The following is a 57,671-nucleotide window of genomic DNA, read 5'->3' as shown; positions in this document are numbered from 1 at the left end:
CGCAAATTTCGACAAAATTGATTATGTCGTTTAAAACTGCTGTGCTAATCTCATCTTTATGAAATTTTACATGAATATCACAAAAGATGATTTCTCCGGGCTCTTCTTTAAGTATTCCGCCACCGGAAATTTCACCATAATTATTGTCCGTCAAGAAATCATGTAAAGGCAACATATAAAGGTTTCTTCGGTCTAATGGTGAGACTTTATCATTAATCTGAATTACAATATCGTACGGATTTTGAATAGATTCGTCGCTTTCGAATAAATTGGATATAAATTGTAGTAACATAGCAATTAAGGTGTTAGTGATAAAATAATATACTCAAAGTTACAAACTGAGGTGAGTTGAGATTTTATACTTTTTTCCGTAAATGTTACATGATTTCTAATGGGAATAGAGAATAAAGAATATATAGTATCGAATTATACTTTGCAACCTGCTAATGATTTAAACACAAGGATGTAAGGAATTTTAGTTTTATACAAAATAGTGACAATCATTGTCATTCCGAGGAACGAGGAATCTTCGAAAGTAACTCCGTTTCAGCAAGTCAATCTTTGTCGAGCTTCTGACGGGGATTTCTCTCCCGAAACTTCGGGATCGAAATGACAAAAATGCGCAGGGCAATGAAAAACTTTGTGATAAAACAATATTATAAAAATGATTGCTCTAGCCCCGATAGAATTGGAAATCCTTTTGTAGTGGTGCTCGCTACAAAAGATTGTAACGGATTGCTTCGCCAGTTCGTATTTTCAGGCTCGGGTGCGGGGATTAGCTCCTGAAGAATATTCTAATAAAAACAATTACAATATACCATCAAGGGTACTAACCAGTTCTTGAAAATTATTAGGCTTTGTAAATATTTGTACCGAACTAAATTCGTTCGTTAGCTTTTTTAAAGTTTCATGTGAATGCGATGAATACACCACCACCTGAATTTTACTAAGTTCAGGAATGTTTCTTAGTTCCTGTATAAATTCGGCTCCGCTTAGATAAGGCATTTGCATATCCAGAAATATAAAGTCAGGTAAAACTGTTGCTGCTTTTAGATTATTTAATGCTTCGAGAGAATTATTGGAGATTGTAGTGAGTATATTTTTGTTTAATGAAGCAATCGCAGCGATAAAAAGTTCGCAGTCATCTTCGTCATCATCTACTAATAAAATTACTGTATTTTTCATTCCATGAAATTATTTTAAAATCCGGACTTGAAGGTTATATAATTTTCGAGTGATGTTACATAATATGAATGTTAATCTTCAACAAGACAAATCTCAAAAGTAGTTTTACTCTCTTCGTTATTATGCGAGATATAACCACCATGGGCTTCGATAATATTTTTAGATAACGTCAGGCCAATTCCTGCGCCTTCTTGTCTTGTGGTAAAGAAAGGCAGGAATATTTTGTTTTCTATTTCTTTTTCTATTCCGTTTCCGGTGTCGGTTATTTTAATGAAGATTCGGTTTTCTTTGGCTTCCGCCGAAATTATAATCTGGTTTTGTGAAGCATCTTTTAGCGCATAAAAACTATTGGTTAGCAGATTAATTAATACCTGTTCTATTTGTTGAGAATCTACGTTTATGAATCGTTTGAAAGTAATATGGTTAACGACTTCTATATTTTTTTCTTTAAACAAAGGATTCATAACCTGAAGGCAGTTATCGATCAAATGCTGCAGTTCTATTTTTTCTTTTTTAGGAGAAGGCAGCATGGCGAGTTTTCGATAGCCTTCGACAAACTTTTGCAAATGGTCACTTCGCCTTAACATAGTGCTTACGCTGTTTTTTACATCTTCAAGATCTTCATCTGACATTGAATCCTGCTCAACCAAATCCTGTAAATTCTGGCAAATAGAACGAATAGGGGTAATGGAGTTTAAGAGTTCATGCGAGATTACTTTCATCAAATTGACCCAGGCTTCTTTCTCTTTTTTCTCTACCACATTCTGGATTGAGTCTAATAAAACAATAAAATAATCCAATTCGAAAATCTCGGTTCTCGAAGCCTGCAAAACAAAGGTTTGATTGCTTTGTCCATTAACACTAATTTCTATAGATGTTTTTATTTCCTGAAAATTATCTTGTTCGATAATCTCGCATAAGGCTGGTAATTGGTTTTTAAGGTATTTCCATTTGGATACTTTTGGAACATTAAAATGTGTCGAAAAGTAGTTATTCATTAAAAAAATATTCCAATCGTTATCTTGCTTTTGCAGAATTATAATTCCGGTTTCAATATTGTTAAGAATAGAGCGGTAAATAATATCTTTCGAAATCTGCTCATTTTCTTTGGCTTTCAATGAGCTGTACAAACGAAATAGATCTGTATAATTATCATTTAATTTATGTTTTGAAAAATCGGAACTAAAATCATTTTGTAAAATTGAAGCGATTGTTTTATTGTAAATCAAAACAAAATTGCGAACATAAAAATACATTTCCCTGATTAACAGAAAAACAATAAAAAGTCCGAATACGCCTGTAAACAAAAGTTCTTTTTTAAAGAAGAAAATAGAAACTTCGATCGCTGCGACAATTATAATTAATCTCAGAAATAGTAGTTTGTATGTTTGTAAGGATCGTAACATATTTTAAGAATTAAAAATTCAGAATTCAGAACTAAAAGTTTTTGACATTATAATTTTTCTCTTTGACATGTGATTAAAAGTCATCGGTTTTAATGTTAATATTATATTTTTCTAAACGGCGGTACAAAGAACCTCTTGATAATCCCAATTCTTCGGCAGTTTTGCTGATATTGTTATTGTTTTTAAGTAATGCTTTTTCAACCGCAGCTTTTTCTACAGAGGAAAGCTGAATATCATCGTGATTTTCTTCGTAAGCTGTTATGGTTTCGAGATCTAAATCAGCAAGCGTAATTTTATTGTTCTCACACAGAATTACGGCGCGTTCGATCTTATTTTCCATTTCTCGGATGTTTCCGTTCCAGGCGTGTTTTTCGATTTGTTGCGTCACTTTTTTATCAAAAGTAATTTCGTCCCTGCCGTATTTTCCGATCATTTTACCTAATAAATAGTCGGCTAACGGGATTTTATCTTCGTTACGTTCTCTTAACGGGGGCAAAATAATTTCCATGGTATTAATACGATAATACAAATCTTCCCTGAAATTTTTTTCTGCAACTTCTAATTTCAGGTTTAAATTGGTTGCTGTAATAATACGCACATTTAAAGGCCTTGCTTTTGTTTCGCCTAATCTCGTTACAGTTTTGGTTTGTATAACCTGCAGCAATTTAGATTGCAAATGCAGCGGAACATTACCAATTTCATCCAGAAAAATAGTGCCGTTTTGCGCCATTTCAAAACGTCCTGGCGTATCAACTTTGGCATCGGTAAAAGCGCCTTTTGCATAACCGAATAATTCACTTTCGAAAATATTAGAGTTTAAAGATCCCAAATCAACAGCAATAAAAGGATTGTTTTTTCTTTGGGATTGTTTGTAGATATGATGTGCCAGAACAAATTTCCCTGTTCCGTTTTCACCCAGAATCAGAACATTAGCATCGGTTTTAGCTACTTTATCGGCAAGGGAATACGCTTTTTTTATAATCTCTGAAGTTCCAATAAAAAAGTCATTTTCAATTTCGATATTTTTTTCCTTCTTCTGTTCTTTGCGCGATTTGTCAACGGCTTGTTTTACAGATTCCAGAAGTTTTTTATTTTCCCAGGGTTTTAAGATATAATCAAAAGCACCATTTTTTAAACCTTCAACCGCCGTTTCGACTTTACCAAAAGCCGTCATTAAAATCACAACAGTTTTGGGCGAAAGTGTTTTTATTTCTTTCAATAAATACAAACCTTCTCTTCCGTCTTCAAAACCTATTCGATAATTCATGTCGAGCAAAACGACATCAATGCTTTTTTTCGACAACAATTCGACAATATTTTTTGGATTATTAAGGGTATAAATGTCTTCAAAATACTTTTTCAGGTACACTTTCGATGCAAAAAGGATGTCTTCCTGATCGTCTATGATTAAAATTGAGGCATTTGTCTTTTTCATTGTTGTTCGGTTTTGGACGAAAGCTGTCCAATTATGGACACTTTGTATTGCTGTAAAAAAATAATAATTTAGAAATTAGATAGTTGCAAATCTTAAATTTTTGGCATGAAAATCACAATTAGATTATCAAATCATCAAGTATGAGAATCAATATTGCTGGTAAATGTAACAAAAATAGATATTTATAGATTATCTTATCAATTATCTTAATTTAGGATCTGTTTTTTACTTCGGCAATAAAATTCTCAGTAAGAAAAACAAACATCAAAAATCAAATTAGTTATGATTAAAATTAAAAAGCTTTCTAAAATTTTTAGAACCGAAGAAGTAGAAACAAATGCCTTAAGCGAAATTTCATTAACTATAAACCAGGGTGATTTTGTATCGATCATGGGGCCTTCGGGAAGTGGAAAATCAACTTTATTGAATATCATAGGATTATTAGACAGCGCTTCTGGAGGAAGTTATGAATTGCTAGGCCAGGAAATGATTGGCCTGAAAGAGAAATTCAAATCGAAAGCCAGAAAAGAAAACATTGGTTTTATATTTCAGAATTTTAATTTAATTGACGAATTATCTGTTTTTGATAATATCGAATTGCCATTGATTTACAATAATGTTCCGTCATCAGAAAGAAAGAAAAAAGTAGAGGAAATCTCGAAGATATTAGGTATTTCGCATCGTTTGAAACATTATCCGCAGCAACTTTCAGGAGGTCAGCAACAACGTGTAGCGGTTGCAAGAGCTTTAATCAATGATCCGGCGATTATTCTTGCCGATGAGCCTACAGGAAATCTGGACAGTAAAAACGGAAATGAAGTAATGGAATTATTAACAGATCTTCATGCCAGCGGAGCGACAATCCTGATGGTAACACATTCTGATTATGACGCTTCGTTTTCTCAAAGAACTATTTTAATGAAAGACGGAGTGATTCTTTCGGAGAAAATGAACCATAGAAATGTAGATGTTTTGGTAACTAATTCAATAAACTAAATCATGCTAAAAAACTGGATCAACATATTTATTTATCATATCAAAAACAATAAGGTTTTTACAGCCCTGAATGTTTTAGGGTTGAGTATTGGAATTGCAGGTTTAATTTTTGCAATTTTGTATTGGAACGACGAACAGAGTTATGACCAATGGAATCCCAATAAAGACAATATATTTTTGGTTGCCAATCAAATGGATGCGACTACCTATTGGGCTTCGAGTTCAGCACCTATAGGATCTACTATAAAAGATGCAAGCCCTGAAGTAGCATCTTACTGTTATTTAAGCGGTAACTATAATAATGATATTATTCGCTTTAGTAATAAAAAAGTGCAGTCTGATAGGATAATTGCAGCACAAAAAAACTTCTTTGATTATTTCCCTTATCAATTTATAGAAGGAAGTGCAAAAAATGCATTACCTGATCTCAACAGTATTTGTTTGTCGCAAGATTTGGCTGTTCAGCTTTTTGGAAATGAAACTGCTTTAGGCAAACAAATCGTGTTGCAGGGTAAAAAACTAATTGTAAGAGGTGTTTATAAACTTGATAAAAAATCAATTTGTAATCCTTCGTGCGTAGTTAATTTTATAGATGCAAGAATAAAAGAGACCATTCAGCAATGGGGTAATTTTCAATTTGTTCTGTTATTAAAATTAAAAAATCCTAATGGACAGCAACAAGTGATTCAAAATCTTGAAAAAATATATTTTGAAAACATGACAGCTCGTTTTGCAAAAGATCAGGGCATTAAACCAGAAGAATTTATTAAAAAATATGGTCAGATAAAACCAGGTTTAGAGTCATTGGCATCTATTCGATTACATACCAAAACCGGTGGAGTGATAGAAGCAAACGGTAATCTTCAATTTTTGCTTATCATGGTTGGCTTATCTGTTTTAATTCTAATTCTATCCATTGTAAATTATGTTAACTCAGCTACGGCAAATGCAGTAAAGAGAGCAAAAGAAGTTGGAGTTCGCAAAATTATAGGCGCTTCTAAATTTTCCATTATTCAACAATTTATTTTTGAAACCGCTATCATTTCGTTGCTTTCAATTTTAATAGCATTGGTTATTGTCGAAGTCTCTTTACCGTACTATAATGTTTTTTTGGAAAAAACACTTGTATTACAAAGCGGACAGTTTTATATCCAGCTTGTTGCTATATTTTTTATAACCGTAATATTGGCGGGGATACTTCCTGCAGTTTATGTTTCTAATTTTGAATCACTAAAAGTATTAAAAGGAAACTTTGGTAGAAGTAAAAGCGGTATCTGGCTTAGAAACGGTATGCTTATTTTTCAATTTGCTGTAGCTGCTTTCTTTATTGTTGGATCTTATATTGTGTATGAGCAAATAGAGCTTATGAACTCAAAAGATTTAGGGTTTAGCGGAAAACAAATTCTCAATATCTCCTACAGAAATATTTACGGCGAAGCAATAACGGATAAAGATCAATTTGCCCGATACAACATTATTAAAAGCCAATTGCAGCATATAAAAGGAGTACAGCAAGTTGCAGGAGGTGGTTTTGTTTTTGGAAATGGGGCAAAATCTGTAATATCATATCATTATAAGGATAAAAATATTGACGGAAACAATGTACCAATAGATTTTGGACTGTTGGAAATGATGAAAATAAAAATCATAAAAGGGCGCTATTTGAGTCCAAAATTTGCACAGGATACTGTTGCTTCGATGCTCATTAATGAAACTGCCTTAAAACTATTAAATGAAAAAAATCCAATAGGCAAAAAATTGCATTGGAATGGACAAGATGCTATTATTGTTGGGATTGTAAAAGATTTTAATATAGGAAATCCGGGAGAACCAATACCTCCAATGTCTTTTTTCCATTTTAAAACCGTTCCTTGGTTTTCTGGACTTTTGAACAATATTTACATTACAGCCGATCCTAAAACCATGCAGCAAACCATAGCTGATATAGAAAATCTCTGGACAAAAAAAGTAGATACAGAATATCCGTTTTCATATGATTTCGTAGATAAAGAATATAAAAAGTCTTACAGCAGTTATGTAAAACAAAAGAATCTCTTTTCTTTATTGAATGTTGTTGTTATCGTAATTGCACTTTTCGGGTTATTTGCTCTCGCTTCATATTCTATCGAAAGACGCATGAAAGAAATCGCCATTCGAAAAACACTGGGAGCCGAAACAAATGTTTTATTAAAAGAACTTTGCAGGCAATATCTAATCTTTAGTATCATAGGATTTTTAATAGCGTTATTTCCAGCCTACTATTTACTAAATAAATGGTTAGAGAATTTTGCTTACAGGATTACTATTTCTGTTTATCCTTTTATCATTGGGTTTACTGCCTTATTAGCATTAACATTATTAGTGGTACTTACAAGAGCCTATCAAGCAACCAAAATTGATGTTTTGAAATACCTTAAATACGAATAAAGCATAAAATTGAAAACCTCCAAAGTCATTGATTTTGGAGGTTTTAGTTTTAATGAGAGGTTTTTTAATTAACCATGAGCTGCTACAGAGACGTCAGCCCATTCTTCCCAGGTAGCTAATTTTTGTTGGTAAACTTGTTTTGCAAGTGGCAAAGCTACTTTTCCTAAGAATAGGCGTAGAGGAGGATTTTCTGCTTCAACCAGTTTAACAATTGCAGGTACAGTAGCGCTTGCTTGTCCGAAAGTGTCGGGATCATGTCCTTCTGCTATTGCTTTTTTAAGCCCATCATAAGCATCAATACTTTTACTATTGAAACCGTTACCCCAAATGTCAGTAAAATAACCATTTGGCTCAACCAAAGTTACATTGATTCCAAATTGTTTTACTTCCTGAGATAATGTTTCTGTAAGACCTTCCACAGCAAATTTAGAGGCATTGTAAAGACCTAAATTAGGTAAAGTTGCGATTCCTAAAATAGAAGAAACTTGAATAATATGACCGTTTTTTTGATTTCTCATTATCGGTAAAACAGCCTGAGTTAACCAAAGAGTACCAAAGAAGTTTGTTTCAAATTGTGCTCTTGCTTCTGTTTCGCTGGCTTCTTCGACTGCACCATTTAAGGCATAACCAGCGTTATTAATCAGGATATCAATTGTACCAAAGTGTTGTTTTACTTTTTCTACAACTACAAAGGAATCTTCGCGTTTGTTTACGTCTAATGTTAAAGGCAAAATAGCGTCTCCGTATTGTGCTTTTAAGTCGGCTAGGGTATCAATATTTCGTGCTGTTGCAGCTACCTTGTATCCTTTTGCTAAAAATGCTTCTGCCCAGGCTTTTCCAAATCCTTTTGATGCGCCTGAAATTAAAATTGTTTTTGACATGATTTTAAATTATTAATTGTTAGTTGTGAATTATTAATGATATTTAATTTTGTAATTGATATTGTAATTAATTTTTGACACTGTAATTGTAATTTTAAGTGACCGTTCGGTCATTTTTAGGGTAAAAAAAATTAGAGTGTGTTTTGCTCTATAATTTTTTTTAATGTTTTGGCTATCACTTTCATCTTATCATTATCACCCGACATTCTAGAAATAAGGTGACCGCCTTCCATCATGGCAAACATAACAATGCCAAACTCTTCAGCATTCCACTCCGGTTTAAACTCTCCGTTGGCAATTCCTTTGTTAACACTATTAGCCAATAATTGTTGGTTATAATTGCAGCCTTTATTTATTTTTTCCTTTACAATAGGGTTAGTATCATCGGCCTCGGTACCAAAATTCAGTAACGGACAACCACCGGTAAGGGGAGGATTTATGGCATTACTAAAAAAATCGATATAAGTAAAAAGCTCCTCTTTGGCAGTTTTAGTTTTACTAATTTCTGATACCAGTTTATCACCCAATACTTTTATATTATGATCAACCGCCGCGCACGCCAGAACATCTTTATTTTCAAAATGCACGTACATGCTTCCTTTAGACAATTTGGTCGCTTCCATAATATCACTCATAGCCGTTGCTGCAATTCCTTTTGTATTAAAGATTGGAGCTGCTTTCTCTACGATGAATTGTCTGGTTTCTTCTCCCTTTGTCATGATAGTTTTCATTTTACGAGTACAAATATATGACCGATTGGTCATAAAAACAAACAAATTCGATTTTTTTGTGATAAGTTTCACATTTGACTTAGTTTTAATAGTTGCCACAAGGCATTAAGGCGTAAATTATTTTTTCATTTCACGCAGATTTGGCAGATTGGGGCTGACTCGAAAAAGATTTTTAAATTAAATCAAAGCGAAAAAATAAAATCTGCACCATCAGCTTAAATCTTTTTTAAAGCTGCGTGAAACAAAAAACAACAATTTGTAATGAAATATTATTATTTATGTATTTAACTACGTAGTTTTGTGTTTTTGAATTCTAAAAACATGAAACCACAGATTATTCCCATAGAAAATAAATTCTCAAATGAAGTTGTAGATTTAATTTTAAACATTCAGCAAAAAGAATTTAATGTTGCCATCACAATCGAAGACCAACCGGATTTATTAAACATACAAAACTTCTATTACGCGAGTGGAGGACATTTCTGGGGTGCTTTTATTAATGATGAACTAGTAGGAACAATTGCTTTGGTAAAATTTAGCAATTCTGAAGCTGCGATCAGAAAAATGTTTGTAAAAAAAGAATTCCGTGGAAAAGAGTTTTCTATAGCCCAGAAATTATTAGACACTTTACTGCATTATTGCAACGAAAATCAAATTGATGATTTATATTTGGGAACCATAACAGTATTAGAAGCTGCTTTACGTTTTTATGAAAGAAATCATTTCGTACGAATCCATAAAGAATCGCTTCCGCAGACATTTCCTGTTATGAGTGCCGACAATGTATTTTGTCATTTAAAACTAAAAAAGTAACGATGAATATAATTGATGAATCAGGGATTTTAGCCATTTCGACGCGATTGCAAAGACTTAGTGAGCAGTTGCGAAAAGACGGTGCATTATTTTACAAATCATACGGAATCGACTTTGAACCCAAATGGTTTCCTGTTGTATATACTTTGCATCATAAGGAAGTTTTGGGCGTTGTAGAAATTGCAAACGAGATAGGCTATACACATCCTTCCACCATTAGTTTATTAAAAGAACTCGAAAAACAAAAGCTAATCCGATCCAAAAAAGACAAAGTAGATGAACGAAAAAGATTAATATCACTTACCCCAAAAGGACAGGAATTGATCCTGAAAATGAAACCCGTTTGGGATGTAATGTCAAGCGTTCTTAAAGAAATTGCCGACAATCAAAATAATCTGCTTCAGGCCATTAACGAGGCCGAAAACAAATTAATGCATCAGAGTTTTTTACAAAGAGCAATGCAGTTGAAAAGCAAAGAATAGGGGACAAAGGGTCAGAGAAACAAAGGCTCAAAGGCTCAAAGGTTTTTTCTATTGTCACCCTGAAGTCGATGGGCTTCCCAATTGGAATTTTTAATTTTACTTTTTGGAATTTACCTTTCCAATGTGTTTCCTATGTGCTATTCCCCAATTTATCATTTCGGTTATAATTGGGCCAAAAGATTGGCAATAAGGAGTGGATTCATAAAGAATAGGAACTTTTGCATCGCGATCTTCGGTTCTTTTTACAAGATTGTTCAGTTCCATATCTTTCAGTTCTTTCGATAGCATTCTTGACGTTATCCCCGGAATACTTTGCTGAATTTCTGTAAATCGATGGTTTCCATTACAGATTGAATTGATGATGGGCAATTTCCATTTTCCTCCCAAAACATACAAAGTATCCTGAAGCGCCTTAACTTCTTCTTTCTGATTTCTTTCCATAACAATTTTTAGACTAATATATAAAAACATTTTTTTTCACCATATCAGTGATATAAGAAATTATAAACACTTGCTTAATTAACGTTCCAAATTTAAATGAACTTATATAACTTATGTGGTGGAAAATACCAACATTTAGGTATACTCCATGATACCACTGAAAAAGCAATATGTTTTCCCATTTAAATTTGTACCACTAATTTAAAAACATAAAAAATGGACAATTTAAAAAATAAAGTAGCAATAATAACGGGAGGAAATAGCGGTATTGGCTACGCAACAGCCAAACAACTAAAAGAACAAGGCGCAACTGTAATTATTACCGGAAGAAGAAAAGAAGCAATTGAAAAAGCAGCTTCAGATTTGGGAGTAACAGCAATTGTTGCCGATCAATCCAGTATTTCTGAGATAGAAAATCTGGCTTCAAAAGTAAAAGAAGATTTTGGACAAGTTGATATTCTCTTCATCAATGCGGGAATTGCCGGATTAGGAAACATAGAACAAGCCACAGAAACATTATTCGATAGCATCATAGACGTCAACTTCAAAGGAGCATATTTCACCTTGAGCAGATTTATTCCAATGCTAAGAGACGGAGCATCTGTTGTATTTCTTTCTTCGAATACTGCTAGTATGCCGGGCCCTGGATCATCGATTTATTCTTCGAGTAAAACAGCTTTGAATTCGGTTATGAGATCTGCGGCAGTGGAATTGGCACCAAGAAAAATCAGAGTAAATTCCGTAAGTCCCGGTCCAACAGAAACCGAAGTGATGAACAAAGTAGGTTTGGATACAACTACCGTTAAATCTATTATGGACGTGGTGATAGAAAAGGTTCCGCTAAAACAAATGGGAGCATCGGAAGATGTTGCCAAAATGGTCGCTTACCTAAGTAGCGAGGCTGCTAAATTCATTACCGGAGCCGATTTTATTATGGATGGTGGGATGGTTTTAGCTTAAGGTTCTTATGAGAAACAAAGGAAAAGGCTCAGAGGGATAAAGGTTTTTTTAAAGTTAGTAAGATTTTAAGTCTCTAGGTTTTTTATTTATTCTCATTGCTGGGAAAGTCTTTGGCTCCCCCAAATTGGAATTTGGAATTTATTACTAAGTTTAGGGACTGGAATTTAGTCTTTATTAGGAGCTATTTCCCTCACATCAGGGTTAGGCACTGATTTCCATAAGAAATATCGAAGTTCAAAAAACTTTATCCCTTTGAATCTTAAAAGAATCCTAGCAGCTATAAAAAAACCTTTTGTACCTTTGCCACTCTGAACCTTTGAACCTTTTCCATGGAATACAAAGAAATCCTCCAACAACACATCTCCAAAACCGCTTCGTTAACAGATGATCAATTCGATTATTTCTTTTCGCATTTTAAACCATTATCATTCAAGAAAGGGCAAACAATTATTAGTGCCGGTGACAAAGTCGATTGTGAATATTTTGTAATTTCAGGTTGTTTAAAAGCATTTTTCATCAATGACGAAATCAAGATGTACATCCTGCAATTTGCCATGGCCACTTGGTGGACATCAGATTATACAGCTTTATACAATCAAACCCCTGCAACCATAAATGTAGATTGCATCTCTGATGTCGAATTGCTTTGCCTTTCCAACAGCGACCGCGAAAAATTGTGCAATGAATTTCATCAAATCGAACATTTTTTCCGTTGGAGAACCAACAAAGGATATATCGCTTCCCAAAAGCGACTTTTGTCTTTCATGAATAACAATGTTAAAACCCGTTACGAAGAACTTCTGGCATTATATCCACAACTTTACAATTTAGTTCCCAAACACTTAATTGCAGCCTATCTGGGAGTTTCAAGAGAAACCCTAAGTAGATTATACAATTCATAAAGTTTTTTAGTCACAGATTTACAGGATTAAAATGATTTTTTAATTTGAAGTTTCCGCGTAGTTTATCATCTCGATGAAGGAAAGATAACATTACATACCCCACAATCATAATCGCCAATATTTTTAGAGCTACTTGCGGATAGCCCTCGTTGCTCGAGATGACAAAATGTGAATAAAGCGATTTGCGTGAAACAAAAACTTTGAGCCTCTGGTCCATTGTGTGATTAAAAGATCCGCATTAAATAAAAAACCTTTGCGACTTCGGACCTTTGCGAGATTAAAAAAGAATCACGATAAAAAAAATCTGTTTAAATCTCATAAAACCTGCGTGAAACGAAAACTTTGAACCTTTGTTCCTTTGCACGTTAAAAAAAGATTGTGATCTACATCACGTAACCAATTTCCATACTCAGCGTTCCTTTGTACTGTACTTTTAAATACAATAAAAATGGAAACAACAAATTTTAATATCGTAAGTGCAAAAAGCAACATCGATTGGACTGGTAGAAAAGTTACCGGTGCACATAATGGTACAATTGGTATCAAAGAAGGTCATTTTATTTTGAATGACGGAAAAATAAATGGTGGAAATATTGTCATCAATACCGCCTCAATAAAAATTCTGGATGTTACAGATCCCGATACAAATGCACAATTTGCAGGACATTTGGCATCAGATGATTTTTTCTCGATCGAAAAATTCCCAACGGCAACATTTGACATTCTTTCGGTAAAAGAAATTTCAAATGGTAAATATTATCTTGAAGGGAATCTTACTATAAAAGACATCACACACCTTACAGGTTTTGAAACCGAAGTAGAAAGCACTAACAATGCACTTTCATTGACAGGTAAATTGGTTATTGATCGTACCAAATACGATATCAAATTCCGTTCAGGAAACTTCTTCAAAGATTTAGGCGATACATTAATCTACAACGACTTTGATTTAGATTTTACTATCATAGCCGAAGTATCTAAAAACTAAAACCATGCCTTACGTAAAAATCGAATTGACCCGCGAGGGCGTTACCCGCGAGCAAAAACAAGAATTAATCAGCGGCATCACAAATTTAATTACTGATGTATTAAACAAAGATCCGCATTTAACCCATGTTGTCATTCAGGAAATCGAACTCGACGATTGGGGTTACGCAGGAGATCAGGTATCTGTATTAAGAGAAAAAGGCATTACAGCCGATAAAAAATAAATATCATGAAAAAACAAACGATAATCGTTACCGGAGCAGCATCCGGAATTGGAAAAGGAATCGCTAAATACTTTTTGGACAGAGGCGATAATGTTGTGATCAATTCGCTAACACCATCAGCATTAGAAAGTGCTTACAACGAATTTGGAGCAGGACACAATCTGGCAATGTTTGCCGGAGATGTGAGCAAGAAACAAACCGGAGAAGAATTGGTAAAAATTGCTTTAGAAAAATTTGGTTCTGTAGATGTATTGGTTAACAATGCCGGAATATTCGACAGTAAACCATTTTTGGAAGTAGATGAAGCGTATTTGGATAAATTCCTGACCACAAATCTAAAAGGAACTTACTTCACTACACAATCTGTTATTCCGCAAATGCTGAAACAGCAAGATGGCGTTGTAATCAATATAGGAACTCCTTTAGTAAATCACGGTTTGGGCGGATGGCCAGCTTCGGCTCCCGTATCAAGTAAAGGCGCTATTCATGCCCTGACGATTCAGTTAGCAGCCGAATTTGGAAAACAAAATATTCGTATCAATACCGTTGCTCCGGGAGTTATTCGTACGCCAATGCACGGAGATAAATCAGATCAAAGTGCCGGATTGCATCTTTTAAACAGAGTAGGAGAAGTCGATGACGTAGCCGAAATGGTGTATACGGTTGCCAAAAGCAGTTTTATTACCGGTTCAATCATCAATGTTGATGGCGGTAAAGGAGCTGGACACAACTTATAATTAAATGAAAACTATTTTATTAATTGCTTTTATGCTCTGTACTTTGCAGGGCATAAAAGCTCAAAATAACATTAAAATGGAAAATCAGGCCGACGTATCAGCGATTACTGATGCATTAGAAAATTATTATTTTAAAGGAATTTACGAAGGAGACGAAAGACGTTTAGGAAGTATCTTTCATGAAAGTGCTTTACTTTTTGGAGATATAAAAGGACAACCTTATTTTAAAACGGTAGATCTTTATTTAAGTGGCGTAAAAAGCAGACAAAGTCCTAAAGATTCCGGAAAACCTTTCAAAGGAGAAATCTTGAATATTAATGTAGTAAATTCAATTGCTACAGCCGAAATTAATGTTAAAATGTACGACTTTAATTATCGGGATTTTTTATCTTTCCATAAGATTAACGGAAAATGGCTTATCGTCAATAAAATGCTGACCGATACAAGCGAATAACTTTAAACAAGATAGCAATGTGGTACAATACAAAAGCTACAGCATTATTAGGGATTGATTACCCGATAATGCAGGGACCATTTGGCGGAAACCTGTCAACGGTAGAATTGACTGCCGCGGTATCAAATGCCGGCGGACTTGGCGGATACGGAGCTTATACAATGTCTCCTCAGGAAATATTTGATGTAAACAAACAATTAAAAGCAGCAACCAATAAACCGTATAATATCAATCTCTGGGTTTCAGATCATGATATTCCGCAATCTGGTTTATCAGACGAACAATACAAGAAAACAACAGCATTATTTAAACCTTATTTTGATGAAGTTGGGATTCCGTTACCGGAAAAACCGGCTCCGTTTCAATCCAGGTTTGAGAATCAGTTGGAGGTAATTTTGGATATTAAACCAAAAGTTTTCAGTTTTATGTTTGGAGCACTTTCTGCCGATGTTTTGGAACAATGCAAAAGATCAGGAATTACAACCGTTGGCGCGGCAACGACTTTAGACGAAGCTGTTTTTCTTGAAAGTACCGGCGTAGATATGATTATCGCCTCGGGTTTTGAAGCGGGCGGACACCGGCCTTCGTTTTTGGCTTCCGCCGAATCATCGCTAACAGGAACTTTTGTTTTACTACAACTCATTCGCGAAAAAGTAAAAACTCCAATAATTGCTGCCGGAGGAATTGCAAACGGAAAAGGCGTCGCTGCAGCTTTAGCCTTAGGAGCAAGTGCCGCGCAGATAGGAACTGCGTTTCTGGCGTGTGATGAATCGAATGCATTACCTATTCATAGAGAAATGTTGTTTTCTGATGCAGCAAAATACACGACTTTATCCCGTGCTTACACAGGACGTTTGGGCCGCGGATTAACCAGCAGAATTGCCAGGGAAATTTCAGGCAAAGAACAAGATGTACTGCCGTTTCCGTTGCAGACGACACTAATATCGCCATTACGAAAAGCAGCGCTTGATCAGCAAAAATGGGATATGATCTTATTTTGGGGTGGACAAATTTCCCCAATTCTAAAACATACCAAAGCCAAAGAATTAATGCACGCTCTTATAGAAGAAACGAACACTTATTTTGATGATTTGAAAGGATAATCTAATTTAATAGCTATTGACGAAAGCCTGATTGTAGAGATTGGGCTTTTTTTATGCCCTTTTTTTTTAAACACATAGAAACATAGAATTTTAAAACGTTGAAAAGGCGTTTCACTTTGAATATTACCGCATAGGTGAACTATGTTTAAAAATCTTGATTTTTTAAACTACCTCAATTAAGATCATAAAACCTATGTTTCTATGTGTTTAAATTAATCGCCAATCTGTGCAGAGTCCCTAGTGTGATTCTTTGTTCCTCAGGATGACAAACTTTGTGATAAACATTCTTATGAAAATCATTGCCCTAGCCTCGATAGAAGTGAAAATCCTTTTGTTCGGGGGTTCGGAATAAAAAATTGTAACGTATTGCTTCGCCAATTTGCACTTTCAGACTCGGGTGCGGGATTAGCTCCTGAAAAGAATAACAATAGTACCATAAAATTTTCAACTTCTGCAATGTCCGCTTCGGGATCTACTTCGTCCGTTTAGACTATTTACTGATTTTAAATCGCTAGTTATCGAGATACTTTTGACAAAGAAATTAATCACAATAACAAAATTTATAATCAAAATGGAAACAATTCTAAAAAACAAAAACAGCTTTCTGACTGCCATTGCTACAGGAACATTTATGTTGATCGCAGCAACAGGATACCCACAAAAAAATCAGGCAAAAGCAACTAATGAAGCCGAGGCAATTCGTCCGTATCACATTAGTATTTCGAAAGAAGCCTTAACAGATCTTCGTACTCGTGTAAACGCTACAAGATGGCCGGATAAAGAAACCGTTACTGACCAATCACAAGGAGTTAAATTACAACAAATTCAGGGTCTTGTAAAATATTGGGGAACTACTTATGACTGGCGCAAAACAGAAGCGAAACTAAATGCATTGCCTCAATTTGTAACCAATATCGATGGATTAGATATTCAGTTCATTCACATTAAATCGAAACATAAAAATGCTTTACCATTGGTAATTACACATGGTTGGCCGGGATCTTTCTTCGAACTTTTAAAAGTAATTGGTCCCTTAACAGATCCTACTGCTTATGGAGGAAAAGCCGAAGATGCTTTTGATCTTGTAATTCCGTCAATGCCGGGTTATGGTTTCTCAGAAAAACCAAAAGGAACAGGTTGGGGACCTGAAAAAATTGGAAATGCGTGGGATGTTTTAATGAAACGTCTGGGGTATAAAACTTATGTATCTCAAGGCGGCGATTGGGGTTCTGTAATTGCAGATGCTATGGCGCGTCAGGCTCCATATGGATTATTGGGAATTCACGTAAACATGCCTGCAACAGTTCCCGCTGATATTGCCAAAGCTTTAAAAGACGGAGATCCAGCTCCTGAAGGACTATCGGCTAAAGAAAAAGCTGCTTTTCTATCTCTTAATAAGTTATATACAAGAGGTGGTGGTTATGCCGGAATGATGGTGACACGCCCTCAGACTTTAGGTTACGGACTTACAGATTCTCCGGTTGGATTGGCATCTTTTTTCCTGGATAAATTCAACGAATGGACGTATAGTGGTGGAAACGCAGAAAAATCACTTACAAAAGATGAAATGCTGGATGATATCACTTTGTATTGGTTAACAAATACGGCAAACTCATCGGCACAATTGTATTGGGAAAATAATACCAACAACTTTAATGCAGTTGAACAAAAAACAAACGATATAAAAATTCCGGTTGCAGTAACTGTTTTCCCAGGAGAAATTTACCAAGCGCCTAAAAGCTGGACAGAGAAAAGTTATAAAAACCTGATTTATTTTAATGAAGTATCAAAAGGAGGTCACTTTGCTTCTTGGGAAGAACCACAGCTTTTTACAGAAGAACTTCGCGCAGCGTTTAAATCTTTGAGAAAATAAGCAATAGTAGAATATATCTAACAGGTTTCAGGACTTTGACAAAGAGTTAGATAGAATTATTAAGATTAAAATAATTTTAGTTCACGCAGATTAGACAGATTGAAGCAGATTTAATTTTAGATTTTTATTAAAATTAATCTGCGGTTATCCGCTTAAATCTTTTTAAATCTGCGTGAAATAATATTTAACACGTAATTAAAAACAAACAAAATGAAAATTAATAAAATATACGCATTGATGATCGTAGGTCTTATTGCATTATTCACTCCATCAAATGCTCAGGCACAACAAAGTGGTGTAAAAAGAACCGATTTACAAAAACACGATCTAAGTATTCCGGGAAAAGAAACGGTTCAGGCCCGAATTGATTTTGATGCTCATACCTCGTTTGGAAAACACGCACATCCGGGAGAAGAAATTATTTATGTATTAGAAGGTTCGCTGGAATATCAAATTGAGGATGAAAAGCCAATAACCTTAAAAGCAGGAGAAGTACTTTTTATTCCGGCAGGAAAATTTCACTCGGCAAACAACCATACCAATGCCAAAGCTTCTGAACTGGCCACCTATATTGTCGAGAAAGGGAAACCTATTATGATCATGAAAAAATAAGAAAACTCAGGTTTTGGTTTGTCCGTTTCAGCTTTTACTTCGTCCGTTTCAACTGTTTTCTAATTGTACAAGGATTGTTATCAGAATACTTTTGACGAAGAAATTAACTAATAATCAAAATATTAAAAAATAATAATCATGAAAACAGCACAAAATAACACAAGTAGTTTCGCCAATAGAATAGCTTCTAAAATGCTTTTAATAGCAGCTTTATTTTTTACAATGACATTTGTAAACGCGCAATCAGAAAAACAAACAACGGCAAGTTCTCTTGGAACTTTAAAACAAATTAATGCCGGATTATTGAACGTAGGGTATACCGAAGCAGGACCTTCTAAAGGAACTCCGGTAATTTTGCTTCACGGATGGCCTTATGACATTCACAGTTATAATGAAGTGGTACCTATTTTAGTTGCAAAAGGATACAGAGTGCTTACGCCTTATTTAAGAGGATCGGGAACAACCACTTTTATTTCTAAAGATACTTTTAGAAACGGGCAGCAGGCAGCTTTGGCAAGTGATATTATTGCTTTTATGGATGCGCTAAAAATTGATAAAGCCATTATTGGCGGATTTGATTGGGGAGCAAGAACAGCAGTGGTGATGGCAGCACTTTGGCCGGAACGTTTAAACGGATTGGTTTCTGTAAGTGGTTACCTTGTTGTAAATCTGGAAGCGAACTTAAAACCTTTACCACCTCAAGCCGAATTAGGATGGTGGTACCAATATTATTTTGCTACCGAAAGAGGGAAACTCGGCTACAGCCAAAACACTTATGAGTTTAATAAACTGATCTGGAAAATAGCTTCTCCGTTATGGAATTTCGACAAAGCAACTTATGACCAAACGGCTCAATCTTTTAATAATCCGGATCACGTATCAATTGTTATTCATAATTACCGATGGAGACAATCTCTGGAATCTGGAGAATCTAAATATGATAATTTAGAAAATAGATTGGCGACAAGACCAGCAATTAAAGTTCCGACAATTACTATAGGAAGCGATTTCGACGGTGCTAATATAGACGGAAAAGCCTACGCCAATAAATTCAGCGGTAAATACGAACACAGAATTCTAAAAGGAATTGGGCACAATGTTCCGCAGGAAGACCCAAAAGCATTTGCTCAGGCGATAATGGATGTTGATAAGCTTAGGTAAATTCCAAATTTTTAAAATTCCAAATTCCAATAACAATATCATCAATAGAAAAATAATCTAAAATCTTAATTCAAAAATCTAAAATTCAAAAACATGGAAACAAAAGTATTATACACAGGAAAAACACGCACAACAGGTGGACGTGAAGGAGCATCTCAAAGTTCAGATGATCAATTGAATATCAAATTAAGTTCACCAGGAACATCACGTCCGGGAACAAATCCGGAGCAGCTTTTTGCAGCGGGATGGTCGGCTTGTTTTATTGGAGCAATGGGAATCGCAGCTTCGAAATTAGGCACTAAAGTTCCGGCAGAAACTGTTGTAGACACCGAAGTAGATTTATGTGTTACAGAAGGGGAATATTCTTTGCAAGCGCGACTTAATGTAAGTCTTCCGGGAATAGATCCTGAAACCGCAAAAGAACTTACAGCAATGGCTCACCAAACGTGTCCGTATTCTAAAGCTACAAGAGGAAACATTGATGTGACAATCAATATCATATAATCACTCAAACAGAAACCTCTTCGACAGAAGAGGTTTTTTTGTTATTAATTCATAAAACAGAAATCATGAAAAAAATAAAATTAATACCCATTTTTATCACTTTAATACTTCTTATTGGAATGACTTCTACTGCACAAAATGCTACAGATAAAAAACAACAGCAAGGTTTTGCTCTTTTAGAATTGTTTACATCCGAAGGTTGCTCGAGTTGCCCTCCGGCGGATGAGTTGATGGGGAAAATTCAGAACGAATACAAGGACAGCAATTTATACGTTCTTGCTTATCACGTTGATTATTGGAACAAACAAGGCTGGAAAGATATTTTTAGCAATCCTGATTATACCCAAAAACAATACGAGTATGCTAAATTTTTGGGAAAAGAACCAATTTATACGCCACAATTAATCATTAACGGAAAAGCAGATTATATTGGTTCGCAGGAAACGGTTGTGAGAAACGGCATAAAAACAGCATTATCTAAACCCGCAATTGCTGATCTGACATTAAAGGCAAGCGAAATCAACAGTAATCTTTCTGTAAATTATACTGTTGAAGGAGCATCAAAAAACAGTCGTTTATTGATTACCATTGTTCAAAAATCTGCCAAAAGCAATGTAAAAAGAGGGGAGAATGCGCATCGTATTTTATCGCACTATCAAATCGTACATAATTTGCATACCGTAAATCTTAGCAAAGACAGGTCCGGAATTGCTATTATTCATTTGCCTAAAGACTTTAATACAAAAGACTGGGAAGTAATTGGTTTTGTTCAGGACAGGAACGACGGAATCATATTAGGTGCCAATAAAGCAGCTTTTCAGGAACCTTTATTATAAAGAACAATAAAATCGCTAAGGATGATTTTTGTTTTTAATTAATTGATTTTTAGTAATTTAGTAATGGTAAATTAACCATTTAAAAATAAAAATATGAAAGTAACGTATTACGGCCATTCTTGCTTTTCGGTCGAAATAGTAGGCAAAAACTTGTTGTTTGATCCTTTTATTTCAGGAAACGAATTGGCAAAAGATATTGATATAAGTGCCATTAAGGCAGATTATATCTTTGTTTCTCACGGACATTTTGATCATATGCTCGATGTTGAAGTCATCGCAAATCGTACCGGAGCAATTGTATTTGGCAGTTGGGAATTGTATCATTATTTTGGTAAACTAGGACTTAAAAACCTACAGCCTATAAATCCGGGGGGTAAAGGAACTTTTGAATTTGGAACCGTAAAAGCGTTTATTTCGCAACATTCAAGCAGCTTTCCTGACGGTGCCTACGCAGGATCTGCTAGCGGATTTGCCTTTAAAACATCCGAAGGGAATTTTTACTACAGCGGCGATACAGCGCTTACATTAGACATGAGTCTGGTTGCGAAATGGATTGATTTAGATTTTGCCGTTTTCCCTGTAGGAGATCTATTGACAATGGGAATCGACGATGCCATTGAAGCTGCTGAGCTTGTAAAATCCAAAAAAGTGATCGGTGTTCATTATGATACTTTCGGATTCATAAAAATGGATAAAAACAGCGCAATCGAAGAATTTAAAAATGCGGGTTTGATTTTGTATTTGCCTGATATTGGCGAAACAATAAATATATAAGGTTTTAGGTAATATTTTAAAAACGAGCCGGGAGATTTCTTCCGGTTTTGTTTTATAAAAGCAGATTTAATTTCGCGCAAAGTTGCAGAGGCGCAAAGAAAAATAAGTTAAGAATAAAACTTTGCGCCTCTGCAACTTTGCGCGGTTATTTTGCACAATACAATTCAAACATCTTTGCTTGTCCAAAAATAAAATACATAAACGTCTTCAAATTGTGACTTGTCCAATTCAGGTTTTAAGTTGTCCGGTTGACCTTTTTTTGACTTCTTGTTTCAAGGGATACGATATAAATTTGTTTAAAATTAAAATACTTTTTAACTCTTAAACACTATAATTATGAAACTAATATTCTCTTTTTTTTTCGTTGCTTTTTTCTTTTTTTCTGTTAAATCTAACGCCCAAAACTATTCTAGTAATAGTTTAAATAAGGATAAACATTTTCAAAATAATCAAATGCTTGAAGGATTTATATTTACTAAATCTATCTCGAATGAGAATGACAGTATTTCAATGCTAAATAAATTTTCGAAAGATCTCCGTTCGGAATTGTACAGCCAAAAGTGGCATACTATTTTAAACGAAAATAATCGTGGTTCTGTCAATAATCTTGCAATGATCAAAGTAATAGATAAAGACAAAATAAATGTATTTGGGAATACTTTGATGGGATTTACTGAGAAAAAAATAGTTTTTGATGAACCGGCTTTATTTAGTGATACCGTATTGGTTTACAGTTTTTAAGGTTTGTTAATATGCACATTTATAATTTCGATTTCTTACCTTTTTCAAAGGATTAGAATCCATTTTCAGCATTTATAATCGTCATTTTTGTCATTCCGAACAGGACATGAGCGATAGCGAACTGGCAAGGCAATCTCCACTAGAAGATCGACAAAGATTTGACTTTCGTTGCGGAGTTACTTGCAAAGATTTCTCCTTCGTCGAAATGACAAAAATAGGCTGACCAACAGTAAACTTAATGTTTTATTAAAGATTTAAACGCGACAAAATATTAATTATATGAAAATAAAATCAGATACTTTGGATGTGTCATCTAAAGTTTTTAATTAATATAAAAAAATATAGTTTTCTAAAGAATGAAGTCACTATTTTTCGATATAAAAAACTTCTAAAAAATTCTATCTTTACCAAAGCAAGATTAAAAACAAACACAAAATATGGAAAAAGTAAAACGCTTTGAGGTTTCCTCTAAAGTCATTTGGGGAAGTTCTATAGCACTCGCGATTCTTGCTTCTATACCCAAATTATTTGATGGTGATTCCACTCCTGGAGACATCATTATAAACTCTTCGATTACGTTGTTGTTTTCGGTTTTTATATGGTATTATAACATGTATAGTTTGCCTAAATTTTCTTCGCAACGCACCCATCAAAGTTTATTCAACTGGAAACTTTTACTGAGTGTTGTCATGGGTATTGTAGTCATGGTGATTTTGGTAATCGGGCATCAGGAACTTTTTCAAATATCAAAAATGGATGCTCCAATCATGTTCGAATTACGAGGCGTTTTGATCAATTTGATTGTCTATATGTTTCTGCATTTACTATTTCAAAATTATCAAACCCAGCAAATGGGCGTAGAACTCGAACGTACCAAAGCCGTTAATCTGGGCGCACAATACGAACTTTTAAAACAACAGGTCAATCCGCATTTTTTGTTTAATAGTCTGAATACCTTAAAATCGATGGTGGATATTCAGGATCCGCAGAGTTCCGATTTTATCCTGAAATTATCCGATTTTTATCGTTTTACACTTGAAAGCAGAAAGCTGGATTTGATTTCCTTACGGGAAGAACTTCAGATTCTGGATTCGTATGTTTATCTTTTAAAAGCGCGTTTCGAGGACGGATTTGTTCTGGAAAATGAAGTCGATCAAAGACAATATGATTCGGCTGTTCCGCCTTTTACGTTGCAATTATTAATCGAAAACTGCATCAAACACAATGTGGTTTCATTAGATAAACCTTTACACATTAAATTATATACCGAAGGAGATTTTCTGGTGATCGAAAATCAGATTCAGCTTAAAAGAGGCGTATTGTCTACCGGAGTTGGATTGGACAATATCAATCAGCGCTTTTCGCATTTGATTCACAAGGAAATTGAAATCGAGAAAAACGAAACTATTTTTAAAGTAAAAATCCCCATGACCTATGACTATCATAATAATTGAAGATGAAGTAAAAACGGCCAAAGCACTTGGTCAGCTTATTTTGAGTATCCGGCCAGATGCCCAAATTTTGTCGTATATACAAAGCATAGATGGCGCGGTGAGTTATTTGTTAGAGAATGATCAGCCTGACCTTATTTTTATGGATATTCAACTGGCCGATGGTTTATGTTTTGAAATTTTTAAAAATGTAGAGGTTTTATCGCCTGTAATTTTCTGTACGGCGTTTGATGATTACGCGATTGAAGCATTCAAATCAAACGGAATTGATTATGTACTAAAACCATTCTCGAGAGAAAGCATTGCTCAGGCGATTAAAAAAGCCGGTGAGTTGAAGAATTTCTTTCAAAGAAATAAAAAAGCAATGCCTGATTTCGAGTATTTATTAACGAGAACAGGCGAGAATAAAGGAAAAAGCAGTTTTTTGGTTTTTAAGAATAACAAATACCAAACAATTCTAACAGAGAATATTGCGTTTTTTTATATCAAAAACGAAACGCCAACGATTATGACTTTCGATAAAGCCGAGTATCAGATCGCACAATCTCTTGATGAAGTGCATAAGCTTTTATCGCCAACGCAATTCTTTAGAACAAACAGACAATATCTGGTCAATTTTTCGGCCATTAGAGAAGCAGAGCATTATTTTTCACGTAAGCTAATCCTCAAATTGACCATCCCAACAGAAGAAAAACTATTGGTGGGTAAAGACAAAGCAACTGCATTTTTGAATTGGTTAGAGAATAGATAGTTTATTATTTAAAATGCACAGATTGCACAGATTAAAATGATTATTTTTTTGAAATCAGTTTGATTTTAAATTTAAAGATTAAAAAGATTAATCCTTAAAATCATTCTAATCTGTGGCATAAAAAATTAAATAGAAATCTTTAATCCCTTTAATCTGTGGAAAAAAAAACTGATTATTAATTCTTTAAAAATAATAATCAGTGAATATCCGTTTAAATCCTTGCAATCCACGGGCAATCCTTATTTCAGATTAACTTTCGCTGTAGCGGAAATTTTTCCAGTCGAAGTATTTTGAATAAAAGCGATTAATTCCCAGTCTTTGGTGTTGAAATTTGCAGGTTTTTCAATTGAAACATTTCCTTCTTTTTCATTTAAATCAAAACCTTTAAGCTGCCTCACAATCTGAACGTGATGCAAAGTATCTCCTTTATTTTCGCCAAGTGCTACTTTCGAAATGGCTTCTTTTTGAATTGTAGCAATAAACAAATTGCTGTTTTGTTGAATCTCATTTGTTTTAAAATGAATGTTTATCGAATCTTTATCATCGGTTTTTGCAGGAAGTTCCAGACTTGAAGTTTGTTGCATTGCCAAAGCATCAGAAATCTTTTTAGAAAGCGTTGTTTCATTATAACCCGCAAATTCTGTAGTTCCGTTGATGATAAATTGTGGCGTATACATCACATAAAGATTCAGCCATTTTTGATACTCTTGCTGACGAATGGTAAATTCGTTTGAACTGAATTGATCTTTCCAGCCCAAACGATCCCAATAATCAACGTGATACGCCAGGAAATAAATGTTTTTGTCTTTGTTTTCGGTTTGCAATCTCGCCATCAATTCATCAGCAGGAGGACAGCTGGAGCAACCTTCGGAAGTAAAGAGTTCTACAACCGCGAATCCGTTATTATTATTATTATTATTATTATTATTATTATTATTATTTATTTCGATTTTCTCTGCTTTTAATTTTCCGGATAGTTCTTCGTAGCTATCCGGAAACATGAAGCAGTTGAGAGAAAAGAGAACGGAAAGCGCAATGAGGGCGCTTATAAAAAGTGTATTTTTCATTGTTTTTATTTTGAATGATTGGAAAAGCGTAATCCCGATAGCTATCGGGATTGCGAGATTAAATAAGTAAAGCTTTTAATACTTAATTGCTTAAGGTGTAAGTTGCTGTATACAATTTTCTAAACATGATATAAGTGACACTCACCATTATAAAAGCAATAATTGCATCTGTAGTTGCCGCAAAACCTAAAACGGCAAGTTTTGAAAAGAAGGCGAAAGTGATATCAAAAAAAACTCCGGCAAATACCCATTCTTTCAATCGTAATATTTTGTTGGGAATCAATAATGTGATTACTCCGGCAACTTTCAGTACACCAAGTAAATAAATAAAATGTTCCGGATAGCCCAATTGTTGCGTAATTCCCCAAACAATAGGGTTGGTAGTTAATTCAAAAAAACCGCTGGCACCAAACCATAAAGAAGTTAAAATGATTCCTGTCCAGTAAATAATTTTTGTTGTTTTTGTAGTCATGATTTCTATTTTTTAAGTTGATTTATAGGACAAATTTGCGCCATAAGTCATCAATTTAAAATGGAAATAATGTTGAAACGGACAATTTAAACTTTGAAAGAGACAATCTCTAAGCTGATCGAATTTCGAAGTTTTTATATTAAAAAAAATTTAGAAATAAAGATTCATAATCATATTAAAATGTGTGAATTAGAACCCCGTTAATTCACCTGATTTTTTCTAAAGGCAGATGGAGTAGTGCCCCGATGTTTTTTGAAGATTTTGTTGAGATGGCTTTCATCATTAAAACCTAATTCGTTTGCAATTTCACCCACGCGCAAATCACTATAAAGTAATCGGTTTTCGACCAATTTTATTCGGTATTTTGAGATATAATCCTGAAGCGTTTCATTGGCTTGTTTTTTAAAATACCTGCCAAGATAGGTTTCTGAAATCCCAAATTTTTCACTCATAACCGTCACGCTCAATTTTTCAGGTTCATAAATATGCGTCTGAATATATTCAAGTAAGGCGTGCGCTTTTCCGTCAGATTGTTTGTTGATATTTTCCGGAAGATATTCAGATATATTTCGGGCGATAATGACAATCAATGTATTGATCAATAACTGGATTAGTTCCGTATTGTATAAAGTAGGATTGTAATATTCATGCCTGATGGCTTCAATAACCGGATGCACCAGATTTTTGTCTGTAATTCTTTTTAAAATACATCCCGGCTGATGATGTGCGTGTTGCAATATGTATTCGAGCTTATAAAGATTATTCGACGTAAAAGGTCCGTTTTTGATGTAAATATCTGTAAAACGCAACTGAAAAATAGTCGTTGAACTTTTGATTTCCAAAGAATGGGAATCCTGAGGTGTGATCAAAAAAAGATGTCCCGGTTCATATGATAATCGATTTTCGTTGATGGTTTGTACACCAGTTCCTGAAACAATATAAAGTAATTCAAAGAAATTATTACCCACTTCGGTATGTAGAGATTCGTTTATTTCTTTAAAAATAACTTCGTACGGGAGGTATATATTGTTCTTTACCATAACATCATATTACTAAATTAACGAATAATGTTACAATTATAAATTTGCAAAATCAGTATAATTTTGCTCAAAGTTAAATCAAATATTTTAATAATGGACAAAATAGTAGACAAAACCACACAACAACAGATTCAAAAACAAAACATTACATTACCTATTGCGCCGGCATCTTTTTTCGCAATGACATTAGGATTAGCCGAAACCGGAAATGCCTGGAGAAATGCTACTTCATTATGGAATTTACCGTCATATATTGGCGAAGTTTTAGAAGGATTGGCTGTACTTTCCTTTATATGGTGGCTCGTGTTGTATTGCAACAAATGGATTCAACATAGAAAATTGGCCATAAACGAATTCAACGATCCTGTACAATCTTCGTTTCTGGCTTTGATTCCTGAATCTATAATATTAATGGCAGTTACGGTTCATGTTTATAGTTTATCGATTGCTATATCGCTGTTTTGGATTGGTTCGATTTTAAATCTTCTTTATGGAGCTTATAAACTTTCGGGTTTATGGACACAAGATCGCCAGGCCGAACATACAACGCCGTCACTATTCCTGACATTCACGGCAAGTATTTTGGTAAATGCGCTCGCAGCAGGATTATTAGGATATACCAATTACGGATATGTGCTTTTGGGAATAGGAACCATTTCGTGGCTCATCATGGATTCTGTAATTACTCAACAATTAACCGTTGGCGGACTTGGTGCTAAAACCAGAAACTTTATGGGAATTTATATGGCACCGGCAGTGATCTTGTTTGTTGCCTATCAGGTTTTGGCGGGAGAAAATTTAAGTATTCCCATTGTTTATGGTTTAATGGGATATGCATTATTTATTTTCGTGGCTATCACTTTCGCTTTAAAATGGCTTCGAGAACAAGCTTTTGCACCCGGATATTGGGCCTATACTTTTGGGATTGCAACATTATCACAGGGACTTTCTATTTTTGCTTTAAAAAATACTGATTTTACGGTTTCTATATTGGCAATACTAATCTTTTGTATAATGAATATTGTGGTTCTGGGAGTTGCAATAGGATCTTTAAGGCTTGTTTTGAATGGGAATTATTTTCCGAAGTAAAGCTTATTACGTACAGTAAACCCGACAGGTTTTTAAAACCTGTCGGGTTTGTCGTAGAGTAAGATCTGGATTATATAATCTTTTTCAAAGTTTTAAACTTTGAAAAAGACAGACCGCCAATTTTTCAAGATAATTAGCAAAAAATAAAAACCAGTGTGAACCCTTCAAATCAGTAATATCTGTGGCCAATTCCAAAATTAAAAGTTAAAACATTTGCAATTAAAGACCGAACGGTCTAAATTTGTTCCCTCAAATAAGAAAGCTATGAGTAAAGCAGAAAGAACCAGACAATTTATTATTGAAGCATCGGCTCATATAATCAACAAAAAGGGGATGGCAGGAACTTCATTAAGTGATATTATGGAAGCTACGAAACTGGCAAAAGGCGGTATTTACGGAAATTTTGAGAACAAAGAAGAGATTTGCAAGGAATCATTTCTATATCTAAGATCTCAATTGTCTACAAAATTGAATACAGCTGTAGCTGAAGGAAAATCAGCCAAAGAGAAACTCTTTAATTTATTGGATGTTTATGCCAATGACATCAATACAGCAGATGGTTGTCCGATTTTGAATTTTGGAGTAGAAGCTGATGATACCAATCCTGCTATGAAAGAACAGGTAAAAAAAGCCATACGTTCTGCTCAAAATAGATTTTTTATTATTGCTGAAGAAGGAATAAAGAGTAAAGAAGTATCATCCGAAATCAATCCGGAACATTTTAGCATAAAGGTTTTTGCCATGATTGAAGGTGCAATTTTATGTAGAAAAATTTTAGGAAGTGATGAACAAATGAAAATTGTTCTGGACAGCATCAAAACCGAATTCGAAAACTATGTATTGTAGTTTTTTTTTGAACTTTTTTAGACCGATCGGTCTAATTTAAAACTAATTAATTTTAAAAAATGAGAACTTTAAAAGAAAATCATAAGGGCTTTAGTACCTTATTAGCCTTGTCCCTTATTCCGTTATCCGGATTTGCCACAGACATCTATTTACCGTCGCTTCCCGCGATGGCAAAAGATCTGCATGTTTCGGCTGCAGCCATTCAGCTTTCGTTAGTCTTCTTTATGTTTAGCCTCGGCGTAAGCCAGATTTTTATAGGCAGTATATTAGACAGTTTCGGACGCTTTAAAATCAATATTGCATCTCTTGCCGTGTTTTCAGCAACCAGTTTTGTGATTGCTTTAGTGCCTGATATTTATGTGATATATGCCATGCGAATCATTCAGGGAATCGCGATTGCCTTTATTGTGATTGCCAAACGAGCTTATTTTGTCGACCTTTATTCGGGTGAAAAACTAAAGAGTTACATCAGTTTGTTTTCGATCATTTGGGCTTGTGCACCTATTATGGCGCCGTTTCTGGGAGGATATTTAGAACATAGCTTTGGCTGGAGATCCAACTTTTATTTTCTTGGCGGATTATCTCTTTTTTTTCTGGTTTTAGAACTTTTGTATAGCGGAGAATCTTTGAAATATTTTCATCCTTTTAAATTAAAAACCATTGCGCAAACCTATTCAGGAATGCTAAGATCAGGTGATTTTACTTTGGGCGTTTTAATTCTGGCGATTTGTTTTGGTCTTGTAGTTGTGTATAGTTTGTCAAGTCCGTTTATTGTAGAACGCGTATTAGGATATTCAGCCATTACAACCGGTTACAGTTCTTTATTGTCCGGTTTGGCGGTTATGACAGGCGGTATTATTGCCAAATCGCTTATTCATAAACCTTTGGCCAAAAAAATAACTATTGCTGTTACGGTACAAGTGATTCTGGTAATATTAATGATTTCTACAGCTTCGATTACCAGTAATATTTATACGCTAATAGGTTTTACAATGGGAATCAACGTTTGTGGAGGATTTATTTTTAATAATATATATGGCTATTGTCTAAGCCGTTTCTCTAAAAATGCCGGAGTAGCCAGCGGACTTACAGGCGGAGGAACTTATATGTTAAGCTCATTATTCAGTTACGGATTTGTCAATTTATATGCTGTAAAAAGTCAGTTATTATTAGGGTTAGCTAATATTTCATTAATCTTTATCGTGGTGATTGTTTTGATGATTTTCAACAAATACAGAGTACAGAATTTAGCAACAAATATGATTAAATAAATTCCAAATTCCAATGATCGTTGGAATTTGGATTTTTTTTTAAATTGGAATTTCAATTATTCTGTGTTGGAATTTGGAATTTAATTTTTCCGTAGGTTCATCAACACTACTGTAAAAAGAATCAGTATAACTCCAATCCACTGTAGAAAATTAACGGGTTCTTTGAGCCAAATAAAAGCAACAAATATAGAAACAGGAATTTCGACAGAAGCTATAATAGCACCCAAACCCATTCCCTTTCCGGTTAACGGCATTCCGCGGGTAAATAAAAGAGGAGGAAGGATGGTTCCGAATAAAGAAAGTACAATTCCCCAACTCATAAAAACACCAGTAGAAAAATGGTTATTAACCGAAGAATGAAAAATCAAAGCAATTATAATAAATCCACCTAAAATCATAAAAAGACTTCTTTTTAACGGAGTAGAATCCAGCTCAATATTGTTCGAAGAATACATCGTTGCCGTATAAGAAAGCGCTGCCATAAGTCCCCAGAAAAAGCCAAGCCAATTTATTGTAACAGATTCCAGCAATGTCAGCTGTTAAATGGGATGATCATTACAGAGAATCATATGCCAGACTGGTATCTAAACAAGGAATAAAAATGAAGGCTTTGGTATCGATTCAAAGAAAACTACTTGAAATGACCTATATACTATATAAAAATAAAACCGCTTATGAGAAGCAATACAAAAATATCGTGCAAACACAAATGGCTTAACACGCTATGGAGTCTAGTTTTAAACTGACTTGACAGCAAAATTAAAAAAATATTAGATTAAATTTTGAAATCAACACAGAATCTATCGGGGATAATCGTTTTCGTTTAGTTTGTCATCTCGACCCAAGGGAGAGATCACACTCGTAACTCGACAAAGATTGGCAACATTGTTTACGGGCTTTCTAGTGTGATTTCTCGTTCCTCGAAATGACAAACAGAGTGAATAACTTGCGATCTGTGAAGCTGATGATCTATTAAGATTTCGCCGTTTTCTTCTTTTTTCCTAACCAGATTAATAATCCTGTAATAGGCAAAGTCAAAGCAAAAAGAGAGACTAAAAAGGCAAGTATTTTGGTTGGCAAACCGTAAATGCTTCCGGTATGAATAGGGTAGTTCAAACGTCTTATTTTGTCGCCGTTTGAAAAATTTTCATAAGGTCTTGCCTCAATTTCTTTGGCGGTATATTTGTCAAAATAAGCGGCGCTGGACTGATTTGGAATGGCTATTTCTGAATATTCTTTTAATACTAAAATACTATTAATGGTATCCACAGGCATTCTGATCTGAATGTTTCCCGTGTACGGAAAAATACTATCTGCCTTGTTGTAAATACTTTGATAAAAAGCCGTGTGATTTAGGTTAGGATCTATTTTTGTTGGGTTTTTTACTTTTGCAGAAGGTTTTTTTGTCGTGCCATCAGCTACGAAATAAACGCCGTTTTGAAACCAGCTAAAAGCAAAGTTTAATCCGGTTAGACAGATAAGCAATAAAACCAGAAAGCTGTAAAAACCAAAAGTCGAGTGAAAATCCCAGTTGACTCTTTTGAAAGAAGCATTCCATTTTACGGTTAGTCTTTGTTTTAGGTTTTTGATCTTTTTTGGCCACCATAAAATTAATCCGGAGATCAGCATGAAAACAAATATTAAGCAAGAAGTTCCCATAATAATCTGGCCGGTTTCACCCAATAATAATTGTCTATGTATTTTTAACACAAAGACAAAAAATCTTTTTTCCTGAGGCGTTGTTGCCAAAATTTTTCCCGTATAAGGATCGATAGAGAAAAATTGAGCCTTTTTATCTGAATCCTTTCCTAAAATTTGCATGGTGCGCGAAGGATCACTAAAGGTATAAATGCGGGTAATCTTTTTTATCGAATATTGTTTCCGAAGAATATCGGTACAATAGTCAATTGTTTTTTTGGTAGTTCCTATGGCAGCAACATTATAATATTCCGGATGTATCGCTTTGTCAATTTCCTTTTCAAAAACCAAAATACTGCCTGTTAATGCGGCAATAAAAACAATTAAACCAGAACCAAGACCTAGCCATAAATGCAAGAGTCCAATATTTTTTTTAAATCCTTTCTTCATATAGGCTGTTTCCCAGATCAGTCAATTGGCCTGATCCGCAGATTTTGTTAGGGTTGTATTGAATTGTTTGTGAATTCTAAAATTCTCGCACAAATTTATACTTATTTAGACTCAATATATACTATGTTTCAAAAAAATAATTGCTTTTTTATTTAAAATAAAACATTCAGATTTTTATTAGCATTTAATATAATATGAGGGTGTATAAAGAAAATTTTACCTGTTAATTTTATCGATTTTAATGACAAGTAGAGTTCTTCAAAATATTACAAAGTTGTTTTTGATAATCATAGAAACGAATTGATTTTCTGTTGAATACAACATGGAAAAGTTAGATGTTAAAGAATAAATAGAAATAGTACTTGTTAAACTGCTATTAATTTCTATTTTTGCACTGTTTTTATTGATTCTAAATAATGATAAACTAACCAAACTCAAAAATCAATGAACTATTTTAGTGTAAGAACATCAAAGTTTTTATTTGTTATAAGCTTTTTATTTACTGTAAGTGCCGCTGTTGCACAACAAAGCCATGGGAAAATTAAAGGAAAAATAACGACTTCTGATGGAAAGCCTGCCTCTGAAGTAAATATTGTTTTAAAGAATTCGAAATATACTACCAGTACCAATGAGGAGGGGAATTTTGCACTCAATCGCATAAGAAGCAATTCTTATACGCTGCAAATATCCTTGACAGGTTACGAAACTGTAGAACAGCAAATTGTAGTAACAGATAATGAAACTACCGCTGTTAATGTGCAATTGAAGGTTTCGAATAAGGAATTGCAAGAGGTGGTGATCAATAACAGAAAAAGTCTTCTTTCTAAGAAAACACAATATGTTGCGAGAATGCCGCTTAAAAATATAGAAAATCCGCAGGTTTATAATGTGATACACAAAGAACTGATTCAGGAACAAATTGTAATTGACCCTGCCGGAGCCGTTAGAAACGCACCCGGAGTTGTACCGCTTAATTATCCTTCGGGTGGATTTGCTGTTATCTTTAGAGGTTTTACGACAGGAATTAATTCCCGAAACGGAATGGAAACACTTTCAGGAAGATCAAGTGTAGGTATTGCAAATGTTGAACGAATAGAGGTGTTAAAAGGACCTTCGGGAACTTTATTTGGTTCATCTGCTTCTTCGTTTGGCGGTGTGGTCAATCTGGTTACCAAAAAACCTTTTGAAGCGTCAGCTACTGAAATATCCTATACAGCAGGAAGTTTTGGTGTAAACCGACTTACATTGGATCTAAATACTCCATTAACAAAAGATAAAAATGTACTTTTCAGATTGAATGCCGATGTCAATAATGAAAAAAGTTTCCTGGATTATGGTTTTAATAAAACTCTTTCTTTTACGCCAAGTATTATTTTTAAAGCAAGCGAAAAACTTATTTTTAGCGTTGATGCAGAGTTGTTTAAAGTTAATAATACAAGACCATTATATCCAACTGTAACTGCTGCATCAGGAATAACAAATCCTGCCGATATACAATTAAATTATAAAAAATCGCTGGTTCACGATGATGCAGATGCAAAATCATCTTCGTCTAAAGCCTTTGTTCAGGCCGAATATCAAATATCGGATCGTTGGAAATCGACTACTTTATTTTCTTATGTAAGTGAAGACTTAGATTACAGCTATCAGGTTTTACCAACCTGGACTTCGCCTACAACGGCTACTATCCGTGCAACGCTTTTTGGTCCAATTTCGAGTAATTATACTAATATTCAGCAGAATTTTAATGGTGAATTTTCGACAGGAATTTTAAAGCATAAAATATTGGCGGGAGTTAATTACAGATATTATACTGATACATTTTCGTCTACACCAACTCCTGCGACTCCATTTAGAACCATTGATGTAACTACTAATTTTAATCCGGTTAGAAGAAGCGATATTGATAAAGTATTGTTGGCGCCGGTAATAAGAGCCGGACGTGATGAATACACTTTTAGCGGATATGCTTCTTATGTATTGAGTGTTGCAGACCGATTTTATGCAATGGCGAGTTTGCGTTTAGATAATTTTGATCGAAAAGAAAGCGGAACGGTGCCTGGATATAGCCAAAACTCATTGTCGCCAAAATTAGGAATTGTATACCAGATTGTGAAGGATCAGGTTTCTGTATTTGGAAATTACATGAACGGATTTCAGAATCTGGCTCCGGTTACACAACCGGGAGGCGAACAGCTTATATTAGATCCATTATATGCAAATCAATATGAGGGAGGTATAAAAGCGGAAATGTTTAATAAAAAATTAAGTGCCACTGTAAGTTATTACAAAATCACGAATGATAATGCGCTAATACGCCAGGCTGATTTAACTTACCAACAAGATGGAAAACAGGTGAGTAAAGGAGTAGAACTTGAGTTTCTTGCCAATCCGCTTCCGGGTTTAGATATTACGGCAGGATATGCTTATAATGATAATCGAATTGTAAAAACAAGTGAAGCCAATAAAACTATCGAAGGCAATAAAGCACAAGATGCTCCTGAAGATGTGGTAAACTTTTGGGCTTCGTATAAATTTCAAAACGTTTTAAAAGGTCTTGGTATTGGTGTTGGTGCAAATTATGTAGACAAAAGTTATATGGCAACTACGAATACTTTTTATATTCCGTCGTACACTATTTATAATCAAACGATATTCTACGAACAGTCAAACTGGAGATTGGGAGTTAAGATAAATAACCTTTCGAACAAAAAATACTGGAGTTCATGGGGAGCACCACAGCCTCCGGCAAACTTTTTAGTCAATCTAACATTCAGGTTTTAGAGAATAATTTATTATTTTGTTTTTTTTGAGGGTTTTTGGCGGTCTTTTCGTCAGGAACCTTTTTTTTTGGAGCAATTGTAAATGTTGAAGAGGGAAAAAAAATTATCACAGAGAACATAATCCCGATAGCTATTGGGATTATCTAAGAATAGTTCTAAACACAAAGTTCACAAAGCTAAAGTCAATACAATTCCGATAGCTATCGGGATTGCGAACTTTGAATTTTTTATAAGAGATAAAAGGAAAGAAACTTAGCCTGCTTTGCGGTAAAAAAAAAATCAGGGAGTATTTATTGTCAATACTCTTTAATTCGAAATATTCGCATCCATAAAAAAATCCCTCAAGTTTTAAGCCTGAGGGATTTTGTTTTTATTAATTGTTCTATGTAAAGCAATAAAAATTATTTAGTCACTTTTTTAAATCTCATCATTGGGATATCCTTCATGATCAAATTCAGTTTACCATCTTTATCAATAGAATAACTATCAATATTTTTAATTGTTTTTGTAAAAACCTGTTCTCCGCCACCTTCACAATACATTAAAGTAGCCGGACCTTGTTCTCCAAAAGTAAGTGATTTTCCTTTTAAGGTAAATGGAGCGCTGTAGCCATTACAACCTGCATTTCCAGATACTTGCTTAGTAGCTTCATCAAATTTAATAAACGGTTTTTTATCAGGAAATAAGCCTTCAAAAGCAATACGCGGACCGGAAATATACTCCAGTTCCCAAGTTGTATCATACAGATCGGCAGTTTTTGAAGTGTCTTTCATTGAATTACAAGAATTAAAAGATAATGCTAAAATAGCAACGAATACCAATACGTAATTTTTCATAAAATAAGATTTTAAAACATAAATTTAAAGATTTTAATCAAAATCCAGGCCATAAATCTGACTTATTTTTAGTTTTTGATTTTATAATAATTGAAAACAAAGGAAATATCGGCTTAGATTATTAAGGCATAATAGGTTATTAAGATATCGATTTGCTCGTACACATACAGAAATAAAGTTTTAATTTCTCAACACATGTAAATGTTTTTGCATTTTCTACAGCCGAATTTTGTCGCATCATTAAAAAACAAAAAAGATGAAAACATTATTTACCACTCTGGCACTTTTAGTAGTATCGCTATCTATTTCTGCACAACAAATTATTAATAAAAAAGTATTCAGTAAAAAAATGAATAAAGAGATCGAAACGGTCATTATTACTCCAAAACTGATAAAAGGAAGAACGTATAAAACCATTTATATCCTTCATGGATATAGCGGCAATGCTGATCGAACTTACAAACAGGACATTCCTGATCTTACAGGCAAATCTCAAAAATACAACACGATTTATGTATTGGCCGATGGTAATTTTAATAGCTGGTATGTAGATAGTCCTGTAGATAAATCGTCGCAATATCAAACCTTTATCGGCAAAGAATTAGTCGATTATATCGATGCCAATTATCCTACTATAAAGGATCGTAAGTCGAGAGGAATTCTGGGTTGGAGTATGGGAGGATATGGCGCATTGAATATTGGTGTTTTTTATGCAAATACATTTTCTATTGTTGGCAGTTCTTGCGGCGCACTGGATTTTAACCGTTTTGGCGAAAATTTTCATAATTATCAGGTAGATAAATTTTTGGGAGAGTTTAAGAGTTTATCCAAAGAGTATTTCACTTTTGAAAAAACAAAACAAATGGCTCAGACAAATCAGTTTTATATAGTAGATTGCGGGACAGAAGATAATCAGATGATTGATATGAATAGGGATTTTCATCAGCTTTTGACCAATGAAAAAATAGAACATCTTTATATTGAATCTCCGGGCGGACATGACCCAAAGTATTGGAACAAATCTTTGGCCAACCAACTGGCTTTGTTTGACAATTATTTTAGTTCTGAAAAGTAAGAAGTGGGATTTTTGAGGAAATTATAAACCTTCGTAAAGGGAAAGTTTACCGCAAAGATCGCTAAGTTTTTTTTCTTTAAGCTTTTAGAAAAAAAGGAAAGTACGCAAAGCTAAGTTAATACAAGGCTTTGCGTACTTTGTAGCGTTAGATTCATTTTTAGATTTTTTATTATTTTCAGACAATGAATTTCAATTATAAAATTTGGTTCTGCCGCATCTAGAATAATCTTTAGTAAATTTGTACAGCATCTGTGATACAAGCTTAAAAATGAACTATTGAAAAAGAAATCAAATATAGAACTTCACACAAAAGAATTAGATAGCCTTGGTCTTCAGGTAAGAAAAATAGTGGCTAATAATGTTGATTTTACTGGGCATTTGACTAAAGCACACAGAGACGATCATTATGTTTTTTATATTCAGGAAGAAGGACTGATAGAACTTATGATCGATTTTAAAAATCATCAGATAAAAGATCAGGCGCTGTTTTTTATTGCTCCGGGTCAGGTACATTATTATACCAAACAAGTAGATTCGAAAGGACATTTTATCTTTTTAAATCCTTCTTACCTGCAAAATACTTATCGAAGGATTTTTGATACGCATCAGAATATTTCTCAGGTTGTGTCTATCGAAAATTTTGTTTTATTTAAAACTACAGAATTGATCTTTCACCAGGTAGCTGAAGCTGTTGGAGATATTCAAAAAAATATCATTCGTTCCCTTGCCGATAGTTTAATGGGAATGGTGGTTTTGGAGTTTTCTAAAAATGAAAATTACCTCAAAAACGGCATCGATAGAAAAACAGAACTCACTTTTCAGTTTAGGCAATTGGTACAAAAACATTTCTTAGAATTAAAAAGACCTAAAGACTACGCTGCTTTGTTGCATATTTCAGTTCCTTATTTAAACGAAATGGTCAAGGAACAAACAGGATGCGCTTCAAGTTACTGGATACAGCATGAAATTTTGCTCGAAGCCAAACGATTACTTTTTTACACACAACTCAATACAAAGGAAATTGCTTTTTCATTGCAATATGAAGATCACACCTATTTTTCCAGATTTTTCAAAAAAAATGAAGGCATTACACCTTTAGAATTTAGAAAGAATTACTGCGATTTGTCCAATCAAAACTCTTAGTTAGCCATTTTCGTTTTCTTATAAAGCCCATTCCTTTGTACTCAATTTTAAACAAAAAAAACATGAGTAGAATTTTAGAAAAGGGACAAACTATTGACTTTTACAAAGCCACTATACCCATTATTTTATCGGTATTTGCCATTTACCTCACAATAGGTCTTACGTTAGGGATTGTGCCGGCATTTGTGCAAAATGATTTAAAGTTTAATAGTTTGATTGTGGGTTTGGTAATTGGTTTACAACCGCTAACCACGCTTTTAACCCGCGCTTATTTCGGAAAAATTACCGATACAAAAGGAGCAAAAAGATCTAAACGTGGCGGAATACTTTTGGTGATGGCAGCCGGAATAATTTATGTATTTGCTGCTTCATTTGCATCTTATCCTTTGGTGGCGTTATTATTTCTTTTACTGGCAAGAATCGTTCACGGCATTGCAGAAAGTTTGTTGGTAATTGGCGCTTTAACATGGGGAATTGGTTTAGTAGGACATGAAAAGTCCGGTAAAGTGATGACCTGGAACGGAATCGCAATGTATGGCGGAATCGCTGTTGGAGCTCCTTTAAGCATTTGGATGGCTAAAGATTTTGGAATTGTTTACGCCTTAGGCATGATTGTAATTTTACCTCTTGCAAGCTGGATTTCGACTATTAAACTGCCTGCCATTCCGGTTGACAAAGAACATATCAGAACGCCATTTTATAAAGTAGTAGCAACCATCGCCAAACAAGGATTAACACTTGGTTTTTCTTCGATGGCATTTGGTTGCATTGCTTCTTTTATTGCTTTGTTTTTTACTGAGAAAAATTGGGGAGATGCTTCGTTGGCTTTTATGATTTTCGGATTATCTTATATTCTTACCAGAGTCTTTTTTGCTTCTTATCCGGATAAATACGGAGGGTATAAAGTAGCAGTAGTTTCTTTAATCATTGAACTTATTGGGCAATTCCTTATTTATACTTCTTTTGCCAAAGAAATGGCTTTGATAGGTTGTGCATTAACGGGAATTGGTTTTTCACTAGTATTTCCTTCATTAGGAGTACTGGCGATCAAAAAAGTAAAACCTCAAACGCGCGGAACTGCCTTAGGAGCTTATGCCGCATTTTTTGATCTTTCATTAGGATTAGCAGGGCCTTTGGCAGGATTAATTGCAGGTTGGTTTACTTATCAGGATATCTATTTGTTTGGGAGTTTGAGCTGCTTACTGGCTCTGGGAACTATGTTGTTGAAACGAGGTTAATTTAGAAATGATTATGGAAAATTATCAAAAAAAAGTGATGCGTTCTGTATTTACGGTAAAGCAGAAGTCTTTTATAACACCTCATTATATTCGTGTAGTTTTTGAGGTAACCAATGAGCAATTAGATTTGCTTGCGAATGTAAAACCCGGATCTAATAACAAAATATATATTTCGCCCAAAGGGATGAATCTTATTTATTTTACGAATAAAGAGAGTAGTGTTTTACCGGAACTTTTGCCCGTAATGAGAACGTATACAACAAGAAGTATCGATTTTGAAAAGAAAGAACTAAGTATTGATTTTGTAGCTCACAGCGACAATGGCCCAGCATCTGCCTGGGCACAAAAAGCCGAAGCAGGAGATATTTTGGGTATAGCAATGAAAGAAAGTATAAGAGATTTGGTTCCTCAGGCTAATGAATTTCTTTTAATAGGCGATGCGACGGCACTTCCGGTAATGGGAAGTATTTTAGAACAGCTCCCAAAAGACGTACATGTAAAGGCAGTATTGGAAGTACACGGAAAAAAAGACAGGATTAATTTTACTTCTCAGGCCAATGTAAGTATCGATTGGGTATATAATAAGCATCCTGAAAAAGGAAGTGAGCTGGCAAAGTTTATAAAGAGAGTCCTGCTTCCTGATACCAAAACGAAAAGATTTGCTTTTGTAGCAGCAGAATACAGTACCGTAAAAACGTTAAGAAGTTATTTTAAAGAAGAAAAAGGCTGGGACAAAAGCGAATTTACAGCTTCGGCATATTGGAAAGCAGGAAAATCCGAAAGCGAATCTGTAACAGAACGCAGAGAAGAAAAACAAGATTAGACTTATTTTTGTAGTAAGTGAAATATTAAAACAGGCAAAAGAGAATTTTTCCTTTTGCCCGTTTTTTTATGATATAAGTAGAAAGTATATTTTGCTATCTTTATAAAATAATTTTATAATCATGACGATACAGCAATTAAAATATATTGTAGCATTAGATGAAGAACGCCATTTTGCACGAGCGGCAGAAGTTTGTATGGTTACACAACCCGGACTTACCATTCAGTTAAAAAATCTTGAAGAAGAAATTGGCATTAAAATTTTCGATCGAAATAAAGTTCCGTTAACGCCAACTACACTGGGAACAGAAATCATTAACAAAGCAAAGAAAATACTTCGTGAAGCAGATGAAATCAGGGATTTTGTGGTAAACGAAAAAAACTTATTAGAAGGAGAAGTTAGAGTAGGAGTGATTTCGACTTTATCTCCTTATTTGATTCCGTTGTTTATAAAGGCGATGAAAGAGGCAACTCCCAAAGTGCATTTTATTATAAGAGAAGCCAATACGGGACAATTGATGAAAGAATTGGAAACGGGTTCATTAGATGTGGTTTTGATGGCAACACCAACTGGAAACCCTAATTTAATTGAACATCCTATTTTTAAAGAGCCTTTTGTAGCCTATTTAAACGAACATCACCCAATGGCGAATAATGAGTTTTATGAACTTCAGCCGGGCGATAAAACCGAATTATTGTTGCTTCATAGTGAGTTTTGCTACAACGCCCAATTGCTGGATATCTGCGGAATCAAATCTCCGGGAAAATTAAAAGAGCAATTTACCTATGATATTAGTTCAATCGAAACCTTGAAAAATCTGGTTCGTGCTCAATTGGGATTTGCCATTATACCGGAACTTTCTATTTTAAACGAAAATTACTCAGGACTTTTTAAACCTTTTAAGGAACCGAAACCCGTAAGAGAAATCAGTTTGGTTGTTTCTGATTCCTTTTCGAAAAAACTATTGCTCGAAAAAATGAATGAAGCGATCTGGAATTGCCTTCCGGATTCCTTAAAGAAAGATTTTGCTTATCGAAAAATACGCTGGAACGATTCGCCTTATTTTGCCAAATCGGTTAGTGATTATATAAAATCACATTCAAAAGCTTAAAATAAATTCCAAAATATAAATTCCAATTCTAAAGAGAAATTCCAAATAAAAAAATTCCAAATTCCAAATTGAACGTAAGCCAATTGGAATTTGGAATTTAAAAAATTGGAATTTAATTTTAATTTATTTTTTAGAAGCAGCAATTATCACTTTTGCTACAGCCTCTGGTTGAGAAATAAACACCACGTGACTTCCTTTTATTTCTGTAATTTTTGTATTCGAACGTTTGTACATAGCGCGTTCTATTTCAGGAGATATACTTTTGTCTTCAGTTGCTACAATTCCGTACGAAGGTTTATTTCTCCAGGCTGCTTTTGTAATAGGAGTTCCAAATCCTTTTGCGTAGAAAGCGCCTTGAGAAGCATACATAAAATCTGCGTCTTCTTTGCTGATATCTCCAGCAAAACCGGCATGAAATTTAGCTTTATCATAATAAACCACTCCTTTGTCATCAGGGCTTAAAACACCATTTTCAGGAGCTGGAGGAGCAGTCATTAACCATTGCACAGAAGTTTCTCCATTATCAGGCTGTAAAGCTGCTACATAAACCAAAGCCGCTACTTTTGGATGATTTCCGGCTTCTGTAATTACAGTACCACCCCAGGAATGTCCTACCAAAATTGTTGGTCCGTCTTGTTTGTCTAGGGCTAAATTAGTTACTCTCACATCATCTTCAAGAGAACTTAAAGGGTTTTGAACGATGGTAACGTTATATCCTTTTTTACTTAATACCTGATATAAACCTTTCCATCCTGAACCGTCAGCGAATGCACCGTGTACTAATACAACGTTTTTAATTTGTGAAGGCGTAGTTTGCGCATTAGAGCTTGCTGTTGCAAATAAGAAACTAAAAATAAGTACTGCGAACATGAAATAACGATTCAATTGTTCTTTTAATGCTATTGTTTTCATAATTGTATGTTTTTAAATTTTGTGAATAGAAATCCCAATTTTCTAAATTGCTTTTTTGTTAGCTTCTGTCTGATCTTAAATTCAATTATGAATCAGAAAGTAAACAAAATAGACTTACTTGGAATTTGGAATTTTAGAATTGGAATTTATTTTTAATTAGTTTAATGTTACTGATAAAGTAATTTCAGTATTTAATAATTTTGAGATTGGACAAATTTCTTTGGCTTTTTGTGCTGCTTTCTGAAAATCTTCTTCTGTAATTCCGGGAACTTTTCCGTTAAGGATTAACTGGATCAAAGTGATTGTTCCGTCTTCAAAAGTAACTTTTGCTTCAGTACTTAAATCTTCCGCAATAAATCCAGCTTCAGAAAGTAAAAAGCTTAGCTGCATGGTAAAACAGCCAGAATGTGCCGCTGCAATTAATTCTTCAGGATTGGTTCCTACACCTTCTTCAAAACGGGTTTTAAAAGATAATTGGGCATTGTCTAAAGTGGTGCTTTGAGTACTAATAGTACCTTTTCCTTCCATTCCTGTACCTTTCCAGTTTGCGTTTGCTCTTCTTGTAAATTTCATGATCTTAATTTTTAAGTTATTTATTTAATGATTCAAATCGTTTGTTTGATTTTGATGAGACAAATTTATGGTGATAGTTATTATTAATCAAATTAATAATTTTTAACACTTATAAAATTAATTTATAATATAGAAAGGTTAAGCTTATAATGAGCTTGATTTCCTTGGGTTTATGGAATATTATTACTCTCTTGAAGCGTTAAAGCAGAATAAAAAAAAGGACATTAAATATTTAAATGTTTTTACACTTAAGTATTCAATGTCCTTTAAAATTAAATAAATATCAAATCTGTCTACCAGAGTAGAGGATGGCTGTATAAAGAATAGTTTGATCTAAATTACAAACTGGCTGTATTTAATAAAGAAAGATCTTCTGTATCCAGTTGTATTGTAGTTGCGTTTATTAACTCCTTTAGTTGCTCTGGATTTGTTGCACTAACTATAGGTGCTGAAATTTCAGGTTGGTGCATGATCCACGCCAATGCAATTGTTCCCGGAACAGCATGATGTTTTGAAGCTACAGTATCAAGTGCTTTTAGAATTTGAAATCCTTTTTCGTTTAAATATTTCTCTACGAATGCACCTCTTTTACTGTCTTTCAGATCGCTTTGAACACGGTATTTTCCGCTTAAGAAACCGCTTGCCAAAGAAAAATAGCTAATAACACTTAAATTATTTTTTCCGGTAATTGGCCTTATATTATCTTCAAAATCATGACGATCGTATAAATTATATTCCGGTTGAAAGGTTTGATAAGCGGGAAGATTATTGTTCTTGCTAATGATAAGAGACTCCTCTAAACGTTCAGGCGTAAAGTTTGAAGCGCCAATTATCCTCACTTTTCCGGCTTTAATTAAAGTATCATAAGCATCCAGAGTTTCTTCGATAGGAGTAGACAGATCATCATAATGCGATTGATACAAATCTATATAATCGGTTTGAAGTCTTTTTAATGAATCTTCGGCAGCCTGAATAATATAATTTTTACTTAAGCCTTTTTTAGTTTCAGAGAATTCGGCACCTACTTTTGTAGCCAGAATAATTTTGTCTCTTTTGCCGGATTCTTTCAGCCATTTTCCAATCGCCAACTCCGATTCTCCACCTTGGTGACCTTGTACCCATTTTGAGTAAACGTCTGCCGTATCTAAGGTATTAAATCCTGCATCTGTAAATTGATTTAACAAATTTTCTGTCATTTTTTGATCTGTAGTCCAACCAAATACATTGGTTCCAAATACTAGTGGGGCAATTTCAATAGTAGAATTGCCTAATTTTTTATTTTGTATCATAATTTTTAAATTTTACTCAAAAGTAATTATTTAATGAACTTTTGTATTTGTAAATAGTAAAAAATGTAAATTTGTTCATTATATATGAACTTATGAATCAGTCGGTCAAAAAAACATTTCAAATTTTAGAATATATCGCTTCAAGTGGCAATTTCGTAAGGCTTAACGACGTGGCAAAGGCTTTGGATCTAAAGAAAAATTCTGTTCACAGTTTTTTAGACAGTCTAAAACAACTGGGCTATTTAGAACAAGATGATGTAAGTCCGAGATACCGAATAACATCAAAACTGGAATGTTTGTATGCTCCTTTATTATCTATTAATGAACTCAAAAGTGAGTTGAGGCCTATTTTAGAAAAAATAACCCAGCTTACCAATGAATCTTCTTATCTCGCGGTACAAATGGGATCTTATTACAGACATGAACTTAAATGCGAACCCAACAGGGCTGTAAAAATCACCCTTAATACGGGAAAGGAGTACGAAATGGCCACTACGGCTATAGGAAAATCATTTCTTGCTTTCTCAGCCCATTTGCAAACCAATTTAAGTAAACAATATACTCCCGAACTGGTAAGCACAATTGAAACTGAAATTAAAACCATAATAAAATCGGGTTATGCTTTGGATGTTCAGGCGTATGATCCTGATTTGAATTGCGTTGCCATGCCTATATTTTACAAAAATAAACCCATAGCAGTACTTTGCGTTTCGGGTCCTTCGTTTAGATTTAAAGAACCACAATTTATAGAATCTCTACGTATAATGGAATCCCTGATTAAGGAACATGGAAAATACGACAGTAAAATGAACATTAGCTAGACATAAATTCTTGTTTTATTTTTCATCAATAATGACCACTTTTTCAAAACGTCCGTGATGACTTATTGAAACGTCTTTTAAAATATTTAATTCGGGTTGAGACAAAAAAGGTATTCCATTTTTATCTTTGATAATGTCTTTTTTCTCAATCTCTATTACATTATTCAAATGATCTGCGCTGGTAACGGCTATGGTATGTAAATGATCTTTTGAAATCATAGTTTTTGTGTAATAAACATTCTCAAGGCAAATTACTTTTCCTGTAACATAATGTTCATTTTTTGAGATGATACTACAAGCGAGCTTTTGAGGAATATATTGCCTTATTTTGGTTTGCCGGTTATAGATTTTATAGGCTGCTTCTTTCATGCTCCAAAGCAGCCAAATCAGGATTTCCGGATCTGATGTTTGTGATAATAGCAATTGCTCGGTAGGGGTAAAGAGTTTTTCAACAAAACCTTTCCGCCGCCAATTGCTTTTCTGGCGAGATTGCAATATATCTATGACATCGTTACCAATCATTTTGCAGCGAGCTTGGCAGAGATAATTTCGACCGAAGTTTTTACATCAAGCATTCGTTCCATATCAGTGTTATCAATAACGACATCAAATGCTTCTTCGATATCCAGAATAATGTCTACCAGGTTAGCTGAATTAATACTCAAATCATTGATAAAATCAGTATCTTCGGTAAGGTTGTCATAAGCTTCGGTATTGGTCGTGTAAGGCTTTATGATCACTTTCAATTTTGCTATAAGTTCTTCTTTATTCATATTAATTTTCAAATTTTTTAAAGATTATACAGGCATTTACATCACCAAAACCAAAACTGGCTTTAGCAATTATATTCAGATTTTTATCGATTGTTTTTAAAGGCACTTTTGATGCATCAATCAAGGCGGTAATTTCAGGATGAAGATCTTCGCAATTAGTATTTCCAAATAAAAATCCTTCATGAAGCTGCAGCACCGTAGCAACACTTTCGATACTTCCGGCGGCGCTAAGACAATGTCCAGTCATGCTTTTTAAGGAATTGATATACGGAAAATGAGTTCCCTTTCGATCTAAAGCTTTAGTCCAGTTTTCGATTTCGAGACTGTCTTTTGTAGTGGCTGTAAGATGGCCGTTTATGGCATCAATTTCAGTTGCAGAAATTCCTGCATTTTGTATTGCATCAGTAATACAGCGCTGAACCGCAGTACTGTTAGGAGCGGTCATGCTTCCGTTACCGCGTTGTCCGCCGGAGTTTACATTTCCTCCCAATATTTCGGCATAAATGGTTGCGCCTCGTTTTAAAGCACTTTCAAGATCTTCGATCACTAAAGCTCCGGCACCGCTTCCGGGAACAAATCCTGCTGCACCGGCACTCATAGGTCTTGAACCTTGTTCGGGAGTATCATTATATTTAGAACTGCAAACCCGAAGCGCATCAAAACCTGCCCAGATATACGGACCGCTATCGCCGGTGCTTCCTGCTAATATGCGTTTTGCCTGTCCGGCTTGTATACGGTCGTAAGCCATCATAATAGCTTCGGTTCCTGTCGCGCAGGCTGATGAATTTGTGGTAACCTGATTGCCTAAAGCAAGTTTACCACCAAGATAAGCGCTAATACCGCTATTCATAGTTTGTGCCACAACAGTGCTGCCCAGTCGGCGAACTTGTAATTCATCTATTTTATAAATGCTTTCGCGAAATTTATCGATCCCTGATGTTCCTGATCCAAAAATGGTTCCGCTGTCCCAATCCGGTTCTTCGTTATTTTCGATTGATAATCGGGCATTTCTCCAGGCTTCGATTCCGGCAATAACACCGTATAAAATTCCTGTACTACTAAAACCACGAAGTTCTAATTCTGTAAAATACTGCAATTTTAGCTCCTCTGAAATGGGTGGCTGACCGGCAATCTGACAAGAAAATTGCAATTCCTGTAATTGTGCATCATGACGAATTCCCGAAATACTATTTCTTAGTGAATAGGTAAACGCAGGAATTCCAACCCCGTTTGGAGCCGCTACACCAAGGCCTGTTATAACAACTCTTTTGCTCATAATTTCGTTGTGATCATTCCGGATAAAACACCTTTACAAACTTCTTGTCCGGCTTGGTTTGTCATAATAACATCGCATTTAAGTTTTCCGAACCTGAAAAATATTTTTTGTGATGTAACAGTTACTTTTTCATTTGGATACACGGGTTTTAAATAATGCATATCTGCTGAAGTAAAAGCGACTACTGTATCTTTATTGAAGCTATCCTTTAATAAATAGATACCCAGACAAACCATGCCTATTTGCGCCATTGTCTCGGTTAAAATAACACCCGGGGTTACCGGATTTCCATTAAAATGACCTTTGTAAAAATCAAGATCCTCACTGTAGGTATAAGTTCCCGTAATGCTGTTTTCATCTACATGCAGCAATTCATCTACAAATAGAAAAGGTTTACTGTAAGGTAACTGCGCTAAAATATTTTCTAAAGTCATAATTTGTTTCGTTTAATACGTTGATGTTTTTTGAACGCGGATAAAACGGATTTACTTTGTAAAGACGCGGATAAAAGCGGATTTTTTTTAATTTGAATCAAACAAAATTTCAATATAAAATCCGTTTTAATCTGCGTTTTGGCTTTAGCGAATCAGTAAAATCCGCGTCTCATTTTATATAACAATATTCAAATTCAGTTAGTTAAAATTACCATTGCAACAAAACACGCTGTGCCGAAAATCCGGGGCCAAAACTCAGCATTAATCCCTTTTCTCCCGGTTTTGGTTTTTCGTCCATAATTTGTTCTAAAACATATAATACTGTTGCGCTCGACATATTTCCGTATTGTTTCAAGACTTCTTTGGTAGCATCGATATTTTTACCTAATCCTGAGAAAAGAGCTTCTACGGTGGTGACTATTTTTTTACCTCCGGGATGAAAAATCATATGATCTATATCTTTTATTTCTAAATTATTTTTCTTCAAAAAAGGATGAATAATATCTCCAAAATGATAAGAAATCGTATCCGGAACTTCAATATCCAATACCATTTGCAAACCGGAATTAGTCAGTTTGAAACCCATCATATGTTCGGCATCATAAAAATGATACATTTTCTCATTTAGTATTTCAGGACCATAATCTTCCTCATAGGATGATAAGAGACAACAAGCAGCTCCATCACCAAAAATCGCAGCACTTACAATATTAGGCATCGAAAAATCATTGAGCTGAAAAGTTGCCGTTGGAGATTCTACTGCTATTACTGCCGCACGTTTTCCGGGATTGGCTTTCAGGAAATTCTTTGCATATATAATACCTGATATTCCGGCTGCACAGCCCATTTCGGTTACAGGAAGCCTTACAATATCCTGCTTGAGTTTCATTTTATTAATAAGATAAGCATCCAGAGACGGAATCATTATTCCTGTGCAACTTACTGTAATAATATAATCCAGTGTCTGCGGATCCCAGCCTGCTTTATTAAGTGCTTTTTCTAATACTTGTTCACCTAGAATAATCACTTCGCGGCTGTAAATATCATTTTTATCTTCAAAGGAAGTGGCTGTAAAAACTTCTTCGGGATCCATTATAGAGTAGCGTTTGTCTACAGCTGCACCTTCAAAAATCTTTTTTACTTTTTTGATGAAACGTTCGTCCTTATCCTTTAGCCACACATCCAAAAACGGAAGTATGTCTGCTGTTGCACGCGAATATTTGGGTAGTTGCTTGGCAACCGATATAATTTTTACACTCATTTTTTAGCAATTATCCATTGGTAACGAAAAGCCCATTTCCAGTTTATGGTATAGTTTTTTAAATCTAATTTTTTAGAGAAGTTCTCCAGTTCTTTTTTCTTAAAACCTCTTAATATAGAGATCAGCCCATCTTCGCGAGACATTTTATTTAATTTAAAAACAGCACACACCTTTTCAAAAAGTCGATACGCTAATTTGCTGCGGTGCAAATCGTTAATAACAATACCAATGTTGGCATTGTTATTAAAGGTAGTCATTATATTTAATATTTGGTCGTTGTCAAAATGGTGCAGGGTAAGGGTACATAAAACAATATCATATTGAATAGCATTGAAATCTTCGCTGAAAATATCGACACATAAATAGTCAATATTAGCATATTCAGTTGATAATTCTTTGGCATACTTTATAGTAAAAGCATTTGCATCTATACCAATAAGTTTAAGATTCAGGTTGTTTTTCTGGCCGTATTTCGCGAGCATACGCAGCATATCTCCGTTACCGCAGCCTATATCTGCAATTGTTATTGTTTTAGCAGGATCCGATTTTCTTAGTAATATTTTCAGTCCGTGCAGCGTGAGTTTATTACCGCCTAATAACCTGTTAATACTGGCAATTTTGTCCAATGCTTCCTGTAATTCTTTCCCTTCCAGAAAAAAATCATCCATTATCTCCGTTTCCTGTGTTCTGTATGTAGTATTTATGGTCATTTAATCAATTGCTATTGGTTTGCCGTGCGTTTGTTTAATTATTGCGGGTAATAGGCTAGGTAAGGCTACTGTGATGGCAACGAGGGTATTGGTAATGGTTTTGTTTCTTAAAACTTTAGCCAAAAGCCTTCCCATAAACAAGCGTTTACCAAAATGTTTTTTCCACTGTTGTGTATAGTTTTTTTCTAATTCTTCTCGTGATGTTATCTTTCCGGAATAATAATCTAATACTAATTCTGATGCGATTTTGGCGCTGTGTATGGCCATTGCCATTCCGTTGCCACACAAAGGATGAATAAGTCCAGCTGTATCACCAATCATTACAATATGGTTTTCTACAGGTTGTTTTTTATCAAAAGAGATCTGACTTATGGTAAGAGGTTTATCAAAAAGAAGCGTACTGTTTTCAAATACAGCTTTAAGATGTTTGTTTTTATACAATACATTCTGCTGGTATTCTTCGATGTTTTTATATTGTTTAAAGGTCGCATAATCGGCCAGATAACAAATATTGATAATATCATTCTCTACTTTCGAAACACCGCAATAACCGCCTTTAAAATTATGCAATGCCACAACATCATTGGCAAAATCACCATAATAATGAGCTTTCACCGCTAACCATGGTGACTTTTTTATGAAAAAATCCCGTGATAATACCTGATCGATATTGGATCGTTTGCCAAAAGCGCCCAATACTATTTTGGCTGATAAAACCTGATTGGCAGTAGTGATCGTAAAGAGATCATTATCGAAAGAAATATCGGTAACCATTTCCATTATAATATTGCAGCCGTTTGTTACTGCTTTTTGATATAAAAAGTTATCCAACTGATACCTGCTGATCCCAAAACCACCTAACGGAAGATTTGCCCAAGCTGTTTTTCCCTTACGTGTTGTAAACTCGAATTTATTGATAGTGGTAGGAAGTAATTTTGAAATATCGGCCTTAAGCCAATAAAGATAAGGTAAGATTTCGTTCGAGACATATTCGCCGCATACTTTATGGCGCGGATAAGCAGATTTCTCTATTAATGTTACCGTTAATCCTTTTTGAGACAGATGTAAAGCGCTCGCCAAACCGGCAAGACCGCCTCCAATAATAACTACATCTGAATTTGTTTTCATACTAAGCAATTTAGCTATTATATCTCAAATATTTAATACATTTTATATTAAAATTGCTTAAAATTTGCAACGATAAATCTGGTTCGTACAGAATTGTTTACTACAAAGATCAAGAACTTGTTAATTCTTTAATTACATAATTTTATTTCTTCCTTATAAAATTACAGCTTTATTATGTTCATTTTTTAGGTTTAATAACGATGTAAAAACAAAAAAGCGGGAAGTTTAAATCTTCACGCTTTTTTAAATTATAAACTGGCATTCCAAGTGGCACCGCTAATATCTGTTAAAGTCAGTGTATAGGTACTTTTTTCAAAAGCCCATTTATTATCTATCGGAATCCGTATTGTTGCTTTCGATCCCAGCGGGATCACTAAACTATGTTTGCCGGGTTTTATTTTGGATACATAATAATTCGATATTGTTTGAGGAGACAGTTGGGCTAAATCACTTCCGTCTAATTGTAAAAGGTGTTTTCCTGATTCGTTTTTTAGTGAAATTCCAATTAAAAACGAACCATAAACATCCACTCCTTCTACGCGAAAAACATCAAAACTTACTTCGTTGGGATCAATTTTTAAATTATTGATTTCAAGTTTTGGTTTTACAGATTTATTATGAAGCTTTCCGTAAACGCCACCATGAAAATATTGGTTGGTAAATAAGGTAAGTCCAAAGATAGAAAAGGCAATAACTAAAAGGATCTGTTTATGAGATCCCAGATTTAGTTCTCCGCAACCCAATAATCTAAACCATTTTGTTTGGGTAAAAGCTAAATTTTTGGCTATAAAATAACCGTCAAGAGAAAGGTAATTACTTCCGGTTAAAAACAAGGTGAATCCTGAGGCTAATCCTAAAATTCCAATTTGCCATTCGTCCAGGCAAGTGGTCCCGATCCAGCCGGAAGCCAATAAGATTCCTAAGGCAAGCAGGAAAACACCAATACTCATCAATCGTGTAAAGAGACCTAAAATAAGGGCTAAGCCAACGATTCCTTCGATAATTGTAAAAGAGACCATATTGATCCATAAAGCATCAGGATGTGTTACCAGATATTCTATAACAGGTTTTATACCAAGTGCATTAGGTAAAAAGTGATTGAACTTTTCGCCTATATATCCGGCTTCTTCGGGGATTAATTTGTTTTCGAGGATAAGTCGCCTCCAAAAGGCCGAAAAATAAGTCCAGCCTACGATTAAACGTAAGGCCAGCGGAACAAGAGAGTTCACGTCAAATGTTTTTTGATGTTGCATGATATTATAAAATTTACAAAAGTATAAAAATTGTTTAAGCAGTGTATAAAACCACTTGTGGCGCAATCTTTAGTTTTTTAAATACTATAAAAATAGGAGGGAAGCTTACTGAACGTTTATTGAATTCGAAAGCAGGATGAATGGTAAGTGTAGTGGAAACTTTGTTTTGTTTTGTTTGAAAACTAAAGCACTTTAATTTGGGTACGACAGGTGTTTGTGGTATAGAAAATGATTTTTTTGATGTAATTTCTTTATAAAGAAAGCTTACCGTACAAACTCCCTGAGCGGGCAATTGCGTCAGGCTTTTTTGAGAAAGTTCGACAGACCCGATTCCTGCAAAATGCAGTACAGATTTTTTAATATGGCAATTAGAAAAAGCATAAACTAACCCTACTAAAAGCATAAGCTGCTTTAGGCGCTTTAAGAAAATAAGGGGTTTTTGAAATTTCATTTTATAAAAATAGTGCTTTTAAAATAAACTTTGCCGTCTATACTTATTTTAACTCATATGTCTTTGCTTTTGTACCATGATCTAATTGTTTTTTCTCCTGGTTTTCTTTTTGAAGATAAGTAATAAAAGTTAGGGGAGAAACTCCGGTAACTTTTTTAAAGGTAATTGTAAATCTGCTATGCGATAAAAAACCGCATTGATCGGCAAGATAGCTTATTTTATATTTTAAATAATTAGGATCATTTTTGAGTCGGTTAATAATATAATTGATTCGAAGTTCATTGATATAGCTGGCAAAATCCTTTGATTTATGCTTGTTAATAACATACGATAGATAGCGATGGTTAATACTAAGTTCAGCAGCTACAGAATTTAAGGAAATGTCTTTGTTGAGATATAAATCAGATTTTTCAAACTGCTTTATGCTTTCTAAAATTGCGCTTTCAGTTGCCTCAGACATGTATTCTTTAGGAACTTCTTTTTTCGGAGAAATCTTAACTTCGGTTTCTGTCTGGTTCTCAATTTTGGTAATGAATTTTTTAATTTTATTATAATCCTGTCTCCTTTTAAATATATAAATGCTAATGATAATTAAAACAATAAGTATACAGCTGCCAATAATAAGGTACTTGCTTTTTTGATATTCAGAATGGATATCAAACTGTTTTTTGCGTAGTGTTTTTATTAAATCATCAGCTATAACTTTTCGGCTTTGCTCTTCATCTTTATTTAGCGTAAGATTCAGTTCATTATAAGTTATGTATTTTTTGTTGTCGGTTTTTTTATAAAACTCCAACAATGAATTATAGACTTCCTGCTTTAATATAAAAAAATTGGAATCTTCTGCTATTTGTTCTGCTGTTTTGTAATTTGAAAGCGCATTTTTAAAATCGCTCTTTGCTGTATAGGCATTTGCAAGACCATTATATATAAATCCTTTTAGAGGACTGTTTGGTGATTGTGATGATTCGAGTTCTTTTTTGGCTTTGTTAAAATAAAAAAATGCAGAATCGACGTTATGCAATAACAGAAAGTTTTTGGCAATAAGTTCATTATTGACAGCTGTTTGAAAGTTAATGTCAATACCGGCTCCGGCTTTTTTAAATAATTGATTGCCTTTTTTAAGATGTTCAATGGCTTTTGTAAAATTCGAAGAGTACATGTCGTAATAGGCTATTTCCTGAGACAAGTTGCCCTGAAACTTATACATGTCTGTTTTGTCTTTAATTTTCTTACTGATATTTACAGCTCTCTGCAAGTGTATTTTTCCTAAACTATAGATTTCGAATTCGCGGTAAAGTGTTGATAAAAAGCCGTTTATTCTTGCCTGCATATTGTAATTCTTGTCCATTACTGCCAGACTGTCTGCGCGTTTTAATGCAGCAACAGCTTCATTTCGTATGCCGTACTGACGCAAAAGCGTTGCTCTAAGCATACTGGATTTGATTCGTTGCGAATTATTATTTGAAATCTTATAAAGATAATCGGTATTGCTTAAAGCTTTCTTTGGATTTGAACTCAGCAATACCTGAGATGTTTCTGAAAAAACACTGTCAAATTTTGAACCTTGTGCAGAGCTTAAGTCAGGAAAAACCACAGCTATAAATAGAATAAGAATACGTTTTAGGTGCATGTAAATAAATTGTAATTAAAAGGTTGTATGGTGATGATTTTTTTTAATGACTTTTCGCTTCATTGATAAAGTTATGTCAATTTTTAAGAAAAATACTATGATTTTTATGAATGTGGTGTATCAAATCATTATGCTGGGAAAAGTAGTTATTTTTTTTGATAAAAGCCGAGACTTTCCGAAATAGTAACAACTTATAATCATTAAGTTACAAAATAAGTCAGGACAAATGTTGTTGAGAATAACTTCTGTTTTTAGTGCTAAATCATAGATAATTTCAAAAACGAAAATCTTAGCAAGGATATTTTTTTGGCAGATTTTTTATTAATAAACTTCAGAAGAAGACCATTTATTTTCTTTATAAAAAATGCTCTTTGCGCTATTTTTTTGTAATCAAAATTGATTCTTTTTGTCATAATGATCTAATAATTCTCAAGTAAACCGCATGTAATTATTTTTTTAATCGTGATTATGGCTGAAATGCCAATTCTACTCGTTAAAGTATTTTAAAAATAGTTTAACCGCAAATACCTGTTTGTCAGATGATTCTACTTTTTTTTATGAACGTATATTTTCTCTATTACGTAATCGAGAAAGGAATGCTCCCTTTACGGGTAGCTCTGATCTCTAATTTCGCACCCAAAATCAAATATATCTGGAATAATAATTCAAATGATAACTATGAGAAAAAAATTACCCAAAAAACTACTCTTTTTAATTTTGTTTCTTTTTTTTGTATTTAAAGCAAATGCCCAATACGCAACGAGTCACTACATAGCGCCATCACCTTGGCAGTATTGGAGTGATGCAAATGAAATTGTGCTAACTACCGAATCGACTACAGCAGTCACGGTAACCTTAAAGAAAAGTGATGGAACATTTCTTGCGACCCGCACGCTTACTTCTGCCGCGCCCGATGTATATCGTTTTGTTGGTTCGCCATGGCTATTAAACAGTAACCCTGTTAATACTATTCAGGATGATAGAGGTTTAATAGTAGAAAGTATTGGTGGGAAAGTATCTGTAAATCTTAGAAATGTAGCTTCAGATCAGGCTAGTTCTGGTGGTGGAGATACTACTGGTGCCACCATAAAAGGAAATGCTTCTCTGGTTAGTTTTGGTAATGAGGGCAGGGGAACTTCTTTCCGTTTAGGATATTACAGAAGTATTTTTACAGGTATTACAGGATTTAACGGAGCCGCCAACAGACCTGTTTATTCGGTTATGGCAATTGATGATAATACACAAGTAAAATTAAACGGAGCCAATCTGGTGCTCTTAAATAAAGGACAAAGTTATTTATTTCAACCCAATGGAACAGGAGATTTGCTTGAAGCAAATAAACCGGTAGTAGCCAACACGGGTGCTTATACAGATGCTCCCGGAGGATGTGGTGATGGTGCAGTAGACCAGATGGCTCCGATAAGTATTTTAGGAAATCGATATATAGTAATAAGAGGTAGTGGTACAGCGGGAACAGGTACTAATTTACCTGAACAGTCTACCATAATTGCAACAGAACCTAATACTACAGTTACAGTTGATAATTACAGACCCGATGGAACTTTTATTAACAGAACAACTTTTCCACTTGCAGCTGGTGGTTTTAGATCCATTCATCATGGGGATGCTAATAATCGTTATTCATCATCGATAATAGAGTCTGATAAACCTATTGCGGTGTATTCCGGAACAGCACAATCTTGTGAAGTTGATATTGCTACTGTTCTTCCGGTAGGAGGATGTTCAGGGTCAAAGTGGACTTCAACAAGTCAGTTTAAAGGTTATATACAACAAGTATTACCTTATTTTGGATTTGTACTGGTAGAATCTGGCACCGCCCCTGTTTATGTAAATGGACTCAATATTGAGACAACTACAACTATCCCACGTTTTCAGTTAGGTTCAACAGGAGTTTATTTAATTAGGTTTGAAAACACACAAATTGGGAATCCTGCCAATATTACTGTTAATTCTGCGGCGAGAATGAATGTGGGAATTGTTCAGCAAGGAGGAGGATTCTCGATGTCAGGATTCTTTTCTTCTTTTAATGAAACCCCGGCACTACCCGAAGTTACAAAAGACAGTAATGGTTGTGCCATTAATATTATAACTGCCGATCCGGGATTAGAACCTTATCAATGGTATTTTGACGGAGTGCTGATACCAGGAGCAACAAGCCAGTCTATAGTTCCTTTAAAAACAGGAAACTATTCGATTACAGGAACACGTGATTGTGGGGTTACAGGAAAATCGGCAGCAATATATGTTGCTGTTTGTGGAGATCGTGAAGTCACCAAAACAGTTGCAAACGGATCAGCCGCTAATGAAGTTGTATTTACGGTGGCAGCTAAAAATAACGGACCAAATGAGGACCGAAATGTTGTTGTTACGGATGCTTTACCTTCAGGGTATACTTTTGTTTCAGCTTCCCCAAGCACAGGAACTTATGATCAAAGTACCGGAATTTGGAACATTGGTAATCTTGCCGTTAATGCTGCTGCTGCCTTAAATATTACAGCGACTATAAAAACTACAGGTGGGGTTACCAACACAGCAAGTATAAAAGGTGACAATATTGATCTCACTTTGACCAATGACAGTGATAACGCAACACCTCAAGCTGAATTAAAATTGGTAAAAACAGCCAGAACAGGAGTATTTAATAAAGCCGGAGATGTAATTACTTATGATCTTGTCGTTACGAATACGGGTAAAGTACCGGTATTTAATATCAATATTACAGATGCTAATGCAGATTCGGGAAGTATTTCTCCAGCATTAGTAACAACGCTTCTTCCAGGTGCTTCAACAAATAGTACAGCCACACATACTGTAACACTTGCTGATCTTATAGCCGGTAAAGTTATTAATTCAGCCGAAGCAAAAGGTGTTGACGGTAGTAACAATCCAGTTGAAGATATATCAGGAACAGCTGCAGATAATGATACAGAAACGGAAACGGAAACAAAATCTGTAATTTTTGCAGATAATGATACTGTAAATGCTATTAATGGAAATACAGGAGCAACTAATGTGATTAACATTTTTGCAAATGATAATATAAATGGGAATTCATTTGTTCCTGCAGCCGTTGTTGTAACTTTGGGAACATCAGGTGTCCCTGCCGGATTAACTTTGAATACTGACGGTAGTATTGATGTTGCAGTGGGAACATCGGCCGGAACTTATACATTCGATTATAAGATTTGCCAGGTTGATATTCCTTTAAATTGTGCCGACGCTACTGTTACCGTAATTGTAAACACAATCGATGCTACAAATGATACACCAAGTCCAATCAACGGGACAACTGGCGGAACAATCCCAACTGTTTTTGCAAATGATACATTGGATGGAGTTGCATTTTTACCGGCTGATGTAACACTTACAACTTCGACAACTCTTCCG

At 34.6% G+C, this 57,671-nt stretch carries 58 protein-coding genes (1 of these 58 running past the window's edge); 32 read left to right on the top strand and 26 right to left on the bottom strand.

What is annotated here, in order from left to right:
* The 4 genes from IRZ78_RS08595 to IRZ78_RS08580 all read right to left on the bottom strand — a co-directional run.
* On the bottom strand, positions 1-292 hold the start of the coding sequence (locus IRZ78_RS08595) for a hypothetical protein (RefSeq protein ID WP_194616126.1). The gene continues 314 nt to the left of window position 1, outside the view; the window shows 292 of its 606 coding nt (coding positions 1-292); it begins with the start codon at positions 290-292; its stop codon lies off the left edge, out of view.
* A gap of 515 nt (positions 293-807) precedes the next feature.
* Positions 808-1,185 carry a response regulator gene (locus IRZ78_RS08590; RefSeq protein ID WP_194616125.1) on the bottom strand — a complete coding sequence of 126 codons (378 nt, stop codon included), beginning with the start codon at positions 1,183-1,185 and terminating at the stop codon, positions 808-810.
* Between the two features lie 71 nt (positions 1,186-1,256).
* Positions 1,257-2,591, bottom strand: a complete 1,335-nt coding sequence (locus IRZ78_RS08585) for a HAMP domain-containing sensor histidine kinase (RefSeq protein ID WP_194616124.1) — start codon at positions 2,589-2,591, stop codon at positions 1,257-1,259.
* 73 nt (positions 2,592-2,664) lie between these two features.
* The gene (locus IRZ78_RS08580) at positions 2,665-4,026 is read right to left on the bottom strand and encodes a sigma-54 dependent transcriptional regulator (RefSeq protein ID WP_194616123.1); all 1,362 of its coding nucleotides are present in this window, start codon (positions 4,024-4,026) and stop codon (positions 2,665-2,667) included.
* A gap of 282 nt (positions 4,027-4,308) precedes the next feature.
* Between IRZ78_RS08580 and IRZ78_RS08575 the strand changes: the two genes are divergently transcribed.
* Both IRZ78_RS08575 and IRZ78_RS08570 read left to right on the top strand, forming a co-directional pair.
* Entirely contained in the window at positions 4,309-5,022 is a 714-nt protein-coding gene (locus IRZ78_RS08575) for an ABC transporter ATP-binding protein (RefSeq protein WP_194616122.1), read from the top strand.
* Between the two features lie 3 nt (positions 5,023-5,025).
* The gene (locus IRZ78_RS08570) at positions 5,026-7,449 is read left to right on the top strand and encodes an ABC transporter permease (protein ID WP_194616121.1); all 2,424 of its coding nucleotides are present in this window, start codon (positions 5,026-5,028) and stop codon (positions 7,447-7,449) included.
* A 68-nt stretch (positions 7,450-7,517) separates the two neighbouring features.
* Here the strand turns inward: IRZ78_RS08570 and IRZ78_RS08565 are convergent, their stop codons facing one another.
* Positions 7,518-8,330 (bottom strand): SDR family NAD(P)-dependent oxidoreductase, encoded by an 813-nt coding sequence (locus IRZ78_RS08565; RefSeq protein ID WP_194616120.1) that lies wholly within the window; start codon positions 8,328-8,330, stop codon positions 7,518-7,520.
* A gap of 131 nt (positions 8,331-8,461) precedes the next feature.
* Entirely contained in the window at positions 8,462-9,049 is a 588-nt protein-coding gene (locus IRZ78_RS08560) for a TetR/AcrR family transcriptional regulator (RefSeq protein ID WP_194616119.1), read from the bottom strand.
* Between the two features lie 333 nt (positions 9,050-9,382).
* Here IRZ78_RS08560 and IRZ78_RS08555 point away from each other — a divergent pair, with 333 nt between their 5' ends.
* A complete protein-coding gene (locus tag IRZ78_RS08555; protein WP_194616118.1) occupies positions 9,383-9,874 on the top strand; it encodes a GNAT family N-acetyltransferase in 492 nt (163 codons plus the stop codon).
* A 2-nt stretch (positions 9,875-9,876) separates the two neighbouring features.
* The gene (locus IRZ78_RS08550) at positions 9,877-10,356 is read left to right on the top strand and encodes a MarR family winged helix-turn-helix transcriptional regulator (RefSeq protein WP_194616117.1); all 480 of its coding nucleotides are present in this window, start codon (positions 9,877-9,879) and stop codon (positions 10,354-10,356) included.
* A 96-nt stretch (positions 10,357-10,452) separates the two neighbouring features.
* On the opposite strand, the gene IRZ78_RS08545 is transcribed toward IRZ78_RS08550, so the two are convergent.
* Entirely contained in the window at positions 10,453-10,797 is a 345-nt protein-coding gene (locus IRZ78_RS08545; RefSeq protein WP_194616116.1) for a helix-turn-helix domain-containing protein, read from the bottom strand.
* Positions 10,798-11,013: 216 nt separating this feature from the next.
* On the opposite strand from IRZ78_RS08545, the gene IRZ78_RS08540 reads away from it, so the two are divergent.
* The 16 genes from IRZ78_RS08540 to IRZ78_RS08465 all read left to right on the top strand — a co-directional run bounded on the left by IRZ78_RS08540 (position 11,014) and on the right by IRZ78_RS08465 (position 24,867).
* A complete protein-coding gene (locus IRZ78_RS08540) occupies positions 11,014-11,757 on the top strand; it encodes an SDR family oxidoreductase (RefSeq protein WP_194616115.1) in 744 nt (247 codons plus the stop codon).
* Positions 11,758-12,086: 329 nt separating this feature from the next.
* Complete coding sequence (locus tag IRZ78_RS08535; RefSeq protein WP_194616114.1) at positions 12,087-12,659, top strand: Crp/Fnr family transcriptional regulator; 573 nt, start codon at positions 12,087-12,089, stop codon at positions 12,657-12,659.
* Positions 12,660-13,107: 448 nt separating this feature from the next.
* Positions 13,108-13,647: a YceI family protein gene (locus tag IRZ78_RS08530; RefSeq protein WP_194616113.1), complete on the top strand. Its 540-nt coding sequence runs from the start codon at positions 13,108-13,110 to the stop codon at positions 13,645-13,647.
* Between the two features lie 4 nt (positions 13,648-13,651).
* Complete coding sequence (locus IRZ78_RS08525) at positions 13,652-13,870, top strand: 4-oxalocrotonate tautomerase family protein (protein ID WP_055095205.1); 219 nt, start codon at positions 13,652-13,654, stop codon at positions 13,868-13,870.
* Between the two features lie 5 nt (positions 13,871-13,875).
* Positions 13,876-14,607 carry an SDR family oxidoreductase gene (locus IRZ78_RS08520; protein ID WP_194616112.1) on the top strand — a complete coding sequence of 244 codons (732 nt, stop codon included), beginning with the start codon at positions 13,876-13,878 and terminating at the stop codon, positions 14,605-14,607.
* Between the two features lie 4 nt (positions 14,608-14,611).
* Entirely contained in the window at positions 14,612-15,061 is a 450-nt protein-coding gene (locus tag IRZ78_RS08515; protein WP_194616111.1) for a nuclear transport factor 2 family protein, read from the top strand.
* Between the two features lie 17 nt (positions 15,062-15,078).
* Positions 15,079-16,164, top strand: a complete 1,086-nt coding sequence (locus IRZ78_RS08510) for a nitronate monooxygenase (RefSeq protein ID WP_194616110.1) — start codon at positions 15,079-15,081, stop codon at positions 16,162-16,164.
* 571 nt (positions 16,165-16,735) lie between these two features.
* A complete protein-coding gene (locus tag IRZ78_RS08505) occupies positions 16,736-18,037 on the top strand; it encodes an epoxide hydrolase (protein WP_194616109.1) in 1,302 nt (433 codons plus the stop codon).
* Between the two features lie 210 nt (positions 18,038-18,247).
* Positions 18,248-18,649: a cupin domain-containing protein gene (locus tag IRZ78_RS08500; protein ID WP_194616108.1), complete on the top strand. Its 402-nt coding sequence runs from the start codon at positions 18,248-18,250 to the stop codon at positions 18,647-18,649.
* A gap of 138 nt (positions 18,650-18,787) precedes the next feature.
* Entirely contained in the window at positions 18,788-19,810 is a 1,023-nt protein-coding gene (locus tag IRZ78_RS08495; RefSeq protein ID WP_228520413.1) for an alpha/beta hydrolase, read from the top strand.
* A gap of 93 nt (positions 19,811-19,903) precedes the next feature.
* A complete protein-coding gene (locus tag IRZ78_RS08490; protein ID WP_194616107.1) occupies positions 19,904-20,314 on the top strand; it encodes an organic hydroperoxide resistance protein in 411 nt (136 codons plus the stop codon).
* A 65-nt stretch (positions 20,315-20,379) separates the two neighbouring features.
* A complete protein-coding gene (locus IRZ78_RS08485; RefSeq protein ID WP_194616106.1) occupies positions 20,380-21,150 on the top strand; it encodes a DUF1223 domain-containing protein in 771 nt (256 codons plus the stop codon).
* Positions 21,151-21,243: 93 nt separating this feature from the next.
* Positions 21,244-21,924 (top strand): metal-dependent hydrolase, encoded by a 681-nt coding sequence (locus IRZ78_RS08480; protein ID WP_194616105.1) that lies wholly within the window; start codon positions 21,244-21,246, stop codon positions 21,922-21,924.
* A gap of 453 nt (positions 21,925-22,377) precedes the next feature.
* Positions 22,378-22,665 (top strand): hypothetical protein, encoded by a 288-nt coding sequence (locus tag IRZ78_RS08475; protein WP_194616104.1) that lies wholly within the window; start codon positions 22,378-22,380, stop codon positions 22,663-22,665.
* A gap of 437 nt (positions 22,666-23,102) precedes the next feature.
* Entirely contained in the window at positions 23,103-24,119 is a 1,017-nt protein-coding gene (locus IRZ78_RS08470) for a histidine kinase (RefSeq protein ID WP_194616103.1), read from the top strand.
* Positions 24,100-24,867 carry a LytTR family DNA-binding domain-containing protein gene (locus IRZ78_RS08465; protein ID WP_194616102.1) on the top strand — a complete coding sequence of 256 codons (768 nt, stop codon included), beginning with the start codon at positions 24,100-24,102 and terminating at the stop codon, positions 24,865-24,867. The genes IRZ78_RS08470 and IRZ78_RS08465 overlap by 20 nt, the downstream gene beginning before the upstream one ends.
* 239 nt (positions 24,868-25,106) lie before the next feature.
* On the opposite strand, the gene IRZ78_RS08460 is transcribed toward IRZ78_RS08465, so the two are convergent.
* From IRZ78_RS08460 to IRZ78_RS08450, 3 genes are all read right to left on the bottom strand, one after another.
* The gene (locus IRZ78_RS08460) at positions 25,107-25,934 is read right to left on the bottom strand and encodes a DUF1223 domain-containing protein (protein ID WP_194616101.1); all 828 of its coding nucleotides are present in this window, start codon (positions 25,932-25,934) and stop codon (positions 25,107-25,109) included.
* An 82-nt stretch (positions 25,935-26,016) separates the two neighbouring features.
* Entirely contained in the window at positions 26,017-26,406 is a 390-nt protein-coding gene (locus IRZ78_RS08455; RefSeq protein ID WP_194616100.1) for a DoxX family protein, read from the bottom strand.
* 200 nt (positions 26,407-26,606) lie between these two features.
* Complete coding sequence (locus IRZ78_RS08450) at positions 26,607-27,446, bottom strand: AraC family transcriptional regulator (protein ID WP_194616099.1); 840 nt, start codon at positions 27,444-27,446, stop codon at positions 26,607-26,609.
* A gap of 93 nt (positions 27,447-27,539) precedes the next feature.
* Between IRZ78_RS08450 and IRZ78_RS08445 the strand changes: the two genes are divergently transcribed.
* The 3 genes from IRZ78_RS08445 (at position 27,540) to IRZ78_RS08435 (ending at position 30,652) form a co-directional block, all read left to right on the top strand.
* Positions 27,540-28,535 (top strand): hypothetical protein, encoded by a 996-nt coding sequence (locus IRZ78_RS08445; protein WP_194616098.1) that lies wholly within the window; start codon positions 27,540-27,542, stop codon positions 28,533-28,535.
* A gap of 264 nt (positions 28,536-28,799) precedes the next feature.
* Positions 28,800-29,381, top strand: a complete 582-nt coding sequence (locus IRZ78_RS08440; RefSeq protein ID WP_194616097.1) for a TetR/AcrR family transcriptional regulator — start codon at positions 28,800-28,802, stop codon at positions 29,379-29,381.
* Positions 29,382-29,440: 59 nt separating this feature from the next.
* Complete coding sequence (locus IRZ78_RS08435; RefSeq protein WP_194616096.1) at positions 29,441-30,652, top strand: MFS transporter; 1,212 nt, start codon at positions 29,441-29,443, stop codon at positions 30,650-30,652.
* An 80-nt stretch (positions 30,653-30,732) separates the two neighbouring features.
* Here the strand turns inward: IRZ78_RS08435 and IRZ78_RS08430 are convergent, their stop codons facing one another.
* Positions 30,733-31,182, bottom strand: coding sequence for a DMT family transporter (locus tag IRZ78_RS08430; protein ID WP_228520412.1), 450 nt, complete (start codon positions 31,180-31,182; stop codon positions 30,733-30,735).
* Between IRZ78_RS08430 and IRZ78_RS08425 the strand changes: the two genes are divergently transcribed.
* Positions 31,182-31,370 (top strand): hypothetical protein, encoded by a 189-nt coding sequence (locus IRZ78_RS08425; protein WP_194616095.1) that lies wholly within the window; start codon positions 31,182-31,184, stop codon positions 31,368-31,370. The genes IRZ78_RS08430 and IRZ78_RS08425 overlap by 1 nt on opposite strands.
* A 254-nt stretch (positions 31,371-31,624) precedes the next feature.
* Here IRZ78_RS08425 and IRZ78_RS08420 read toward each other — a convergent pair whose 3' ends face one another.
* Complete coding sequence (locus IRZ78_RS08420; RefSeq protein ID WP_194616094.1) at positions 31,625-32,740, bottom strand: PepSY-associated TM helix domain-containing protein; 1,116 nt, start codon at positions 32,738-32,740, stop codon at positions 31,625-31,627.
* A gap of 444 nt (positions 32,741-33,184) precedes the next feature.
* Here IRZ78_RS08420 and IRZ78_RS08415 point away from each other — a divergent pair, with 444 nt between their 5' ends.
* Entirely contained in the window at positions 33,185-35,524 is a 2,340-nt protein-coding gene (locus IRZ78_RS08415) for a TonB-dependent receptor (RefSeq protein ID WP_194616093.1), read from the top strand.
* A 400-nt stretch (positions 35,525-35,924) separates the two neighbouring features.
* On the opposite strand, the gene IRZ78_RS08410 is transcribed toward IRZ78_RS08415, so the two are convergent.
* Complete coding sequence (locus IRZ78_RS08410; protein WP_194616092.1) at positions 35,925-36,359, bottom strand: META domain-containing protein; 435 nt, start codon at positions 36,357-36,359, stop codon at positions 35,925-35,927.
* Between the two features lie 256 nt (positions 36,360-36,615).
* Here IRZ78_RS08410 and IRZ78_RS08405 point away from each other — a divergent pair, with 256 nt between their 5' ends.
* From IRZ78_RS08405 to IRZ78_RS08385, 5 genes are all read left to right on the top strand, one after another.
* Positions 36,616-37,434, top strand: a complete 819-nt coding sequence (locus IRZ78_RS08405) for an alpha/beta hydrolase-fold protein (protein WP_194616091.1) — start codon at positions 36,616-36,618, stop codon at positions 37,432-37,434.
* A gap of 276 nt (positions 37,435-37,710) precedes the next feature.
* Positions 37,711-38,577 carry an AraC family transcriptional regulator gene (locus tag IRZ78_RS08400; protein WP_194616090.1) on the top strand — a complete coding sequence of 289 codons (867 nt, stop codon included), beginning with the start codon at positions 37,711-37,713 and terminating at the stop codon, positions 38,575-38,577.
* A gap of 62 nt (positions 38,578-38,639) precedes the next feature.
* Entirely contained in the window at positions 38,640-39,815 is a 1,176-nt protein-coding gene (locus tag IRZ78_RS08395) for an MFS transporter (RefSeq protein WP_194616089.1), read from the top strand.
* A gap of 13 nt (positions 39,816-39,828) precedes the next feature.
* Entirely contained in the window at positions 39,829-40,638 is an 810-nt protein-coding gene (locus IRZ78_RS08390; RefSeq protein WP_228520411.1) for a siderophore-interacting protein, read from the top strand.
* Between the two features lie 121 nt (positions 40,639-40,759).
* A complete protein-coding gene (locus tag IRZ78_RS08385) occupies positions 40,760-41,749 on the top strand; it encodes a hydrogen peroxide-inducible genes activator (RefSeq protein WP_194616087.1) in 990 nt (329 codons plus the stop codon).
* A 123-nt stretch (positions 41,750-41,872) separates the two neighbouring features.
* Here IRZ78_RS08385 and IRZ78_RS08380 read toward each other — a convergent pair whose 3' ends face one another.
* From IRZ78_RS08380 to IRZ78_RS08370, 3 genes are all read right to left on the bottom strand, one after another.
* Positions 41,873-42,661, bottom strand: coding sequence for an alpha/beta hydrolase (locus IRZ78_RS08380; RefSeq protein WP_228520410.1), 789 nt, complete (start codon positions 42,659-42,661; stop codon positions 41,873-41,875).
* Positions 42,662-42,817: 156 nt separating this feature from the next.
* Positions 42,818-43,234, bottom strand: coding sequence for an OsmC family protein (locus tag IRZ78_RS08375; RefSeq protein ID WP_194616086.1), 417 nt, complete (start codon positions 43,232-43,234; stop codon positions 42,818-42,820).
* Positions 43,235-43,572: 338 nt separating this feature from the next.
* Positions 43,573-44,523: an aldo/keto reductase gene (locus IRZ78_RS08370; protein ID WP_228520409.1), complete on the bottom strand. Its 951-nt coding sequence runs from the start codon at positions 44,521-44,523 to the stop codon at positions 43,573-43,575.
* Between the two features lie 71 nt (positions 44,524-44,594).
* Here IRZ78_RS08370 and IRZ78_RS08365 point away from each other — a divergent pair, with 71 nt between their 5' ends.
* Complete coding sequence (locus IRZ78_RS08365) at positions 44,595-45,344, top strand: IclR family transcriptional regulator (RefSeq protein ID WP_194616085.1); 750 nt, start codon at positions 44,595-44,597, stop codon at positions 45,342-45,344.
* A gap of 15 nt (positions 45,345-45,359) precedes the next feature.
* Here the strand turns inward: IRZ78_RS08365 and IRZ78_RS08360 are convergent, their stop codons facing one another.
* From IRZ78_RS08360 to IRZ78_RS08315, 10 genes are all read right to left on the bottom strand, one after another.
* On the bottom strand, positions 45,360-45,866 hold the full coding sequence (locus tag IRZ78_RS08360; protein ID WP_194616084.1) for a 4'-phosphopantetheinyl transferase superfamily protein: 507 nt from the start codon (positions 45,864-45,866) through the stop codon (positions 45,360-45,362).
* Positions 45,863-46,117, bottom strand: coding sequence for a phosphopantetheine-binding protein (locus IRZ78_RS08355; RefSeq protein ID WP_194616083.1), 255 nt, complete (start codon positions 46,115-46,117; stop codon positions 45,863-45,865). The genes IRZ78_RS08360 and IRZ78_RS08355 overlap by 4 nt, the downstream gene beginning before the upstream one ends.
* Before the next feature lies 1 nt (position 46,118).
* The gene (locus IRZ78_RS08350) at positions 46,119-47,393 is read right to left on the bottom strand and encodes a beta-ketoacyl-[acyl-carrier-protein] synthase family protein (protein ID WP_194616082.1); all 1,275 of its coding nucleotides are present in this window, start codon (positions 47,391-47,393) and stop codon (positions 46,119-46,121) included.
* Complete coding sequence (locus IRZ78_RS08345) at positions 47,390-47,827, bottom strand: 3-hydroxyacyl-ACP dehydratase FabZ family protein (RefSeq protein ID WP_194616081.1); 438 nt, start codon at positions 47,825-47,827, stop codon at positions 47,390-47,392. The genes IRZ78_RS08350 and IRZ78_RS08345 overlap by 4 nt, the downstream gene beginning before the upstream one ends.
* Before the next feature lie 208 nt (positions 47,828-48,035).
* Positions 48,036-49,088, bottom strand: coding sequence for a type III polyketide synthase (locus IRZ78_RS08340; RefSeq protein ID WP_194616080.1), 1,053 nt, complete (start codon positions 49,086-49,088; stop codon positions 48,036-48,038).
* Positions 49,085-49,798, bottom strand: coding sequence for a methyltransferase domain-containing protein (locus IRZ78_RS08335; protein WP_194616079.1), 714 nt, complete (start codon positions 49,796-49,798; stop codon positions 49,085-49,087). The genes IRZ78_RS08340 and IRZ78_RS08335 overlap by 4 nt, the downstream gene beginning before the upstream one ends.
* On the bottom strand, positions 49,799-50,926 hold the full coding sequence (locus tag IRZ78_RS08330; RefSeq protein ID WP_194616078.1) for an NAD(P)/FAD-dependent oxidoreductase: 1,128 nt from the start codon (positions 50,924-50,926) through the stop codon (positions 49,799-49,801).
* A 248-nt stretch (positions 50,927-51,174) separates the two neighbouring features.
* Positions 51,175-52,179 carry a TQO small subunit DoxD gene (locus tag IRZ78_RS08325; protein WP_194616077.1) on the bottom strand — a complete coding sequence of 335 codons (1,005 nt, stop codon included), beginning with the start codon at positions 52,177-52,179 and terminating at the stop codon, positions 51,175-51,177.
* A gap of 34 nt (positions 52,180-52,213) precedes the next feature.
* The gene (locus IRZ78_RS08320; protein WP_194616076.1) at positions 52,214-52,630 is read right to left on the bottom strand and encodes a hypothetical protein; all 417 of its coding nucleotides are present in this window, start codon (positions 52,628-52,630) and stop codon (positions 52,214-52,216) included.
* A gap of 43 nt (positions 52,631-52,673) precedes the next feature.
* Complete coding sequence (locus tag IRZ78_RS08315) at positions 52,674-54,263, bottom strand: AraC family transcriptional regulator (RefSeq protein ID WP_194616075.1); 1,590 nt, start codon at positions 54,261-54,263, stop codon at positions 52,674-52,676.
* Between the two features lie 678 nt (positions 54,264-54,941).
* On the opposite strand from IRZ78_RS08315, the gene IRZ78_RS08310 reads away from it, so the two are divergent.
* On the top strand, positions 54,942-57,671 hold a 2,730-nt coding region (locus IRZ78_RS08310), incomplete at its 3' end, for a DUF11 domain-containing protein (RefSeq protein WP_194616074.1).

Source organism: Flavobacterium sp. CSZ (assembly GCF_015350725.1).
Classification (GTDB): Bacteria; Bacteroidota; Bacteroidia; order Flavobacteriales; family Flavobacteriaceae; genus Flavobacterium.
Note: the sequence above shows the minus strand (reverse complement) of the source record. Positions and strands in the feature narration are given on the sequence as shown.

Coding starts and splice junctions, on each gene's coding strand:
- IRZ78_RS08525 (WP_055095205.1), top strand. CDS start 13,652: ATGCCTTACGTAAAAATCGAATTGACCCGCGAGGGCGTTACCCGCGAG.
- IRZ78_RS08345 (WP_194616081.1), bottom strand. CDS start 47,827: ATGACTTTAGAAAATATTTTAGCGCAGTTACCTTACAGTAAACCTTTT.
- IRZ78_RS08445 (WP_194616098.1), top strand. CDS start 27,540: ATGGACAAAATAGTAGACAAAACCACACAACAACAGATTCAAAAACAA.
- IRZ78_RS08315 (WP_194616075.1), bottom strand. CDS start 54,263: ATGCACCTAAAACGTATTCTTATTCTATTTATAGCTGTGGTTTTTCCT.
- IRZ78_RS08335 (WP_194616079.1), bottom strand. CDS start 49,798: ATGACCATAAATACTACATACAGAACACAGGAAACGGAGATAATGGAT.
- IRZ78_RS08325 (WP_194616077.1), bottom strand. CDS start 52,179: ATGCAACATCAAAAAACATTTGACGTGAACTCTCTTGTTCCGCTGGCC.
- IRZ78_RS08465 (WP_194616102.1), top strand. CDS start 24,100: ATGACTATCATAATAATTGAAGATGAAGTAAAAACGGCCAAAGCACTT.
- IRZ78_RS08560 (WP_194616119.1), bottom strand. CDS start 9,049: ATGACAAAGGGAGAAGAAACCAGACAATTCATCGTAGAGAAAGCAGCT.
- IRZ78_RS08385 (WP_194616087.1), top strand. CDS start 40,760: ATGACGATACAGCAATTAAAATATATTGTAGCATTAGATGAAGAACGC.
- IRZ78_RS08515 (WP_194616111.1), top strand. CDS start 14,612: ATGAAAACTATTTTATTAATTGCTTTTATGCTCTGTACTTTGCAGGGC.
- IRZ78_RS08490 (WP_194616107.1), top strand. CDS start 19,904: ATGGAAACAAAAGTATTATACACAGGAAAAACACGCACAACAGGTGGA.
- IRZ78_RS08435 (WP_194616096.1), top strand. CDS start 29,441: ATGAGAACTTTAAAAGAAAATCATAAGGGCTTTAGTACCTTATTAGCC.
- IRZ78_RS08590 (WP_194616125.1), bottom strand. CDS start 1,185: ATGAAAAATACAGTAATTTTATTAGTAGATGATGACGAAGATGACTGC.
- IRZ78_RS08380 (WP_228520410.1), bottom strand. CDS start 42,661: ATGAAAACAATAGCATTAAAAGAACAATTGAATCGTTATTTCATGTTC.
- IRZ78_RS08320 (WP_194616076.1), bottom strand. CDS start 52,630: ATGAAATTTCAAAAACCCCTTATTTTCTTAAAGCGCCTAAAGCAGCTT.
- IRZ78_RS08555 (WP_194616118.1), top strand. CDS start 9,383: ATGAAACCACAGATTATTCCCATAGAAAATAAATTCTCAAATGAAGTT.
- IRZ78_RS08495 (WP_228520413.1), top strand. CDS start 18,788: ATGAAAACAGCACAAAATAACACAAGTAGTTTCGCCAATAGAATAGCT.
- IRZ78_RS08415 (WP_194616093.1), top strand. CDS start 33,185: ATGAACTATTTTAGTGTAAGAACATCAAAGTTTTTATTTGTTATAAGC.
- IRZ78_RS08565 (WP_194616120.1), bottom strand. CDS start 8,330: ATGTCAAAAACAATTTTAATTTCAGGCGCATCAAAAGGATTTGGAAAA.
- IRZ78_RS08340 (WP_194616080.1), bottom strand. CDS start 49,088: ATGAGTGTAAAAATTATATCGGTTGCCAAGCAACTACCCAAATATTCG.
- IRZ78_RS08410 (WP_194616092.1), bottom strand. CDS start 36,359: ATGAAAAATTACGTATTGGTATTCGTTGCTATTTTAGCATTATCTTTT.
- IRZ78_RS08460 (WP_194616101.1), bottom strand. CDS start 25,934: ATGAAAAATACACTTTTTATAAGCGCCCTCATTGCGCTTTCCGTTCTC.
- IRZ78_RS08500 (WP_194616108.1), top strand. CDS start 18,248: ATGAAAATTAATAAAATATACGCATTGATGATCGTAGGTCTTATTGCA.
- IRZ78_RS08485 (WP_194616106.1), top strand. CDS start 20,380: ATGAAAAAAATAAAATTAATACCCATTTTTATCACTTTAATACTTCTT.
- IRZ78_RS08405 (WP_194616091.1), top strand. CDS start 36,616: ATGAAAACATTATTTACCACTCTGGCACTTTTAGTAGTATCGCTATCT.
- IRZ78_RS08330 (WP_194616078.1), bottom strand. CDS start 50,926: ATGAAAACAAATTCAGATGTAGTTATTATTGGAGGCGGTCTTGCCGGT.
- IRZ78_RS08370 (WP_228520409.1), bottom strand. CDS start 44,523: ATGATACAAAATAAAAAATTAGGCAATTCTACTATTGAAATTGCCCCA.
- IRZ78_RS08540 (WP_194616115.1), top strand. CDS start 11,014: ATGGACAATTTAAAAAATAAAGTAGCAATAATAACGGGAGGAAATAGC.
- IRZ78_RS08545 (WP_194616116.1), bottom strand. CDS start 10,797: ATGGAAAGAAATCAGAAAGAAGAAGTTAAGGCGCTTCAGGATACTTTG.
- IRZ78_RS08530 (WP_194616113.1), top strand. CDS start 13,108: ATGGAAACAACAAATTTTAATATCGTAAGTGCAAAAAGCAACATCGAT.
- IRZ78_RS08470 (WP_194616103.1), top strand. CDS start 23,103: ATGGAAAAAGTAAAACGCTTTGAGGTTTCCTCTAAAGTCATTTGGGGA.
- IRZ78_RS08575 (WP_194616122.1), top strand. CDS start 4,309: ATGATTAAAATTAAAAAGCTTTCTAAAATTTTTAGAACCGAAGAAGTA.
- IRZ78_RS08360 (WP_194616084.1), bottom strand. CDS start 45,866: ATGATTGGTAACGATGTCATAGATATATTGCAATCTCGCCAGAAAAGC.
- IRZ78_RS08580 (WP_194616123.1), bottom strand. CDS start 4,026: ATGAAAAAGACAAATGCCTCAATTTTAATCATAGACGATCAGGAAGAC.
- IRZ78_RS08550 (WP_194616117.1), top strand. CDS start 9,877: ATGAATATAATTGATGAATCAGGGATTTTAGCCATTTCGACGCGATTG.
- IRZ78_RS08375 (WP_194616086.1), bottom strand. CDS start 43,234: ATGAAATTTACAAGAAGAGCAAACGCAAACTGGAAAGGTACAGGAATG.
- IRZ78_RS08420 (WP_194616094.1), bottom strand. CDS start 32,740: ATGAAGAAAGGATTTAAAAAAAATATTGGACTCTTGCATTTATGGCTA.
- IRZ78_RS08395 (WP_194616089.1), top strand. CDS start 38,640: ATGAGTAGAATTTTAGAAAAGGGACAAACTATTGACTTTTACAAAGCC.
- IRZ78_RS08425 (WP_194616095.1), top strand. CDS start 31,182: ATGTCAGCTGTTAAATGGGATGATCATTACAGAGAATCATATGCCAGA.
- IRZ78_RS08480 (WP_194616105.1), top strand. CDS start 21,244: ATGAAAGTAACGTATTACGGCCATTCTTGCTTTTCGGTCGAAATAGTA.
- IRZ78_RS08350 (WP_194616082.1), bottom strand. CDS start 47,393: ATGAGCAAAAGAGTTGTTATAACAGGCCTTGGTGTAGCGGCTCCAAAC.
- IRZ78_RS08570 (WP_194616121.1), top strand. CDS start 5,026: ATGCTAAAAAACTGGATCAACATATTTATTTATCATATCAAAAACAAT.
- IRZ78_RS08450 (WP_194616099.1), bottom strand. CDS start 27,446: ATGGTAAAGAACAATATATACCTCCCGTACGAAGTTATTTTTAAAGAA.
- IRZ78_RS08475 (WP_194616104.1), top strand. CDS start 22,378: ATGCTTGAAGGATTTATATTTACTAAATCTATCTCGAATGAGAATGAC.
- IRZ78_RS08390 (WP_228520411.1), top strand. CDS start 39,829: ATGGAAAATTATCAAAAAAAAGTGATGCGTTCTGTATTTACGGTAAAG.
- IRZ78_RS08585 (WP_194616124.1), bottom strand. CDS start 2,591: ATGTTACGATCCTTACAAACATACAAACTACTATTTCTGAGATTAATT.
- IRZ78_RS08535 (WP_194616114.1), top strand. CDS start 12,087: ATGGAATACAAAGAAATCCTCCAACAACACATCTCCAAAACCGCTTCG.
- IRZ78_RS08440 (WP_194616097.1), top strand. CDS start 28,800: ATGAGTAAAGCAGAAAGAACCAGACAATTTATTATTGAAGCATCGGCT.
- IRZ78_RS08520 (WP_194616112.1), top strand. CDS start 13,876: ATGAAAAAACAAACGATAATCGTTACCGGAGCAGCATCCGGAATTGGA.
- IRZ78_RS08455 (WP_194616100.1), bottom strand. CDS start 26,406: ATGACTACAAAAACAACAAAAATTATTTACTGGACAGGAATCATTTTA.
- IRZ78_RS08355 (WP_194616083.1), bottom strand. CDS start 46,117: ATGAATAAAGAAGAACTTATAGCAAAATTGAAAGTGATCATAAAGCCT.
- IRZ78_RS08510 (WP_194616110.1), top strand. CDS start 15,079: ATGTGGTACAATACAAAAGCTACAGCATTATTAGGGATTGATTACCCG.
- IRZ78_RS08505 (WP_194616109.1), top strand. CDS start 16,736: ATGGAAACAATTCTAAAAAACAAAAACAGCTTTCTGACTGCCATTGCT.